The sequence below is a fragment of the Acidovorax sp. CF316 genome (assembly GCF_000276605.1).
Taxonomy (GTDB): domain Bacteria; phylum Pseudomonadota; class Gammaproteobacteria; order Burkholderiales; family Burkholderiaceae_C; genus Acidovorax.
Genome location: NZ_AKJX01000286.1, coordinates 1 through 40,658, shown reverse-complemented (window position 1 = coordinate 40,658; position 40,658 = coordinate 1). Strand labels below are relative to the sequence as shown.

General features: G+C 65.9%; 44 protein-coding genes and 1 tRNA gene. 13 read left to right on the top strand and 32 right to left on the bottom strand.

Going from position 1 to position 40,658, the window contains the following annotated elements; genetic code table 11:
* The 5 genes from PMI14_RS32165 to PMI14_RS32145 form a co-directional block, all read left to right on the top strand.
* A partial coding sequence (locus tag PMI14_RS32165) for an ABC transporter ATP-binding protein (protein ID WP_007861749.1) occupies positions 1–444 on the top strand: 444 nt, incomplete at its 5' end.
* Between the two features lie 42 nt (positions 445–486).
* Entirely contained in the window at positions 487–1,776 is a 1,290-nt protein-coding gene (locus PMI14_RS32160) for an amino acid deaminase (RefSeq protein ID WP_007861743.1), read from the top strand.
* A 15-nt stretch (positions 1,777–1,791) separates the two neighbouring features.
* Entirely contained in the window at positions 1,792–2,757 is a 966-nt protein-coding gene (locus PMI14_RS32155; protein ID WP_007861742.1) for a MurR/RpiR family transcriptional regulator, read from the top strand.
* Positions 2,757–4,229, top strand: a complete 1,473-nt coding sequence (locus PMI14_RS32150; protein WP_007861740.1) for an amidohydrolase family protein — start codon at positions 2,757–2,759, stop codon at positions 4,227–4,229. Before PMI14_RS32155 ends, PMI14_RS32150 begins: the two co-directional genes overlap by 1 nt.
* A gap of 125 nt (positions 4,230–4,354) precedes the next feature.
* Positions 4,355–4,750 carry a 4-oxalocrotonate tautomerase family protein gene (locus PMI14_RS32145; RefSeq protein WP_007861738.1) on the top strand — a complete coding sequence of 132 codons (396 nt, stop codon included), beginning with the start codon at positions 4,355–4,357 and terminating at the stop codon, positions 4,748–4,750.
* A gap of 135 nt (positions 4,751–4,885) precedes the next feature.
* Here the strand turns inward: PMI14_RS32145 and PMI14_RS32140 are convergent.
* The 25 genes from PMI14_RS32140 to PMI14_RS32025 all read right to left on the bottom strand — a co-directional run bounded on the left by PMI14_RS32140 (position 4,886) and on the right by PMI14_RS32025 (position 21,891).
* Positions 4,886–4,962: transfer RNA gene (locus tag PMI14_RS32140), tRNA-Met, on the bottom strand.
* Positions 4,963–4,982: 20 nt separating this feature from the next.
* The gene (gene rplQ / locus PMI14_RS32135; RefSeq protein ID WP_007861737.1) at positions 4,983–5,381 is read right to left on the bottom strand and encodes a 50S ribosomal protein L17; all 399 of its coding nucleotides are present in this window, start codon (positions 5,379–5,381) and stop codon (positions 4,983–4,985) included.
* 177 nt (positions 5,382–5,558) lie between these two features.
* A complete protein-coding gene (gene rpoA / locus PMI14_RS32130) occupies positions 5,559–6,551 on the bottom strand; it encodes a DNA-directed RNA polymerase subunit alpha (RefSeq protein ID WP_007861735.1) in 993 nt (330 codons plus the stop codon).
* Positions 6,552–6,667: 116 nt separating this feature from the next.
* Complete coding sequence (gene rpsD / locus PMI14_RS32125) at positions 6,668–7,291, bottom strand: 30S ribosomal protein S4 (RefSeq protein ID WP_007861733.1); 624 nt, start codon at positions 7,289–7,291, stop codon at positions 6,668–6,670.
* A gap of 90 nt (positions 7,292–7,381) precedes the next feature.
* Positions 7,382–7,786: a 30S ribosomal protein S11 gene (gene rpsK, locus PMI14_RS32120; protein ID WP_005793662.1), complete on the bottom strand. Its 405-nt coding sequence runs from the start codon at positions 7,784–7,786 to the stop codon at positions 7,382–7,384.
* Between the two features lie 18 nt (positions 7,787–7,804).
* The gene (gene rpsM / locus PMI14_RS32115; protein WP_035206424.1) at positions 7,805–8,170 is read right to left on the bottom strand and encodes a 30S ribosomal protein S13; all 366 of its coding nucleotides are present in this window, start codon (positions 8,168–8,170) and stop codon (positions 7,805–7,807) included.
* Positions 8,171–8,193: 23 nt separating this feature from the next.
* Positions 8,194–8,307, bottom strand: a complete 114-nt coding sequence (gene rpmJ / locus PMI14_RS34555; RefSeq protein ID WP_005793651.1) for a 50S ribosomal protein L36 — start codon at positions 8,305–8,307, stop codon at positions 8,194–8,196.
* A gap of 147 nt (positions 8,308–8,454) precedes the next feature.
* Positions 8,455–9,774, bottom strand: a complete 1,320-nt coding sequence (gene secY, locus PMI14_RS32110; RefSeq protein ID WP_007861729.1) for a preprotein translocase subunit SecY — start codon at positions 9,772–9,774, stop codon at positions 8,455–8,457.
* Between the two features lie 24 nt (positions 9,775–9,798).
* Positions 9,799–10,230, bottom strand: coding sequence for a 50S ribosomal protein L15 (gene rplO, locus PMI14_RS32105; RefSeq protein WP_007861727.1), 432 nt, complete (start codon positions 10,228–10,230; stop codon positions 9,799–9,801).
* Between the two features lie 10 nt (positions 10,231–10,240).
* The gene (gene rpmD / locus PMI14_RS32100; RefSeq protein WP_007861725.1) at positions 10,241–10,423 is read right to left on the bottom strand and encodes a 50S ribosomal protein L30; all 183 of its coding nucleotides are present in this window, start codon (positions 10,421–10,423) and stop codon (positions 10,241–10,243) included.
* A 13-nt stretch (positions 10,424–10,436) separates the two neighbouring features.
* Positions 10,437–10,955 carry a 30S ribosomal protein S5 gene (gene rpsE, locus PMI14_RS32095; protein WP_007861723.1) on the bottom strand — a complete coding sequence of 173 codons (519 nt, stop codon included), beginning with the start codon at positions 10,953–10,955 and terminating at the stop codon, positions 10,437–10,439.
* Between the two features lie 17 nt (positions 10,956–10,972).
* Positions 10,973–11,338, bottom strand: a complete 366-nt coding sequence (gene rplR / locus PMI14_RS32090; protein WP_007861721.1) for a 50S ribosomal protein L18 — start codon at positions 11,336–11,338, stop codon at positions 10,973–10,975.
* An 11-nt stretch (positions 11,339–11,349) separates the two neighbouring features.
* On the bottom strand, positions 11,350–11,883 hold the full coding sequence (gene rplF, locus PMI14_RS32085) for a 50S ribosomal protein L6 (RefSeq protein ID WP_007861719.1): 534 nt from the start codon (positions 11,881–11,883) through the stop codon (positions 11,350–11,352).
* A 25-nt stretch (positions 11,884–11,908) separates the two neighbouring features.
* The gene (rpsH, locus tag PMI14_RS32080) at positions 11,909–12,304 is read right to left on the bottom strand and encodes a 30S ribosomal protein S8 (protein ID WP_007861717.1); all 396 of its coding nucleotides are present in this window, start codon (positions 12,302–12,304) and stop codon (positions 11,909–11,911) included.
* Positions 12,305–12,324: 20 nt separating this feature from the next.
* The gene (gene rpsN, locus PMI14_RS32075) at positions 12,325–12,630 is read right to left on the bottom strand and encodes a 30S ribosomal protein S14 (RefSeq protein ID WP_007861712.1); all 306 of its coding nucleotides are present in this window, start codon (positions 12,628–12,630) and stop codon (positions 12,325–12,327) included.
* An 8-nt stretch (positions 12,631–12,638) separates the two neighbouring features.
* Positions 12,639–13,178, bottom strand: coding sequence for a 50S ribosomal protein L5 (gene rplE, locus PMI14_RS32070; RefSeq protein WP_007861706.1), 540 nt, complete (start codon positions 13,176–13,178; stop codon positions 12,639–12,641).
* A 9-nt stretch (positions 13,179–13,187) separates the two neighbouring features.
* Positions 13,188–13,508 carry a 50S ribosomal protein L24 gene (gene rplX, locus PMI14_RS32065; protein ID WP_007861704.1) on the bottom strand — a complete coding sequence of 107 codons (321 nt, stop codon included), beginning with the start codon at positions 13,506–13,508 and terminating at the stop codon, positions 13,188–13,190.
* 9 nt (positions 13,509–13,517) lie between these two features.
* Positions 13,518–13,886 (bottom strand): 50S ribosomal protein L14, encoded by a 369-nt coding sequence (gene rplN, locus PMI14_RS32060; RefSeq protein ID WP_007861702.1) that lies wholly within the window; start codon positions 13,884–13,886, stop codon positions 13,518–13,520.
* Between the two features lie 194 nt (positions 13,887–14,080).
* Complete coding sequence (locus tag PMI14_RS32055; RefSeq protein WP_007861700.1) at positions 14,081–15,673, bottom strand: glycerol-3-phosphate dehydrogenase/oxidase; 1,593 nt, start codon at positions 15,671–15,673, stop codon at positions 14,081–14,083.
* Between the two features lie 198 nt (positions 15,674–15,871).
* A complete protein-coding gene (locus PMI14_RS32050) occupies positions 15,872–17,602 on the bottom strand; it encodes an ABC transporter substrate-binding protein (RefSeq protein WP_007861699.1) in 1,731 nt (576 codons plus the stop codon).
* Between the two features lie 100 nt (positions 17,603–17,702).
* Positions 17,703–18,011 carry a DUF2160 domain-containing protein gene (locus tag PMI14_RS32045; protein ID WP_007861698.1) on the bottom strand — a complete coding sequence of 103 codons (309 nt, stop codon included), beginning with the start codon at positions 18,009–18,011 and terminating at the stop codon, positions 17,703–17,705.
* A 12-nt stretch (positions 18,012–18,023) separates the two neighbouring features.
* Positions 18,024–18,836, bottom strand: coding sequence for a carbohydrate ABC transporter permease (locus PMI14_RS32040; RefSeq protein ID WP_007861697.1), 813 nt, complete (start codon positions 18,834–18,836; stop codon positions 18,024–18,026).
* Positions 18,829–19,725, bottom strand: coding sequence for a carbohydrate ABC transporter permease (locus PMI14_RS32035; protein WP_007861691.1), 897 nt, complete (start codon positions 19,723–19,725; stop codon positions 18,829–18,831). The genes PMI14_RS32040 and PMI14_RS32035 overlap by 8 nt, the downstream gene beginning before the upstream one ends.
* Positions 19,722–20,813: an ABC transporter ATP-binding protein gene (locus PMI14_RS32030; protein WP_007861690.1), complete on the bottom strand. Its 1,092-nt coding sequence runs from the start codon at positions 20,811–20,813 to the stop codon at positions 19,722–19,724. The genes PMI14_RS32035 and PMI14_RS32030 overlap by 4 nt, the downstream gene beginning before the upstream one ends.
* Before the next feature lies 1 nt (position 20,814).
* A complete protein-coding gene (locus tag PMI14_RS32025) occupies positions 20,815–21,891 on the bottom strand; it encodes an ABC transporter ATP-binding protein (protein WP_007861689.1) in 1,077 nt (358 codons plus the stop codon).
* 203 nt (positions 21,892–22,094) lie between these two features.
* Between PMI14_RS32025 and PMI14_RS32020 the strand changes: the two genes are divergently transcribed.
* The 3 genes from PMI14_RS32020 to proC all read left to right on the top strand — a co-directional run bounded on the left by PMI14_RS32020 (position 22,095) and on the right by proC (position 25,320).
* Positions 22,095–22,859, top strand: a complete 765-nt coding sequence (locus PMI14_RS32020; protein WP_007861688.1) for a DeoR/GlpR family DNA-binding transcription regulator — start codon at positions 22,095–22,097, stop codon at positions 22,857–22,859.
* Positions 22,860–22,907: 48 nt separating this feature from the next.
* Complete coding sequence (glpK, locus tag PMI14_RS32015; RefSeq protein WP_007861687.1) at positions 22,908–24,401, top strand: glycerol kinase GlpK; 1,494 nt, start codon at positions 22,908–22,910, stop codon at positions 24,399–24,401.
* A gap of 82 nt (positions 24,402–24,483) precedes the next feature.
* Positions 24,484–25,320, top strand: coding sequence for a pyrroline-5-carboxylate reductase (gene proC, locus PMI14_RS32010; protein ID WP_007861679.1), 837 nt, complete (start codon positions 24,484–24,486; stop codon positions 25,318–25,320).
* Between the two features lie 15 nt (positions 25,321–25,335).
* Here the strand turns inward: proC and ubiA are convergent, their stop codons facing one another.
* Positions 25,336–26,220 carry a 4-hydroxybenzoate octaprenyltransferase gene (ubiA, locus tag PMI14_RS32005; RefSeq protein WP_007861678.1) on the bottom strand — a complete coding sequence of 295 codons (885 nt, stop codon included), beginning with the start codon at positions 26,218–26,220 and terminating at the stop codon, positions 25,336–25,338.
* 192 nt (positions 26,221–26,412) lie between these two features.
* Between ubiA and PMI14_RS32000 the strand changes: the two genes are divergently transcribed.
* The 4 genes from PMI14_RS32000 to PMI14_RS31985 are packed head-to-tail and all read left to right on the top strand — an operon-like array spanning position 26,413 to position 32,457.
* Entirely contained in the window at positions 26,413–29,850 is a 3,438-nt protein-coding gene (locus PMI14_RS32000; RefSeq protein WP_007861677.1) for a response regulator, read from the top strand.
* Positions 29,851–29,867: 17 nt separating this feature from the next.
* Positions 29,868–30,707 (top strand): protein-glutamate O-methyltransferase CheR, encoded by an 840-nt coding sequence (locus PMI14_RS31995; protein ID WP_007861676.1) that lies wholly within the window; start codon positions 29,868–29,870, stop codon positions 30,705–30,707.
* Entirely contained in the window at positions 30,707–31,315 is a 609-nt protein-coding gene (locus tag PMI14_RS31990; protein ID WP_007861675.1) for a chemotaxis protein CheB, read from the top strand. The genes PMI14_RS31995 and PMI14_RS31990 overlap by 1 nt, the downstream gene beginning before the upstream one ends.
* Complete coding sequence (locus PMI14_RS31985) at positions 31,312–32,457, top strand: hybrid sensor histidine kinase/response regulator (protein ID WP_007861674.1); 1,146 nt, start codon at positions 31,312–31,314, stop codon at positions 32,455–32,457. Before PMI14_RS31990 ends, PMI14_RS31985 begins: the two co-directional genes overlap by 4 nt.
* A gap of 22 nt (positions 32,458–32,479) precedes the next feature.
* Here PMI14_RS31985 and PMI14_RS31980 read toward each other — a convergent pair whose 3' ends face one another.
* The 6 genes from PMI14_RS31980 to recG form a co-directional block, all read right to left on the bottom strand.
* The gene (locus tag PMI14_RS31980; protein WP_007861673.1) at positions 32,480–32,854 is read right to left on the bottom strand and encodes a response regulator; all 375 of its coding nucleotides are present in this window, start codon (positions 32,852–32,854) and stop codon (positions 32,480–32,482) included.
* A 177-nt stretch (positions 32,855–33,031) separates the two neighbouring features.
* On the bottom strand, positions 33,032–33,532 hold the full coding sequence (locus PMI14_RS31975) for a Dps family protein (RefSeq protein ID WP_007861672.1): 501 nt from the start codon (positions 33,530–33,532) through the stop codon (positions 33,032–33,034).
* A gap of 119 nt (positions 33,533–33,651) precedes the next feature.
* Positions 33,652–35,388, bottom strand: coding sequence for a dipeptidase (locus PMI14_RS31970; RefSeq protein ID WP_007861671.1), 1,737 nt, complete (start codon positions 35,386–35,388; stop codon positions 33,652–33,654).
* Between the two features lie 164 nt (positions 35,389–35,552).
* Complete coding sequence (locus tag PMI14_RS31965) at positions 35,553–36,518, bottom strand: LysR substrate-binding domain-containing protein (RefSeq protein ID WP_007861670.1); 966 nt, start codon at positions 36,516–36,518, stop codon at positions 35,553–35,555.
* Positions 36,515–37,624 carry a hypothetical protein gene (locus PMI14_RS31960; RefSeq protein WP_007861669.1) on the bottom strand — a complete coding sequence of 370 codons (1,110 nt, stop codon included), beginning with the start codon at positions 37,622–37,624 and terminating at the stop codon, positions 36,515–36,517. Before PMI14_RS31960 ends, PMI14_RS31965 begins: the two co-directional genes overlap by 4 nt.
* A 7-nt stretch (positions 37,625–37,631) precedes the next feature.
* Entirely contained in the window at positions 37,632–39,755 is a 2,124-nt protein-coding gene (recG, locus tag PMI14_RS31955) for an ATP-dependent DNA helicase RecG (protein WP_007861668.1), read from the bottom strand.
* Between the two features lie 100 nt (positions 39,756–39,855).
* On the opposite strand from recG, the gene PMI14_RS31950 reads away from it, so the two are divergent.
* A partial coding sequence (locus tag PMI14_RS31950; RefSeq protein WP_007861667.1) for an HD-GYP domain-containing protein occupies positions 39,856–40,658 on the top strand: 803 nt, incomplete at its 3' end.

Genomic DNA, 40,658 nt, shown 5'->3' with positions numbered 1-40,658 from the left:
GGGGGGGGGGGGGAGCCGCTGTCGGCGCTGGACGTGTCGATCCAGGCGCAGGTGGTGAACCTGCTGGGCGACCTCAAGCAGCAGCTGGGCCTGACCTTGCTGTTCATCTCGCACGACCTGGACGTGGTGGAGTACCTGTGCGACCGCGTGGTGGTGCTGTACCTGGGCCGCGTGATGGAGATCGCGCCCACCAGCGCGCTGTATGCGCGGCCAGCCCATCCCTACACGCGCGCCCTGCTGGCCGCGGCCCCCATCCCCGACCCGGCGCAGCGGCGTACCATCCCCCTGCTGCAGGGCGACCTGCCCAGCCCCGCCAATCCGCCCTCGGGCTGCGTGTTCCGCACGCGCTGCCCGCATGCGGTGGCCGAATGCGCCAGCGCCGACATGGCCCTGCGCCCCGTGGGCACCGAGCACTGGAAGGCCTGCTGGCGCGACGACATCTGACCGGCGCAGCCCCGCTGCGTCCCTCCAACATGACGAAACGACATGACGAACACCACCACTGACTTCACCCTGGACGCCACCAGCAAGAGCTTTCCCATCGCGGCGGCGCCCTGCCGCGCCAGCGAGATCGCCGCACGCGGCTGGAATGTGCTGGCCGACGACCTGGCTTTCCCGCTGGCAGTGCTCAGCCGCACGGCGCTGGCGCACAACCTGGCCTGGATGCAGGATTTTGCCAAGCGCAAGGGCATCGCCCTGGCGCCGCACGGCAAGACCACCATGTCGCCCCAGCTCTTTGCACAGCAGCTGGCGGGCGGTGCCTGGGGCCTGACCTTCGCCACGGCCTTCCAGGTCGCGGTGGGGGTGCAAGCCGGTGCGCGCCGCATCATCATCGCCAACCAGGTGGTCTGCGATGCCGACCTGGATGCGCTCGATGCACTGCTGGCCCGTCACGCCGATCTCACGGTGTGGTTCCTTGTCGACTCGCTGGCGCAGCTCGCACTGGTGGAGGACTGGAAGCAGCGCCGCGGCAGTGCCCGTGTGTTCAACGTGCTGCTGGAGATGGGCATCCCCGGCCAGCGCACCGGCTGCCGCACGCTGGACGAGGCACTGGCCCTGGCGCGTGCGCTGGCGGCGTCGCAGGCCGTGCAGTTCGATGGCATCGAATGCTATGAGGGCGGCGTGGCGCGCTGCGACAACGAGCACGACGCCCGCGAGGTGACGGCCCTGGTGCGCCGCGTGATGGAGGTGGCACGCGCCTGCGATGCAGGGCACCTGTTCGCACAGGACCGCATCCTGCTCACCGCGGGCGGCTCGGCCGTGTTCGACCTGGTGGTGCCGCTGCTGCAGGCCCAGGGCCTGTCGCGCCCCGTGGAGGGCGTGCTGCGCTCGGGCTGCTATGTGACGCACGACCATGGCAACTACGCGCGCTTCCTCAAGAACGTGGAGCAGCGCGAAGGGCTCGATACCTCGCTGCGCCCGGCCCTCACGGTCTGGGCCATGGTGCAGTCGGTGCCGGAGCCGGGCCTGGCCCTGCTGACCTGCGGGCGCCGCGACATCTCCTACGACCTGGAGATGCCCATCCCGGTGCAGCTGGCGCGGCGCGGCGAGCGCACGGCGGCGGCCGCCCCGGCCGGCTGGAGCGTGAGCGCCTTGAATGACCAGCATGCCTACCTGCGCTTCGATGCCGCAGCCGGCGACGCCGCTGCGCCCCGTGTGGGCGACCGCGTGGCGCTGGGCATCTCGCACCCCTGCACCACCTTCGACAAGTGGCGCTGGATGCCGCTGGTGGAAGACGATGGCGCCATCACGGGCGCCATCAGCACCCGGTTCTGAGACGCGGAGAAGCGCATGAACAGCAGCCGGCCTCCTTCGCCGTCGTCCTCCACCCAGCCGCCCAGCCCCACGCCGGGCCTGCTGCAGCAATTGCGCGAGCGCCAGGACAGCCTGCCCGAGGCGCAGCGCAGCGTGGTGCGTGCCGTGCTCGAAGACCCGCGCGCTGCCGTGGCGGCCACGGTGGAGCAGCTGGCGCAGCAGGCGGGCGTGTCCATGCCGACCATCGTACGCACCTGCCGCAGCTTCGGCTACGACTCGGTGCGCGAGTTCATGCTGGCGCTGGCGCAGGACCTGGCGGTCTCGGGCTCCTACCTGCACCGCAGTGTGCTGGCCGAGGACACGGCGCAGGACGTCTCCAGCAAGATCATCCATGCGGCTGTCTCCTCGCTGACCGAGCTGGGCCGGCGCATCGACGTGGACGTGATCGACCAGGTGGCCGCCAAGCTCGCCAAGGCGCGGCGCATCGACTGCTATTCGGTCGGCGCAGCGTCGACCTTCACGGCCAGCGAGCTGCAGAGCCGGCTGTTCCGCCTGGGCCTCACGGCCAACGCGATCTTCGACGCGCACCAGCAACTGGTCTCGGCCAGCACCCTGGGCCCCGAGGGCGTGGCCTTCGTCGTGTCGCATGTGGGGCGCATGCCCTACACGGTGGAGGCGGCGCGTTTCGCCCGCTCGCAGGGCGCCACGGTGATCGCGCTGACCCAGCCCGGTACGCCGCTGGCCGAGACGGCCGACCTGGTGCTGGCGGTCTCGGTGCCGCAGGATGCGGTGATGCGCGTGGGCACCGAGGCCTACCTGGCCCACCTGGTGGTGATCGAGATCCTGATGGTGCGCCTGGCGCAGCAGCTGGGGCCGGTGGCCACGCGGGGCCTGCAGCAGTTCAAGCAGCTTTTGCACAAACACGGATTCGACAGCGCCGAGTATTCGGGCGCCATGGACCACGGCCCGGGCATGCACAAGCCGGGCCAGAAAGACAATTGATGGTAGCAACGCAAGCAACCCTGCTGAAGAACGGAACCATCATCGACGGCACCGACCGCCCCGGATGGGTGGGCGACCTGCTGCTGGCAGGCGAGCGCATCGTGGCGCTGGCCGCGCCCGGCGCCATCGACCCGGCCTTGTTCGCCGGCCTGGAGCTACAGACCATCGACTGCACGGACCGCGTGATCGCACCCGGCTTCATCGATGTGCACACGCACGACGATGCGGCCGCCATCGACGCGCCCGACATGCTGCCCAAGCTGTCGCAGGGCGTGACCACGGTGATCGTGGGCAACTGCGGCATCTCGCTGGCCCCCATGGTGACGGATGCACCGGCGGCGCCGCTGTCGCTGCTGGGCCAGCGCCAGTTCCGCCACGCGCGCATGGCCGACTACGCGCGCGCCGTGGATGCCGCGCAGCCCGGCGTGAACGTGGCTGCGCTGCTGGGCCATACGGCCCTGCGCATGCGCCACCTGCCCGAACTGGGACGCCCGGCCACGGCCAGCGAGCGCGCTGCCATGGCCGCCGACATGCAGGAGGCCATGGATGCGGGCGCGCTGGGCCTGTCGTCCGGCGTGTTCTACAAGGAAGCCTATGCGGCCGATCTCACCGAGCTGACCGAGCTGGCCAGCGTGGCCGCGCGCAATGGCGGCGTGTATGCGACCCACATCCGCGACGAGCTGGCCGGCATTTTGCCGGCGCTGCAGGAGGCGGCGCTCACGGCGCGCCAGGCCGGCCTGCCGCTGGTGCTGTCGCACCACAAGTGCGCCGGCGCCTCGAACTGGGGCCGCACGCGCCAGACGCTGCCGCTGATCGAGTCACTCGCCCAGGGCCAGCCCATCAGCCTGGATGTGTACCCCTACACCGCGGGCTCGACGGTGCTGCGCACCGACCTGGTCGACGGTGTGATCGACATCCTGATCACCGGCAGCCAGCCCCATCCCGAGATGGTGGGCCGCTACCTCAAGGACATCGCCCGGGAATGGGACACGACCGAACAGGCAGCGTGCGACCGGCTGCAACCCGGTGGCGCCTGCTACTTCCAGATGCGCGAGGACGATGTGGAGCGCGTGATTGCGCACCCCCTGTCCATGATCGGCTCGGACGGGCTGCCGCACGACGAGCGCCCCCACCCCCGGCTGTGGGGCGCCTTCCCGCGCGTGCTGGCCTGCTACTGGCGCGAGAAGGGCCTGCTGCGGCTCGAAGAGGCCATCCACAAGATGACCGGCCTGTCGGCGCAGCGCTTTCGCATCGGCGAGCGGGGCCGCCTGGCTGCAGGCCACATGGCCGACGTGGTGGTGTTCGACCCGGCGCGCGTGCGCGATACCGCGAGCTACGAAAAGCCCGTGCAGTTCAGCGAAGGCATCGAGCAGGTCTGGGTGAACGGCGTGCTGAGCTACACCGCAGAAGGCCGCGCCACCGGGGCACGTGCCGGGCGCTTCATCCGCCGGCAGGCTACCCCGCCCGCCTGAGGCATGCCCCAAGCGGGCTTTGCAGCCATTGCAAAGCCGCTTCCCGCCGGGCGCCGTGTCCGGAAACCGGGTCGAAAACTACAGTGGAGGCACCTACCAACCCATCCACTGACCAGGAGTTTTCCATGCCCATCATCAACGTCAAAGTCTCTGCCGAACGCTCGGCCGCCCTGTCGCAGCGCATCTCGGACACGCTGCTCGATCTGACCACCCGCATCCTGGGCAAGAACCCCCAGATCACGGCGGTGACCGTTTCCTATGTGCACCCCGAGGACTGGATCGTGGGCGGCAGCAGCTTGGCCGCCCAGGGCAAGAAGAGCGTCTACCTCGACATCAAGGTCGTCGACGAGACCAACACCAAGGCCGAGAAGGCACGCTACATCGCCGAGGTGTTCGCGGCCTTCCAGGGCCTGCTGGGAGAGCTGCACGAGGAAAGCTACATCTATGTGCAGGACGTGCGCGCGACGGCCTATGGCTATGGCGGCAAGACGCAGGAGTTCCGGCACCAGCATCCCCAGTGAGTGTCGCCTGCGGGCCCCGTCCCCGCAGGGGCAGGCCTTCAGATGCCGGGTCCAGACCCAGGGCCCTGAGCAGCCTGGACAAGAAAACACCCCAAAAACAAAAAAGCCCACTCGAAAGTGGGCTTTTTGCAATATTGGTTGCGCGAGGAGGATTTGAACCTCCGACCTTTGGGTTATGAGCCCAACGAGCTACCAGACTGCTCCATCGCGCGGCAAGATTGAATTATATACCTTATTCAGCGGCTGCGGCCGAAGAATTTTCAGTTTTTTCTTCAGCACGGTCGACCAATTCAACCAGGGCCATGGGCGCATTGTCGCCAACGCGGAAACCCATCTTCAGGATGCGGGTGTAGCCACCGGGACGCGCATTGAAGCGGGGGCCCAGGTCGTTGAACAGCTTGGTGACGCTGTCGCGGTCGCGCAGGCGATTGAATGCCAGGCGGCGGTTGGCGACGGTGTCGACCTTGGCCAGGGTGATCATGGGTTCGACCACGCGGCGCAGTTCCTTGGCCTTGGGAACGGTGGTCTTGATGACTTCGTGCTCGATGAGCGAGTTCATCATGTTCTGCAGCATCGCAAGGCGGTGCGAGCTGGTGCGATTGAGTTTGCGGAGGCCGTGACCGTGGCGCATGGTGCTTTCCTTCTACTGTCTATGTAATTAAATCGGGCCAGCCGTATCAGGTACTGTCCGAGGCACTGTTTCCTGCCGCAGAAATGAATCCCTGCTACAGGAACGAAAAGTCCCCCTTGCGGAGGACCCTAATTCGGGTTCCCCATTTTCTGGGGAACTCGGGATTATAGCGTTTGTTTAACGCTTGTCCAGACCGGCTGGTGGCCAGTTCTCAAGCTTCATGCCCAGCGTGAGACCACGCGATGCGAGCACTTCCTTGATTTCGTTGAGCGACTTGCGACCCAGGTTAGGCGTCTTGAGCAGCTCGTTCTCGGTGCGCTGGATCAGGTCACCGATGTAGTAGATGTTCTCGGCCTTCAGGCAGTTGGCGGAACGCACGGTCAGTTCCAGCTCGTCCACAGGGCGCAGCAGGATCGGATCGAACGTGGCATTGCCGCGCGGGCCTGCAGGTGCGTCGAACGCAGCCAGCTCGCCGCCTTCCAGCTGTGCGAACACCGCCAGCTGTTCCACGAGGATCTTGGCCGAGGCGCGCACGGCGTCTTCGGCCGTGATGGCACCGTTGGTCTCGATCTCGACGACCAGCTTGTCCAGGTCGGTGCGCTGTTCCACGCGGGCGCTTTCCACGGTGTAGCTTACGCGCTTCACGGGGGAGAACGATGCATCCAGCACAATGCGGCCAATCGACTTGGTCGATTCGTCGGCATAGCGGCGCAGGTTGCCCGGCACGTAGCCGCGGCCCTTCTCCACCTTGATCTGCATGTCCAGCTTGCCGCCAGCCGACAGCGTGGCGATCACGTGGTCGGGGTTGACGATCTCGACGTCGTGGGGCGTCTGGATGTCGCGGGCGGTTACCACGCCTTCACCATCCTTGCGCAGGCTCAACGTGACTTCGTCACGGTTGTGCAGCTTGAACACCACGCCCTTGAGGTTCAGGAGGATGTTGACCACATCTTCTTGAACGCCATCGATGGACGAGTACTCGTGCAGAACGCCTGCAATGGTGACTTCCGTCGCTGCGTAACCCACCATGGACGAGAGCAGGACGCGCCGAATGGCGTTGCCCAGCGTGTGGCCATAGCCACGCTCGAACGGCTCCAGCGCGACCTTGGCACGGTTGTGGCCAAGCTGCTCGACATTGATCGCCTTGGGTTTCAGCAAATTGGTTTGCATTCAGACTTCCTCTCAATACCCCCAGCTCGTTACACCGGTAAGGCTGGTGAAGCGCCTAAACCGCGATGCCTCGCGGTTCAGGTACGGTTTTTTCGAAATGTGATTCGAACTAGCGATTAGCGCGAGTACAACTCAACGATCAGCGATTCGTTGATGTCGGCACCGAACTCGTCGCGGTCAGGCACCTTCTTGAACACGCCTTCTGCCTTGTCGGCATTGACGTCCACCCAGGCGGGGATACCGACCTGTGCAGCCAGTTGCAGTGCTTCGACGATGCGGTTCTGCTTCTTGGACTTTTCGCGCACGGCCACGACATCACCGACCTTGACCAGGTACGAAGGGATGTTGACGGGCTTGCCGTTCACCGTGATGGCGCAGTGCGACACCAGCTGGCGGGCTTCTGCACGCGTGGAGCCGAAGCCCATGCGGTACACGACGTTGTCCAGACGCGATTCCAGCAGGAACAGCAGGTTGGCACCGGTGTTGCCCTTGCGGCTGTCAGCGGTCTCGAAGTAGCGGCGGAACTGCTTTTCCAGGATGCCGTACATGCGCTTGACCTTCTGCTTTTCGCGCAGCTGCAGGCCGTAGTCGGACGTGCGGGCACCGGAGGTGCGGCCGTGCTGACCAGGCTTGGAGTCGAACTTGCACTTGTCCGCAATGGAGCGACGGGCGCTCTTGAGGAACAGGTCGGTGCCTTCACGGCGGGAGAGTTTGGCCTTGGGGCCGAGGTAACGTGCCACTTGAACTTCCTTTATGTCATCTACCGCAAACCATTGCGGGAGCCGCCTGTGTCGCTCTCGCGTACGCAGGCGGCGGTGGGCTTGTGAAAATTAGATACGACGGCGCTTTTGAGGGCGGCAGCCGTTGTGCGGGACCGGCGTCACGTCGGAGATCGACGTGATGCGGATGCCCAGGGCACCCAGTGCACGCACCGAGGATTCGCGACCAGGACCTGGGCCCTTGATCTCGACGTCCAGGTTCTTGATGCCTTGGTCGATGGCGGCGCGGCCAGCCACTTCCGAAGCCACCTGGGCTGCGAAAGGCGTGGACTTGCGCGAGCCCTTGAAGCCCTGGCCACCCGACGAGGCCCACGACAGGGCGTTGCCCTGGCGGTCCGTGATCGTGATGATCGTGTTGTTGAACGAAGCATGCACGTGGGCAATGCCGTCCGACACGTTCTTGCGAACCTTCTTGCGAACGCGCTGTGCTGCGTTATTGGCTGGAGACTTGGCCATATTGATCTTTCAATCTCTTTATTTCTTCAGTGCAGCAGCACCCTTGCGCGGGCCCTTGCGGGTGCGTGCATTGGTACGGGTACGCTGACCACGCATCGGCAGACCACGACGATGGCGGAAACCACGGTAGCAGCCAATGTCCATCAAACGCTTGATGTTCATGGTGGTTTCGCGGCGCAGATCACCTTCGATGGTGAATTGCTCGATCTGCTCGCGAATTTTTTCCAGGTCGCTGTCCGTCAGATCCTTGATCTTCTTGGAGTAAGCGATGCCGGTGGCTTCGCAAATCTTGCGAGCGCGTGTGCGACCAATTCCAAAAATGGAGGTCAAACCGATTTCCGCGTGCTTGTGGGGCGGAATGTTGATGCCAGCGATACGTGCCATATGCGTCCTCTAATACTTTCCAATCAACCCTGGCGCTGCTTGTGACGCAGATCCGTGCAGATCACGCGCACCACACCCTTGCGGCGGATGATCTTGCAGTTGCGGCAGATTTTTTTGACCGAAGCCGAAACTCTCATTGCATTCTCCTAAAACTTTTCCATCCGTCCCGGCTATCTTGCACGGAACACAATTTTTGTGCCCGCTACAGAATCGTGGGGCGCCAACTAACCTAAACCTTGCTTTCGGGGACCAGGCGCGCTGTGCGCCCAGGCCCTTCCAACCCGTCAACCGCCTTGATTGCCTTTGAAATTGGCTTTCTTGAGCAGCGACTCATACTGTTGCGACATCATGTAGTTCTGCACCTGGGCCATGAAGTCCATGGTCACCACCACGATGATCAACAGCGAAGTTCCACCAAAGTAAAACGGTACGTTGTACTTCAGGATCAAGAACTCGGGCAGCAGGCAGACGAAGGTGATGTAAACCGCCCCCGCCAGTGTCAGTCGCACAAGAATCTTGTCGATATAACGGGCAGTCTGTTCACCGGGACGGATCCCGGGAATGAACGCACCGCTCTTCTTCAGGTTGTCTGCCGTTTCACGGCTGTTGAAGACCAGCGCCGTGTAGAAGAAGCAGAAGAAGATGATCGCAGCGGCATAGAACATCACGTACACCGGCTGACCAGGCGTCAGGGCGGAAGAGATGTCGCGCAACCAGCGCATCGACTCTCCGGCACTGAACCAGTTCACCACGGTGGCTGGCAGCAGGATGATGGACGAAGCGAAGATGGGAGGAATCACACCTGCCATGTTCAGCTTCAAGGGCAGGTGGGACGATTGACCACCATAGACCTTGTTCCCCACCTGCCGACGCGCATAGTTCACGAGGATCTTGCGCTGGCCACGTTCCACATACACCACGAAGTAGGTCACCGCAGCAACCACCAGCACGATGAAGATGGCGGCCAGGATGCTCATCGCACCCGTGCGCACCAGCTCCAGCAGGCCACCGATGGAGCTTGGCAGACCGGCCGCGATACCTGCAAAGATCAGGATCGAGATGCCGTTGCCAAGACCACGTTCCGTGATCTGCTCACCGAGCCACATCAGGAACATGGTGCCAGCCGTCAGGCTGACCATGGCCGTGATGCGAAAACCCATGCCGGGGCTCAGCACCAGGCCGGCCGAGCTCTCCAGTGCCACGGCAATGCCGAGCGACTGGAAAATGGCCAGGCCCAGCGTGCCGTAGCGCGTGTACTGGGTGATCTTCCTGCGGCCGGACTCGCCTTCCTTCTTCAGCTGCTCGAATGTCGGGACCACGTAGGTCATCAGTTGCATGATGATCGATGCCGAGATGTACGGCATGATCCCCAGTGCAAAGACGGTAAAGCGCGAGAGCGCTCCACCCGAGAACATGTTGAACAGGTTCAGGATGCCGCCTTGCTGGCCGCTGAAAAGCTGCTGAAGTTGGGCTGGGTCGATACCGGGCACGGGGATATGCGCCCCGATGCGGTACACGACCAGCGCAAGCAACAGAAAAACCAGGCGACGACGCAGGTCGCCGAACTTGCCGGTTTTTGCAATTTGAGCCGCGCTAGTAGCCACAGGTACCTTCTTTCAGATCCAAAATCAGGCCAGGCTGCCGCCAGCAGCTTCGATAGCTGCCTTGGCACCTGCAGTAGCGCCCACGCCCGTCAGCTTGACAGCCTTGGACAGAGCACCGCTCTTGATGACCTTGACCACCTTGGCCAGCTCGCCGATCAGGCCGGCTTGCTTCAAGGCAAGCACGTCCACTTCGGCCAGGCCCAGCTTGTCCAGATCGGTCAGCGTGACTTCGGCATTGAACTTGAGCGATTGTGACTTGAAGCCACGCTTGGGCAGGCGACGTTGCAGAGGCATTTGACCGCCTTCGAAACCTACCTTGTGGTAGCCACCCGAACGCGACTTCTGACCCTTGTGACCACGGCCAGCGGTCTTGCCCAGACCGGAGCCGATACCGCGGCCTACACGGCGCTTGGCATGCTTGGCGCCGTCTGCGGGCTTGATGCTATTGAGTTCCATGATCTATCTCTCAGAGGACTTTGACCAGATAGCTGATCTTGTTAATCATGCCGCGCACTTCGGGCGAGTCCTGCAGTTCGCTGACACTGTTCAGCTTGCGCAGACCCAGGCCACGGACGGTGGCGCGGTGCGATTCCTTGGTGCCGATAGGGCTGCGCACCAGTTGAATCTTGACGGTTTGTTGCGTAGTCATTTACAGCTTCCAATCAGGCGAAGATGTCTTCGACCGCTTTGCCGCGCTTGGCTGCCACTTGCGAAGGCGTCGTGGAGTTCACCAGGGCGTCAAAAGTGGCGCGGACCATGTTGTAGGGATTGGACGAACCATGGCTCTTGGCCACGATGTCGGTCACGCCCAGCACTTCGAAGACAGCGCGCATTGGGCCGCCGGCGATGATACCGGTACCCTTGGGAGCGGGAGCCATCATCACAACGGCAGCGCCGTGGTGGCCGGTCACATTGTGGAAGATCGTGCCGTTCTTCAGCGAGACCTTCACCATGTTGCGGCGAGCTTCTTCCATTGCCTTTTGCACTGCAGCAGGCACTTCCTTGGACTTGCCCTTGCCCATGCCTACGCGGCCATCACCGTCGCCGACCACAGTCAGTGCAGCGAAACCGAGGATACGGCCGCCCTTCACGACTTTGGTCACGCGGTTGACCGCGATCATTTTTTCGCGCAGACCGTCGTCACGACCTTCGTCTTGCACTTTGGGTTGAAATTTAGCCATTTTGTATTCCGCTCCGCTTAGAACTGCAGGCCAGCTTCACGGGCTGCGTCGGCCAAAGCCTTGACGCGACCGTGGTACGCAAAGCCTGAGCGATCAAATGCAACCTTCTCGACGCCAGCTGCCTTTGCCTTTTCAGCAATGCGCTTGCCGATGGCCGTGGCAGCGGCGGCATTGCCACCCTTGCCCGAACCACCGAGTTCCTTGCGCACATCGGCTTCTGCGGTGGAGGCACTGGCCAACACCTTGCTGCCGTCGCCGGAGATGACGCTGGCGTAGATATGGAGATTCGTGCGGTTCACGGTCAGACGGGCCACGCCTTGCTGTGCAATGCGGATGCGGGTCTGGCGCGAACGACGAAGACGCTGCTCTTTCTTGGTCAACATGCTGCAGCTCCTTACTTCTTCTTGGTCTCTTTGATCGTGATCTTCTCGTCCGCATAGCGGATGCCCTTGCCCTTGTAGGGCTCGGGTGGACGAACAGCACGGATCTCAGCGGCAATTTGGCCAACACGTTGGCGGTCGGCGCCCTTCACGACCACTTCCGTGGGCGTGGGGGTGGCCACCGTGATGCCAGCAGGCATCTCGATGTTGACAGGGTGCGAATAACCGACAGCCAGGTTGAGCTTGGCACCGGATGCGGCGGCCTTGTAGCCCACACCGATCAGGGTCAGCTTCTTTTCGAAGCCCTTGCTCACGCCAACAACCATGTTGTTGACCAGCTGGCGGATCGTTCCGCTCATGGCATTGGCTTCGCGGGAGTCGTTGACGGGCTCAAAGCTGAGCTTGCCGTCGTTGCTCGACACCTTCACCAGCACGTTCTGCGCCAGCGACAGCGAACCACCAGTCCCCTTGACGGAGATCTGGTCATCTTTAACGGACACATCCACGCCTGCGGGGATGGTCACGGGCATTTTTCCTACTCGGGACATTTCAGTTTCTCCTCAATGCCGCGGGTTAGGCCACGTAGCAGAGCACTTCGCCACCGACACCGGTAGCACGCGCCTTGCGATCGGTCATCACGCCCTTGGGCGTCGTGACAATTGCCACACCCAGACCGTTCATGACTTGTGGAATGGAATCATGGCCCTTGTACACACGCAGGCCAGGGCGGCTGACGCGCTCGATGCGCTCAATCACCGGACGACCAGCGTAGTACTTCAGGGAGATTTCGAGTTCGGACTTGCCGGATTCGGTCTTGACCTGGAATCCGTCGATATAACCCTCGTCCTTCAGCACCTGGGCGATGGCAATCTTCACTTTGGAAGAAGGCACCAGAACCGTGGCCTTGGCGACCATCTGTGCATTACGGATGCGGGTCAGCAAGTCAGCGATAGGATCACTCATGCTCATGTTGTAATTCTCCTGCCTGCTTACCAGCTGGCCTTGGTGACACCGGGGATGTCGCCTGCAAAAGCCAGTTCACGGATCTTGGCGCGGGCCAGACCGAATTGACGGAAGGTACCGCGTGGGCGACCGGTGATTTCGCAACGGTTGCGCTGGCGCGTGGGGTTCGCGTTGCGGGGGAGCTTCTGCAGACCCAGGCGGGCTGCATCACGCTCTTCATCGCTGCGCTTGGCGTCACCGGCGATCGCCTTCAGTTCCGCATACTTCGTTGCGTACTTGGCGGCCAGTTTTTCGCGCTTCAGTTCGCGCTGGATCAAAGCTACTTTAGCCATACCCTGCCTCAGTTCTTGAACGGGAAACGGAAACCAGCCAGAAGAGCCTTGGCTTCTTCGTCGGACCTGGCCGTCGTGGTGATGCTGATATTGAGACCGCGCAGGGCGTCGACCTTGTCGTACTCAATTTCAGGGAAAATGATCTGTTCCTTGACGCCGATGTTGTAGTTGCCACGGCCGTCGAAAGCGCGACCGGAGATACCACGGAAGTCACGAACGCGGGGCAGAGCCACGGTCACGAAACGGTCCAGGAACTCATACATCTGCACGCCACGCAGCGTGACCATGCAACCGATGGCCTGGCCTTCGCGGATCTTGAAACCGGCGATAGCCTTCTTGGCCTTGGTCACCACAGGCTTCTGACCAGCGATCTTGGTCAGGTCAGCCACGGCGTTGTCCATCACCTTCTTGTCCGAGACTGCCTCGCTCACGCCCATGTTGAGCGTGATCTTGGTCAGACGGGGGACCTGCATGGGCGAGGTGTAGCCGAACTGCTTGGTCAGTTCGGGAGCGATCTTGTCGCGGTAGATTTCTTGGAGTCGTGCCATGTTTGCCCCTTAGACCGCCTTGATTTCGGCGCCGCTGGACTTGAACACGCGAACACGCGCGCCGTCAGCCTGCACCTTGATGCCCACGCGGTCAGCCTTGCCGGTGGCCGCATTGAAGATGGCAACGTTGGACTGGTGGATGGGCATTGCCTTTTCCACGATGCCGCCCGTCGTACCCTTCATGGGGTTCGGCTTGGCGTGCTTCTTGACCAGATTGATGCCGTCGATGACGAGGTAGGAGTCATCCTTGCGCAGCGACACCGTGCCGCGCTTGCCCTTGTCGCGCCCGGTCAGCACGATGATTTCGTCGCCCTTGCGAATCTTGTTCATGGCGCGTCCTTAGAGAACTTCAGGAGCCAGGGACACGATCTTCATGAACTTCTCGGTACGCAGTTCACGCGTCACGGGTCCAAAGATGCGGGTGCCGATAGGCTCCAACTTTGCATTCAGCAACACTGCAGCGTTGCCATCGAATTTGACGAGCGAGCCGTCACCGCGGCGGATGCCCTTTGCGGTGCGAACGACCACTGCGCTGTAAACCTCGCCTTTTTTGACGCGGCCACGCGGAGCGGCTTCTTTGATGCTCACTTTGATGATGTCGCCAACGCTTGCATAGCGACGCTTCGAGCCACCCAGCACCTTGATGCAAAGGACGGACTTGGCGCCGGTATTGTCGGCAACCTCTAACCGAGATTCTGTCTGGATCATTTCAATATTCCCAACTTGCACCAGAAGACCACGGCCCCAGAGAACTTCTCAAGGGCTGCAGATCAGCCAGTCAGTCTTGGGCCCGTCGTCCGCACCGCAAACCATTTGCAGCACTTCCCGCTGGGCAGAAACTTCACGTAGGAAACGCGAAGCCCTCGATTATTGCAAAGGGGAAACCCGAAGTCAAGCGCCTATCACACTGGGGCGTGCAAATACTGGTCGGCCAGTGACAAAAACGCATCCAGTTGTGGATCGGTGCCCAGTTCTTCCTGCAGGAGGGCTGCCACCAGGGGGGCAGTGGCGATGGCCTGGCGGGCGTCCAGGAACAGCATGCGTGAGCGGCGCGCCAGCACGTCTTCCACCGTGCAGGCGTATTCATGGCGGGCGGCAAAGCGCACCATGGCCTCGGTCAATCCGCCACCCAGGTCCACCCCGGCGCCCTGCAGCTCGCGCACGACGGCGGCTTCGCTGCCGTAGGAATGCAGGCCCTGGGCGTCGCTGATACGGTGGCGCACCGGTTCGGCGGGCGTGCCCACCAGGGGCAGGCGGTTGGTGACGCCAGCGGCCTTGTCCGGCAGCAGGCCGACAGTGAAGCATTTTTGCAACACATCCTCGGCCATGGCACGGTAGGTGGTCCATTTGCCGCCGGTCACCGTCACCAGGCCGCTGCGGCTGGCCAGCACGGTGTGCTCGCGGCTGATCTTCTTGGTGTTGTCGCCGTCATCGTCCTGCGGCTTGACCAGGGGGCGCAGGCCCACCCAGATGCTGCGGATGTCGGCCGCCTGGGGGGCGCGGGTCAGGTAGCGGGCGGCCTCGTCGAGGATGAAGGCCACCTCTTCCTTGAAGGCCAGGGGTTCGCGCACCACATCCTGGCGCGGGCTGTCGGTGGTGCCCAGGATGAGCTTGCCCAGCCACGGCACGGCAAACAGCACCCGGCCATCGGCCGTCTTGGGCACCATCAGGGCGTGGTCGGAGGGCAGGAATTCGCGGTCCACCACGATGTGCACGCCCTGGCTGGGCGCCACGATGGGCTTGACCGGGCGGCCGATGGCCTCGCCGTCCATCTGGCGCAGGGCATCCACCCAGACACCGGTGGCGTTGACCACAGCCTTGGCGCGCACGGTGAACTGGCGGCCGCTGGCGCTGTCTTCGCAGACGAAACCCGCCACCTTGCCGTTTTCATGGACCAGGGAAGTCGCCGGGCAGTAGTTCACCAGCAGCGCACCCTTGGTGGCGGCCGTGCGGGCCAGTGCCAGGGCCAGGCGGGCATCGTCGAACTGGCCATCCCAGTATTTCACGCCGCCCTTGAGCCCGTCCTGGCGCGCATTGGGCAGGCATTGCAGGGTCTTGGCACGGCCCAGGAACTGGGTGGACCCGAGGCCTGCCTTGCCCGCGAGGGCGTCGTACACCATCAGGCCGATGCCGTAGAACGGCGTCTCCCAGGCCTTGTAGGACGGCATCACGAAGGCCAGCGGCTGGGCCAGATGGGGGGCATTGTTCAGCAGCGTGGTGCGCTCGTGCAGGGCCTCGCGCACCAGCGCGATGTTGCCCTGGGCCAGGTAGCGCACGCCTCCGTGCACCAGTTTGGTGGCACGCGAGGAGGTTCCCTTGGCGAAATCGTGCGAATCGACCAGCACCACGCTGAAGCCCCGGGCCGCCGCGTCCAGCGCCACGCCCAGGCCCGTCGCACCGCCTCCGATCACGGCCAGGTCGTACTGGCGGGGTTCGGCAAGGCGGTCGAGGAGGTCGGAGCGCCGCGTGGGCAAGGGGGAAGAAACGTGGGTCATAGGTAGCGATTGTCCACAGGCACGGGGTTGAGCCTAGGGTTAACCCTGAAATTCTTGACACCTGCGGAGCGGGATTGGCCTTGTGGACCGTCCGCCGCCGCAGGTTCGGGGGAAGAAACGGGGGCCTGCGCCCTCCTCTCCTGGCTAGCTATGTATGCACATGGAGAGAAAGGCCGGCCTCCCAGGACTGGCAGCCGCTCAGCGCGCCTTGCCATCCTTCCAGGCCTGCAGCAGCTTGTCGTAGGCAATGGTTTCGCCCTTCGGCTTCTCGTTGGCCAGCTTGGCCCATGGGGCCTGCTTGTCGCTCAGCCATTTGGTGGGCGCGCTCTTGGGATTGAGCTTGGGCGCGCACTTGGCCATGCCGGCGCGTTCGAGGCGGGCCATCACCTGGTCCATCTCGTCGGCCAGCGTGTCCATCGCGCCCTGGGGCGTCTTCTCACCGGTGACCGCCTGGGCCACGTTCTTCCACCACAGCTGGGCCAGCTTGGGGTAGTCGGGCACGTTGGTGCCGGTGGGCGACCAGGCCACGCGCGCCGGGCTGCGGTAGAACTCCACCAGGCCGCCGAGCTTGGGCGCGGCGTCCGTCATGGCCTTGGACTGGATGTCGCTTTCGCGGATCGGGGTCAGGCCCACCAGGGTCTTCTTGAGCGAGGTGGTCTTGGCCGTCACGAACTGGGCGTACAGCCAGGCGGCAGCGGTCTTGTTGGCATCGTGGTCCTTGAAGAAGGTCCAGGAACCCACGTCCTGGTAGCCGTTCTGCATGCCCTGCTTCCAGTACGGGCCGTTCGGGCCAGGGGCCATGCGCCACTTGGGCGTGCCGTCGGCGTTCACCACGGGCAGGCCGGGCTTGGTCATGTCGGCCGTGAAGGCGGTGTACCAGAAGATCTGCTGCGCGATCTGGCCCTGGGCGGGCACGGGGCCGGCTTCGCCGAAGGTCATGCCCGTGGCTTCCTTGGGCGCGTACTTCTTCATCCAGTCCACGTACTTGGTCAGCGCATAGACGGCGGCAGGCGAGTTGGTCGCGCCGCCACGGGCCACCGAGGCGCCCACGGGCGTGCACTTGTCGTCGGCCACACGGATGCCCCATTCGTCGATCGGCAGGCCGTTGGGCGCACCGATGTCGGCCGTACCGGCCATGGACAGCCAGGCATCGGTGAAGCGCCAGCCCAGCGAGGGGTCCTTCTTGCCGTAGTCCATGTGGCCGTAGATCGGCTTGCCGTCGATGTTCTTCACGTCGTTGGTGAAGAACTCGGCGATGTCCTCGTAGGCGCTCCAGTTGAGCGGCACGCCCAGGTCGTAGCCGTACTTGGCCTTGAACTTGTCCTTGATGTCCTTGCGGTCGAACAGGTCGGCGCGGAACCAATAGAGGTTAGCGAACTGCTGGTCGGGCAACTGGTAGAGCTTGCCATCGGGCGCCGTGGTGAACTTGGTGCCGATGAAGTCCTTGAGGTCCAGGCCCGGGTTGGTGTATTCCTTGCCCGTACCGCCCATGTAGTCGGTCAGGCTCATGACCTTGCCATAGCGGTAGTGGGTACCGATCAGGTCCGAGTCCGAGATCCAGCCGTCGTAGATCGACTTGCCCGACTGCATCGAGGTCTGCAGCTTCTCGACCACGTCGCCTTCCTGGATCAGGTCATGCTTGACCTTGATGCCGGTGATTTCCTCGAAAGCCTTGGCCAGGGTCTTGGATTCGTATTCGTGGGTGGTGATGGTCTCGGAGACCACGGAGATCTCCTTGACCCCCTTGCCCTGGAGCTTCTTGGCCGCCTCGATGAACCACTTCATCTCGGCCATCTGCTGGTCCTTGCTCAGCGTGGAGGGCTGGAACTCGCTGTCAATCCACTTCTTGGCTTCGGCCTCGCCCGCCATGGCCGACTGCCCGGCCAGGACCGCTACCGCCAGTGCCAGCGCTGTATACCGCGTCTTCATAGTGCCTGTCTCCTCATTAATCACTCCCCTTTGGATGCACATGGGTCGCCCGGCTCCGGGGAAGGGTTGAGCCGTGCAACGGGAACATTTCCAGGCGCTGTCAGCCCTTGCGCATGACCAGCGCCAGCAGCAGCATGGACAGCACGAAGCTGAACCAGATCGAGGGGTCCTCGCCCAGCCCGAACCATTGCGCGAGCTTGCCGCTCACGCCCACAAAGATCAGGTTCACGTAGGCTGCCGAGAGCAGCCCGATGAACAGGCGGTCGCCGCGCGTCGTCTCCAGGGGCAGGAAGCCCTTGCGCAGGACGGTGGGGGATTTCACTTCCCACACCGCCATGCCGATCAGCATCAGCACGATGCACGTGAAGAACACCGCCACGGGCAGGGTCCAGGCCATCCACTCGAACATGTCGATACCTCCTTACACCCGGCCCATCGCGAAACCCTTCGCGATGTAGTGCCGCACAAACCAGATCACGATGGCGCCCGGCACGATGGTGAGCACGCCGGCCGCGGCCAGCGTCGCCCAGTCCATGCCCGAGGCGCTCACGGTGCGCGTCATGGTGGCCACGATGGGCTTGGCGTTGACGCTGGTCAGCGTGCGCGCCAGCAGCAGTTCCACCCAGCTGAACATGAAGCAGAAGAACGCCGCCACACCCACGCCGGCCTTGATCAGCGGCAGGAAGATGGTGACGAAGAAGCGCGGGAAGCTGTAGCCGTCGATGTAGGCCGTCTCGTCGATCTCGCGCGGGATGCCGCTCATGAAGCCCTCCAGGATCCACACCGCCAGCGGCACGTTGAACAAGAGGTGCGCCAGCGCCACGGCGATGTGCGTGTCCATCAGGCCCACGGTGGTGTACAGCTGGAAGAAGGGCAGCAGGAACACGGCCGGCGGCGTCATGCGGTTGGTCAGGAGCCAGAAGAACACATGCTTGTCGCCCATGAACTGGTAGCGCGAGAAGGCATAGGCCGCCGGCAGCGCCACGGTGAGCGAGATCACCGTGTTGATGCCCACGTAGATCAGGCTGTTGATGTAGCCCGAGTACCAGGACTCGTCGGTGAAGATGGTCTTGTAGTTGTCCCAGGTGAAGTGCTGGGGGAAGAACGAGAACGTGGAGAGGATCTCCGCGTTCGTCTTGAAGCTCATGTTGACCATCCAGTAGATGGGCAGCACGGCGAACACCAGGTAGGCCGCCAGGAACAGCGACCGCTTGTGAAAGCGCTTTTCATTCATGGCCGGCCCCTTCGTTGCTGGCGGTGCCCACGCGCTGCATCCAGTTGTAGAGGATGAAGCACAGCAGCAGGATGATGAAGAAATAGATCAGCGAGAACGCTGCGGCAGGGCCCAGGTCGAACTGGCCCACGGCCTTGGTCGTCAGGTACTGGCTCAGGAAGGTGGTGGCATTGCCCGGCCCGCCCCCCGTGAGCACGAAGGGCTCGGTGTAGATCATGAAGCTGTCCATGAAGCGCAGCAGCACCGCGATCATGAGCACGCCGCGCATCTTGGGCAGCTGGATGTAGCGGAACACGGCGAACTTGCTGGCACCGTCGATGCGGGCGGCCTGGTAGTAGGCGTCGGGGATGGAGCGCAGGCCGGCAAAGGCCAGCAGCGCCACCAGCGGCGTCCAGTGCCAGACGTCCATCAACAGCACCGTCAGCCAGGCCTGCGTGGCATTGCCGGTGTAGCTGTACTCGATGCCCATCACCTGCAGCATGCGGCCCATGAGCCCGATGTCGGCCCGGCCGTAGATCTGCCAGATGGTGCCCACCACGTTCCAGGGGATCAGCAGCGACAGGGCCACCACCACCAGCACGGCCGAGGACTTCCAGCCCTGCGCGGGCATGGACAGCGCCAGCATGATGCCCAGCGGGATCTCCACGGCCAGCACCGCCAGCGAGAAGGTGATCTGGCGCCACAGCGCGGCGTGCAGTTCCTCGTCGCGCATCACGGCGGCAAACCATTCGGTGCCGACGAACACGCGCCGCTCGGGCGAGATGATGTCCTGCACCGAGTAGTTCACCACCGTCATCAGCGGCAGGATGGCCGAGAAGGCCACGCACAGGATCACCGGCAGGATCAGGAACCAGGCCTTCTGGTTCACGGGCTTGGTCGTGGTGCTCATGGGGTGACCTCCGCGGCCAGCAATTGTTCGTTCTGGTAGAAGCAGGTGTGCGTGCCCAGCACCTGCAGCCATGCCGTGTCGCCGGCCGATGGCAGGCGGGTTTCGGGCACAAAGCGCGCCTTGAGCGTGTGCTCGCCCACCTTGGCGGTGAGCATCAGGTAGGTACCGATGTCCTGCACCTGCACCACCGTGCAGGGCAGCGCACCAGCCTCCTCGGGCTGCGCCAGGGCCAGGTACTCCGGCCGTATGCCGACCTGCAGGGGGCCTTCGGGCAGCGTGCGGCCTACGGGTACCGACAGGCGGTGCCCGGCCACCGACAGGTTCGTGCCGTCGCGCTGCGCGGGCAGGAAATTCATGCCCGGCGAACCGATGAAATGGCCCACGAAGACGTGCGCCGGGCGCTCGAACAGCGCATCGGCCGAGCCCACCTGCACGGCGCGGCCGCGCGTCATCACCACCACCTGGTCGGCAAAGGTCAGTGCCTCGACCTGGTCGTGCGTCACATAGATCAGCGTGAGCTTGAGCTCGTGGTGGATCTGCTTGAGCTTGCGGCGCAGTTGCCACTTGAGGTGCGGGTCGATCACCGTGAGCGGCTCGTCGAACAGCACGGCCGCCACGTCGGAGCGCACCAGGCCGCGGCCCAGCGAGATCTTCTGCTTGGCGTCGGCCGCCAGGCCCGCCGCGCGCTGGTTGAGCTGGCCGCTCATCTCCAGCATCTCGGCGATGGCGCCCACGCGCTGCTTGATCTGGTCTTCGGGCACCTTGCGGTTGCGCAGCGGAAAGGCCAGGTTCTCGGCCACCGTCATGGTGTCGTAGATCACGGGGAACTGGAACACCTGGGCGATGTTGCGCTCCTGCGGGCTGGCGCGCGTCACGTCGCGGCCATCGAACAGCACCTTGCCATGCGAGGGCACGAGCAGGCCCGACATGATGTTGAGCATGGTCGTCTTGCCGCAGCCCGAGGGGCCGAGCAGCGCATAGGCGCCGCCGTCCTCGAACTCCATCTTCAGGGGCAGCAGCGCGTAGTCGCCGTCCTGCTGCGGATTGGGCTTGTAGGAATGCGCCAGGTCCAGGCTGATACGTGCCATCTCAACGCCCTCCCAGGCGCGCGGGCGCCCACACCAGCCGGCCATCGGCACCGAAGACATAGGCCTGTGCCGGGTCCAGGTGCAGCGCCAGGGGCGTGCCCAGTTCAAAGTAATGCACCCCGGTGAGCTGCGCCACCAGGTCCCCCCAGGGGGTGGAGGCGTGCACGAAGGTGTCGGAGCCCGAGATCTCGGCCAGCTCCACCGTGCCGCTCACGCTCACGTCGCCAGGACGGGCCTGCACGCGCAGCGCACTGGCACGCACGCCAACGGTGACGGCGCCGGCCGGCGTGCCCTGGGGCAGCGGGATGGCGAGCATCGCCCCGCCCTGCAGCTGCACACCCTGCGCAGCCACGGTGGCGGCGACCAGGTTCATCGGCGGGTCGCTGAAGGCACGCGCCACGCGCAGCGAGTTGGGCGCATGGAAGACCTCGGCCGTGGGGCCGTACTGCAGCAGCCGGCCCTCGTCGAGCACCGCGGTGTAGCCCCCGAGCAGCAGGGCCTCGCCCGGCTCGGTGGTGGCATACACCACGGTGGACTGGCCGGCCGCGAACAGCTGGGTCAGCTCCTCGCGCAGTTCCTCGCGCAGCTTGTAGTCCAGGTTCACCAGCGGCTCGTCGAGCAGCATCAGCGGTGCGCCCTTGGCCAGGGCCCGCGCCAGCGCCACGCGCTGCTGCTGGCCGCCCGAGAGCTCGGCCGGGTAGCGGTCCAGGAACATCTCGATGTGCAGGCGGGCAGCGATCTCGCGCACCCGGGCATCGATGTTCTTTTCGCCGCGCAGCTTGAGCGGCGAGGCGATGTTGTCGGCCACCTTCATCGAGGGGTAGTTGATGAACTGCTGGTAGACCATGGCCACGTTGCGCTCGCGCACCGGCATGCCGGTCACGTCGACACCGTCCACCCGCACGCTGCCGGCGGTGGGTGTATCGAGCCCGGCCATGATGCGCATCAGGCTGGTCTTGCCGGCCTGCGTGGCGCCCAGCAGCACCGTCACGGCGCCGCTGTGCAGCGCCATGCTCATGTCATGGAGCCAGGTCTGCGCCCCCACCCTCTTGCTGATGCTGTCCAGTGCCAGCTGCATCCCGCACGCCTTTCCGTAGTGCCCCCACAGGGCCTGTTATGCCAAACCGCCGGCGCAAGCGCACAGCGGTCGTTTGTTTTCGATTGCGTTCATTCTTGTTCTTTTATGATCGTTTCAAATCAAGGTTTACCCTTAATGGGTTCCTTTTTGTTCCATTTAAAGTAGGCGCTTCCTTCTGGCTTCTTTCTTGCTGCCTTGACCGCGTGAATACGAACCCCCGACAACTCCTGCTCCTTGAAGAAGTGCGCGCGCGCAAGTCCGCCAGCGTCGAACAGCTGGCCGAGACCCTGGGCGTGACCCTGCAGACGGTGCGCCGCGACGTGCAGCGCCTGGCCGAATCGGGCCTGCTCACGCGCTTCCATGGCGGCGTGCGCGTGCCCAGCTCCACCGTGGAGAACCTGGCCCACACCCAGCGCGAAACCCTGCATGCCGAGGGCAAGGCGCGCATCGCACGCGCCGTGGCCGAGCAGGTGCCCAACGACTGCTCGCTGATCCTGAACATCGGCACCACCACCGAGGCCATTGCCAAGGCGCTGCTGCACCACCGCGGGCTGCGCGTGATCACCAACAACCTGAACGTGGCCGCCATCCTGAGCGGCAACCCGGAGTGCGAGGTGATCGTGGCCGGCGGCGTGGTGCGCGCGCGCGACCGCGGCATCGTGGGCGAGGCGGCGGTGGACTTCATCCGCCAGTTCCGCGTGGACATCGCACTCATCGGCATCTCGGGCATCGAGCCCGACGGCTCGCTGCGCGACTTCGACTACCGCGAGGTGAAGGTGGCGCAGACCATCATTGCCCAGTCGCGCGAGGTCTGGCTGGCGGCCGACCAGAGCAAGTTCAACCGCCCGGCCATGGTGCAACTGGCCACGCTGCAGCAGATCGACCGGCTGTTCACCGATGCACCGCCGCCCGAGCCCTTTCCCGTATTGCTCCAGGACGCCGAGGTCATCTGCACCGTCGCCGCCTGATCCCGCGCAGCGCCTGGCTGCATCCCGCCTGACTTATCCTTGCCCGCCATGACCTACCTGCTCGCACTCGACCAAGGCACTTCCAGCTCCCGCAGCATCGTCTTCGACGAGCAGGGCCACATCGTGGCCCAGGCCCAGCGCGAGCTGCCGCAGATCTACCCCCAGCCCGGCTGGGTGGAGCACGACCCGATGGAGATCTGGCGCACCCAGCTGGCCACGGCCCGCGAGGCACTGGAGAAGGCGAACCTAAAGGCCAGCGCCATCCGCGCCGTGGGCATCACCAACCAGCGCGAAACCACGGTGCTGTGGAACCGCCAGACCGGCCAGCCCGTGCACCATGCCATCGTCTGGCAGGACCGCCGGGCCGAGCCCGCCTGCGCCCAGTTGCGCGAGCAGGGCAAGGCCGCGACCATCCAGGCCAAGACCGGCCTGCTGATCGATGCCTATTTTTCGGGCACCAAGCTGCAGTGGCTGCTGGACCATGTGCCCGGCGCGCGCGCGCAGGCCGAGCGTGGCGAGCTGGCCTTCGGCACGGTGGACAGCTGGCTCATGTGGCAGCTCACGCACGGCCAGGTGCATGTGACCGACGTGAGCAATGCCTCGCGCACCATGCTGTTCAATGTGCACACCAACCAGTGGGACGACGAGCTGCTGGCGCTGCTGCGCATTCCCAAGTCGCTGATGCCGCAGGTGCAACCATCGAGCTCGCACTTCTGCGACGTGGCGCCCGATCTGCTGGGCCACGCCATCCGCGTGGGCGGCGTGGCCGGCGACCAGCAGAGCGCGCTGTTCGGCCAGGCGTGTTTCAGCGCGGGCATGGCCAAGAACACCTATGGCACGGGCTGCTTCATGCTGATGCACACGGGCACCACCTTCCAGACCTCGAAGAACGGCCTGCTCACCACCAGCGCCGCCCAGGCCGGCGTGCAGACCGAGTTCGCGATGGAAGGCAGCGTCTTCGTCGGCGGCGCCGTGGTGCAGTGGCTGCGCGACGGCCTGCGTGCCATCTCCACCAGCGGCGAGGTCGAGTCGCTCGCCCAGAGCGTGCCCGACTCGGGTGGCGTGATGATGGTGCCGGCCTTCACCGGCCTGGGCGCCCCGTACTGGAAACCCGACTCGCGCGGCACCATCACGGGGCTGACGCGCGGCTCCACCCTGGGCCACATCGCACGCGCCGCGCTCGAAAGCATCGCCTACCAGAGTGCCGCCCTGCTGCTGGCCATGAGCCGCGATGCCGTGGCCGCCGGCGGCGCGCCGGTGAGCGAGCTGCGCGTGGACGGCGGCGCCTGTGTCAACGACCTGCTGATGCAGTTCCAGGCCGACCTGCTGGGCATCCCGGTGGTGCGCCCCGCCGTGATCGAGACCACCGCGCTGGGTGCCGCCTACCTGGCGGGCCTGTCCAGCGGGGTGTACGGCAGCACGGCCGAGCTGTCGCAGCTGTGGCGGGCCGAACGGCGCTTTCTGCCGACCTTGGGCAAGGCACGTGCACACGAACTGATGGAGCGCTGGGAACGGGCCGTGCGCCAGACCACGGCAGAGTGACCCCGGGGCAGACAGGAACAGGGGCCGCAGGCGGTGCGGCTACCATCATGGCCCTGCTGTTTGATTCCCTGTTGTGCACACCATGAGCCAGACCACCGCCTCCCCTTCCCTCCCCGTGATCGCCTTCATCGGCGGCGGCAACATGGCCAGCGCCATCATCGGCGGCCTGGTCCGCCAGGGCCACCCGGCCAGCCAGATCGAGGTCGTCGAACCCTGGGAACAGGCGCGTGAAGCCCTGCGCACGAATTACGGCATCGACGCCCAGACCAAGGCCGGCCCGGCCCTGCAGCGCGCCCGCATCGTGGTCTGGGCCGTCAAGCCCCAGACCTTCAAGGACGCCGCCGCCCAGGCGCGTGCCCACACGCAGGACGCCCTGCACCTGAGCGTGGCCGCCGGCATCCGCTCGGACAGCATCGCCCAATGGCTCGCAAGCGAGCGCATCGTGCGCACCATGCCCAACACCCCGGCCCTGGTGGGCAAGGGCATGAGCGCGCTGTACGCCCGCCCGGGGGTATCCGAGGGTGAGCGCCAGAGCGTGGAAGCCATCGTGGCCACCACGGGCGAATACCTGTGGGTGGAGAGCGAAAAGCAGCTCGATGCGGTCACGGCCCTGTCGGGCTCGGGCCCGGCCTATGTCTTCTACTTCCTCGAAGCCATGGCGCGTGCGGGCACGGCCATGGGCCTGTCGGCCGAGCAGGCCCACCGGCTGGCCGTGGGCACTTTCGTGGGCGCCTCGGAACTGGCGCGCCGCTCGGACGAGCCGCCCGCCGTGCTGCGCGAGCGCGTCACCTCCAAGGGCGGCACGACCTATGCGGCGCTGCAGTCCATGCAAAAGGAGGGCGTGGGCGAAGCTTTCGAGCGTGCGATGCAAGCCGCCGAGCACCGCGCCCACGAACTGGGCGATGAGTTCGGCAAGTAACTCCTCGCCGGCTACTCAATTGATGGCAAGCTGGCGCAACAGGTAGCTGCCGGCAATGCCGGCAAAGACCGTGGCGCCCAGCCAGTGGTTGACGCGGAAGGCGGTGAAGCAGCCTTCGCGGCTGCGGTCGCGGATCAGCGTCCAGTGCCAGACTGCCTGGGCCAGGGCGGCGGCCGTGGCGAGCCAGTACACCGGGCCCAGGGCATAGGGTGCCAGCGCCATGCCCCAGATGCCCAGGAACAGCAGGTAAAACAGCACGATGGCCGCCACGTCGAAGCGGCCCAGGGTGATGGCCGAGGTCTTGATGCCGATCTTGAGGTCGTCGTCGCGGTCGACCATGGCGTACTCGGTGTCGTAGGCCAGCACCCAGAACAGGTTGCCCAGCCACATCCACCAGGCCACCGCGGGCACCTGGCCCTGCACGGCGGCGAAGGCGATCACGATGCCGAAGTTGAAGGCGATGCCCAGCACGGCCTGGGGCATGGCGATGATGCGCTTGGTGAACGGGTAGGCAATGGCCACCAGCACGGCGGGCACGGACCAGGCGATGGCCGCCGCATTGGTGGTCAGCACCAGGCCGAAGGACACCAGGGCCAGCACCGCGCCCAGGGCCAGCGCCTGCTTGACGGAAACGGCCCCGGTGGTCACGGGGCGGGCCGCCGTGCGCTTGACGTGGCGGTCGAAGTCGCGGTCGGCCACATCGTTCACGCAGCAGCCCGCGCTGCGCATGAGAAAGGTACCGAGCACGAACACCGCCAGCAGGTGCCAGCCCGGAAAGCCGTCCGCCGCGATCCACAGCGCGCTCAGCGTGGGCCACAGGCAGACCAGCCAGCCGGCGGGCCGGTTCCAGCGGATCAGGTCGAGGTACAGGGACAGGCGGCTGCGCGGCGGTGCGGACATGGCAAGGAAAGCGGCGAATGCGGGGGAGGTTGGCCCATCGGACGGGCGGCACCGGGAATGTAGCAGCCGCGCGCCCCTGCGCCGCCCCCGCCCCCCGGGCAGGACAGCCGCCGTGCAGGAAATGTCCTACACCGGCCATTTGTACAAACCCGTTACATTGTCCGGTTGCCCCCCACCCGGACCTTGCCACGCATGCCCCGATCACCGAGCACCCAGGCTGCCCAGCGCTTTGCCATCCCCAAGAGCCTGATGGCGGGCTTCATCGTCGCGGCCCTGGCCACCCTGGTCATTGCCTTCGTCAACTACCGGGCCTCCGAGGTGCGGGCCGACGCAGTTGCCGCGATGGACCGGACCTCGCAGGCCATGCGCCAGCTGTCGCTGGTGCACTCGGCGCTCAAGGACCTGGAGACCGGCCAGCGCGGCTACCTGCTCACGGGGGATGCCTCCTACCTGCAGCCCTACCTGCTCGCGCAGAACGTGCTGGACCGGCAACTGACGGCCCTCAAGGCCAGCACCGAGGGCAACGCTGGCCAGCGCCGCCTGGTGGTCCAGATCGAGGATCTGACCAAGCAGAAACGCAGCGAACTGGCCGAGACCGTGGACCTGCGCAAGGCCGGCAACGTGGAAGGCGCCATGGCCCTGGTGCGCAGCGATGCGGGCAAGAACATCATGGACCGGGTGCGCGACCTGGCCTCGGACCTGGCGGGCCTGCAGACCCAGGAGCTGGAAGACCGCCGCCGCGGCTGGGAGGAGGCCACCTCGCTGTCGGCCTACTACTCCTGGGGCGGCTCGCTGCTGCTGCTGGCGCTGATCTGCATCTCGGCCGCACTGACGGCACGCGAGCACCGCCTCAAGGCACGCCAGAACTGGGTGGTGACGGGGCTGAGCGGCCTGGCCCAGCGCCTGCAGGGCGACCGCCGCGTGGAAGAGATCGGCGAGCTGGCGCTCGAATACCTGGCCACCTACCTCAATGCCAAGGTGGGCGCGGCCTACGCGGTCAACGAACATGGCGGCGGCTTCACGCTGTTCGGCGGCTACGCGCTGCCGCGCGAGCGCCTGGCGCAGAAACTCATCGACGGCGAAGGCCTCGTGGGCCAGTGTGCGCGCTCGCGCGAATTGCTGCACGTGCGCGATGTGCCGGCCGACCACCTGACCGTGTCCTCCAGCACGGGCGCATCGGCACCTGCCGAGCTGCTGGTGGCACCGGCCATCGAAAACGGCGAGGTGTTTGCCGTGATCGAGCTGGGCTTCTACCGCGCGGTGGACGAGTTCGAGCACCGCCTGTTCAAGCAGGCCTCCGAGATGCTGGCCGTGGCCATCCGCTCGGGCCAGGACCGCAGCCGGCTCGAAGCCCTGCTCGAGGAAACCCAGCGCCAGTCCGAGGAGCTGCAGGCCCAGCAGGAGGAACTGCGCGTCAACAACGAGGAGCTGGAGCAGCAAAGCCGCATCCTGCAGGAGTCGCAGGCGCAGATGGAGCTGCAGCAGACCGAACTGGAGCAGACCAATGCCCAGCTCGAGGAGCAGACCCAGCAGCTCGAGAACCAGCGCGAGGAGCTGCTGGCGGCCCAGAGCGACCTGACCGAGAAGGCCCGCGAGATCGAGCAGACCAGCCAGTACAAGAGCGAGTTCCTGGCCAACATGAGCCACGAGCTGCGCACCCCGCTCAACTCCACGCTGATCCTGGCCAAGCTGCTGGCCGACAACAAGGCCGGCAACCTCACGGCCGAGCAGGTGAAGTACGCCCAGACCATCTCGTCGGCCGGCAACGACCTGCTGGCGCTGATCAACGACATCCTGGACCTGTCCAAGATCGAGGCCGGCCAGGCCACCATCGACATCGAGAGCGTGGACATCGCCCGCGCCATGCAGTCGCTGGTGGACCCACTGCGCCCCATCGCCGAGGAAAAGGGGCTGACCCTGGCACTCACCATGGACCCGGGCGTGCCGGCCACCATGGACACCGACGCGCTGCGCCTGGGCCAGGTGATCAAGAACCTGCTCTCCAACGCGGTGAAGTTCACCGAACAGGGCAGCGTGGCGCTGCATGTCTCGCCCCTGCCCGGCGACATGCTGGCCTTTGCCGTGCGCGACACTGGCATCGGCATCCCCGAGCACCAGCAGGAGCTGGTCTTCGAGGCCTTCCGCCAGGCCGATGGCAGCACCCACCGCAAGTACGGCGGCACGGGCCTGGGCCTGTCGATCTCGCGCGACCTGGCCCAGTTGCTGGGTGGCAGCATCGCCATCCGCAGCACGCCGGGCCAGGGCAGCGAGTTCACGCTGACCGTACCGCGCCACGCGGTGCAGTCCGCCGAGCCCTCGACCGGCCGGGCATTGCAGGCGCCCCAGAGCGCGGCCAGCGCACCGCTTCCCGCTCCCTCCGCCGCGCCCAGCCGGCCGGCCCCTGTGGCCCCGGCCATCCTGCCCGTGGCCGCGCGCCCGAAGGGCGAGCGCAACATCCTGGTGATCGAAGACGATGTGCGCTTTGCCAACATCCTGAACGACCTGGCGCGCGAGATGGACTTCCACTGCATCCTGGCCCACACGGCCAGCGAGGGCCTGGCGGCCGCCACGCTGCACCAGCCCAGCGCCATCGTGCTGGACGTGAACCTGCCCGACTTCTCGGGCCTCGGGGTGCTCGACCAGCTCAAGCGCAACCCCGCCACGCGGCACATCCCGGTGCACGTGGTCTCGGTGGCCGACTACTCGCAGGAGGCCATGGGCCGCGGTGCCATCGGTTATGCACTCAAGCCCGTCAAGCGCGAAGAGCTGGTGCAGGCGCTGCAGCGCCTGGAGGCCAAGTTCACCCAGGGCATGCGCCGCGTGCTGGTGGTGGAAGACGATGAACGCCAGCGCGAGAGCGTGCGCGCCCTGCTGGCCACGGACGGCGTGGACATCGTGTGCGTGGAAAACGCCACCGCGGCCCTGGACTACCTGCGCAGCAGCACTTTCGACTGCATGGTGATGGACGTGAACCTGCCCGACCTGAGCGGCTACGAGCTGCTCCAGGCCATGTCGGAGCAGGAGGAGGTCTCCTTCCCGCCGGTCATCGTCTACACCGGGCGCGCCCTCACGCGCGACGAGGAGCAGCAGCTGCGCCGCTTCTCCAAGTCCATCATCATCAAGGACGCACGCTCGCCCGAACGCCTGCTCGACGAGGTCACTCTGTTCCTGCACCAGGTGGAATCGGAATTGTCGGTGGAGCGCCGGCAGATGCTGCAGGTGGCGCGCAGCCGCGACGCGGCCTTCGAGGGCCGCACGGTGCTGGTGGTGGAAGACGACGTGCGCAACGTGTTCGCACTCTCCAGCATCCTGGAGCCCACGGGCATCTCGGTGCAGATCGCACGCAACGGCCGCGAGGCGCTCGACTTCCTGGAGCGCTCGGGCGGCGCCGGCCCCGCCGTGGACCTGGTGCTGATGGACATCATGATGCCGGAGATGGACGGCTACACCGCCATGCGCGAGATCCGCAAGCAGCCCGCCTGGCGCAGGCTGCCCATCATCGCCCTCACGGCCAAGGCCATGAAGGACGACCAGGACAAGTGCCTGGCCGCCGGTGCCAACGACTACATCGCCAAACCGCTGGACGTGGAAAAACTGCTCTCGCTGGTGCGGGTGTGGATGCCCAAGTGAGCACGCCGGAGCCCCGCTTGCACCACCTGAAGACGGCCCGCATCGGCGATATCGAGCAGCGCCTGCTGCTCGACGCGATCTACTACCGCTACCACTACGACTTTCGCGGCTACGCGCAGGCTTCGCTCAAGCGGCGGCTGCAGACGGCACTCTCGCGCTTCTCCTGCCAGACGCTGTCGCAGCTGCAGGACAAGGTGCTGCACGACGCCGCCGTGTTCCCGGCACTGCTCGAGTACCTCACCGTGCAGGTCAGCGAGATGTTCCGCGACCCGCGCTATTTCAAGGCGCTGCGCGAGCAGGTGCTGCCCATTCTGCGCACCTACCCTTCGCTCAAGGTCTGGGTGGCGGGCTGCAGCACGGGCGAAGAGGTGTATTCGCTGGCCATCCTGCTGCACGAGGAAGGGCTGCTCGAGCGCACCATCCTCTACGCCACCGACATCAACCAGCAGGCCCTGCAGGCCGCCGAGGCGGGCGTGTTCGACCTCTCCCGCGTGGCCTCCTTCACCGAGAACCATGCGCGCTCGGGCGGCAAGACCTCGCTGTCGGACTACTACTCGGCCGGGTACGGTCGCGTGGTGTTCGACCGCGCGCTGCGCAAGCAGGTGGTGTTCTCCGACCACAGCCTGGCCACGGACACCGTGTTCGCCGAGGTGCACCTGGTGTCCTGCCGCAACGTGCTGATCTATTTCGAGCGCGAGCTGCAGAACCGCGCCCTGGGTCTGTTCAAGGAGGCGCTGTGCCACCGCGGCTTCCTCGGCCTGGGTTCCAAGGAGTCGATGCGCTTCACCGAACAGGCCCCGGCCTTCGACGACTTCGTGCTCGAAGACCGCATCTACCGCAAGAAGGTGGGCACGTGATGGCCGCTGTCCCGGTGCACCAGCACGGCCTGCGCGGCTTCGATGCCATCGTGATCGGGGGTTCGGCAGGCGCCATCGATGCCATCTCCACCATCTTGCCGGCCCTGCAGGCACACACCCGCGTGGCGGTGCTGGTCACGCTGCACCTGCCGCGCGAGGCCCCGAGCCTGCTGCCCGAGATCTTTCGCCCGCGCTGCGCGCTGCGCACGGCAGAAGCGCAGGACAAGGAGCCTATCGAGGCGGGCACCGTGTATTTCGCGCCGCCCGACTACCACCTGCTGGTGGACGCCGGCCCCCGGCTGGCGCTTTCGGTCGATGAGCCCGTGCACTTCTCGCGCCCGTCCATCGACGTGCTGTTCGAATCGGCCGCCGACACCTATGGCGAACGTTTGATCGGTATGCTCCTGTCCGGTGCCAACCAGGACGGCGCGCGGGGCATGGCCGCCATCGGCGCTGCGGGAGGGCTCTCCATCGTGCAATCCCCCGGCAGCGCCGCCATGTCCGCCATGCCCCAGTCCGCCCTGGACCTGATGGCACCGCACCACGTCCTTCCCCCTTCGGAGATCGCATCCCTGCTGACCGAACTGCAAATGCGGAGAATCCTGTGAGCCCCACCACCTTCCCTGCACAGCCAGCTCCGACCGAACGCATCAAATGCCTGGTGGTGGACGACGTGCCAGAAAACCTCGTGGCCGTGGAGGCCCTGCTGCACAGCGACAGCATCGAGGTGCTCAAGGCCCAGTCAGGCCCCGAGGCGCTGGAGCTGCTGCTCTCCCACGGCGACGTGGCCCTGGCCCTGCTGGACGTGCAGATGCCCGAGATGAACGGCTTCGAGCTGGCCGAGCTGATCCGCGGCAGCGAACGCACCCGCCACATCCCGCTGATCTTCATGACCGCCGGCTCACGCGACCAGAACTGGCAGTTCCGCGGCTACGAGACCGGGGCCGTGGATTTTCTGTACAAGCCCATTGATCCGCAGATGCTGACCTCCAAGGCCGGCGTGTTCTTCGAGCTGTTCCGCCAGAAGCGCACCCTGGCCCGCGAACTGCGCGAGCGCACCGAGGCGTTGCGCATCAACGAGATGTTCATGGCGGTGCTCAGCCACGACCTGCGCACGCCGCTGATGTCCATCGGTGCGGCGGCCACGGCCCTGCAACGCCAGCCCCTGGCGCCCGACAAGGCGCAGGCTTTGGCCGGCCGCGTGCTCAGCAGCAGCCAGCGCATGGGGCGCATGATCGAGGACCTGCTGGACGTGACGCGCATCCGCCAGGGCGGCGGGCTGGCGATGCGCATGGCCCCCGTGGACCTGCGTGCCGTGCTGCAGCGCTCGCTGCAGGAGATACGCACGGGCTTTCCCAACCATGTGATCAGCACCAGCGACCAAGGCAATCTTGCCGGCATGGGAGACGAAGAACGGCTGTGCCAGCTGGCAATCAACCTCATCGGCAACGCGGTGCACCATGGCGACCCTGCGGTGGCGATCCATGTGGCGCTCGATGGCAGCGATGCGCACACCCTCGCCCTGACCGTGACCAACGGTGGCACCATTCCACCGGCGCTTGTGCCGCAGTTGTTCAGCCCCTTCCGGGGGCGTGACCAGGCACCGGGGCGCCACCAGGGCCTGGGGCTGGGGCTGTTCATCGTGCAGCAGATCGTGCGCTCGCACGGGGGCCGGATCGATGTGCAGTCCGAAGACGGCACCACCCGCTTCCACGTGGTTCTGCCGCGCCACCCCACGGCGGCGGGTTGAGCGACGGCCCGGCGCTGCCGGATCAGCGCCCGGAGGGTGAATCGTCGAGGGTGGAGTGCACCTGGACCAGCAAGGCCTCCAGGTCTTCGAGCTCGAAGGGCTTCATCAGCGTGCGCACATGGGGGCCCCAGCCCGAGGGGTGCGCACCCAGGTCATAGCCGGTGCACAGCACCACCCAGCGCCCGGGGTCCACGGCCAGCACCTGGCGGGCCAGGTCCGTGCCCGACAGCCCGGGCAGGCTCACGTCGGTGACCAGCAGGTCGAAAACGCCATCGCGCTCCAGCTCCAGTGCCTCCTCGGCGGTGGCACAGGTCACAATCGTGCGCCCCTCTCCCTCCATCAGCATGCCGATGGTTTCGCGCAGTTCGGGGTTGTCCTCCACATAAAGGATTCGCATAGGGATGGTCGTGTTCTGGAAGGCGGAGCGTGGCGAAAAGAGGAGACGGGAATGCCAGCCCGGATCATTCAGGAAAGCAGGGGCATCGCCTGTAGGACGGGATGCCAAGTGCGGCACGCCTCCCCAAAAAGGAGGCTCCCTCACAAAAAGAAACGGGGCCTTGCGGCCCCGTCCAGTTCACTCCTCGAGCAGCGAGCGCAGCATCCAGGCGGTCTGCTCGTGCACCGTGAGGCGCTGGGTCAGCAGGTCGGCCGTGGGCTCGTCACTGGCCTTGTCGGCCAGGGGGAACAGGCTGCGCGCCGTGCGGGCCACGGCCTCGTGGCCTTCGACCAGCACGCGCACCATGTCCAGCGCCTTGGGCGGCTTGCTCGGTGCATCGGCCACGGTGGCCAGCTTGCCGAAATCGGCATACGAGCCGGGAGCGATGTGGCCCAGCGAGCGGATGCGCTCGGCGATCGGGTCCACGGCGTTCCACAGTTCGGTGTACTGCGCCATGAACATGGTGTGCAGCGTGTTGAACATCGGCCCCGTCACGTTCCAGTGGAAGTTGTGCGTGGTCAGGTACAGCGTGTAGGTGTCGGCCAGCAGGCGCGACAGGCCCTGGGCGATGGCAGCGCGGTCTTTTTCGCTGATGCCGATGTTGATGCTGGGGGCGGTGGACTTGGCGGCTTTGGCCATGGCGGCTCCTTCGTTGGAATGGCAGTCAATCGATGGAATGCGCCGCGCCGGTGCGCGCCGGATGGCTCCGGGCACTGGCGCGGCGGCTCACGTTCACTTTAGCGCAAGCCCCAATCCCTTTACTGCATCTGGTCCAAGTTTCCGATGCGCACCAGCATCTCGGTGAACATCTGCATGTCGGCGTCGAGGTCCACGACTTCCTTGAATTCCTTGGCGTTGTGGGCCGTGTACTTCTTGCCCGGCATGGCGGGGCCGAAGTTGATGGCGTTGGGCATGAGCTTGGCCGTGGTGCTGCCGGCGGTGGGCACGGGCTTGGCTTCGAGGCCCGTGGTGTCACCGAAGGTATTGAGCAGCGTGGACAGCCAGGCGCCCTTGGGGTCGCGCGCCATCCAGTTGCCCTGCTGGTGGTCGATGATCACGGGGACGGAGGCCTGGGCGGCCCAATCGTTGATCTTGACCTTGCCGGAATGGACCAGTGCGTCGGGCGTCATGCCGCGCGGCATGCGCACGTTGACCAGCACATCGACCATGCCGTCCTTTTCGCGCACGAGGTTGGGCGACATGGTCAGCGGGCCCATGAAATCATCGCTGTAGGCCATGCCGATGGTGCGCCCCAGGTAGTCCGTGCCATACAGTTCAGCGATGTAGCGCACGGCATTGGCGTAGCCGGTGGGCGCCACCGCCACGCCGGACTCGCGCAGGAACAACGCCAGGCGGGGTAGCGGGTTCACACCCTCTTCGGGGCGCGAGCCGTGGGCCGAGGTGCCGGTGACCTTGATCTGCACCGCGCCAGCTTCCTGCACCACGTCAACCTTGAAGGCCCCGCCCTGCGGCGTGTACTTGGCGATGAAGGCGGCCTTGGCAGCGTTCAGCTTGGCCGCCACGGCGGCCAGGTCACCGCCCTCCAGGCGCATCGTCGCGGTCTGCGGCACGGCATTGGTGGAAGCGGCACCGGTCATCGCGGTGATGGCCGTATAGCCGGCCGGAGCGTCCTGCAGCGGGAACGAGGTGCGCAGGGCGCCAGAGCCCTTCTCGGCGACCACAGCGGGGTACTTGCTGTCGAGCACGATGTTGTACTCGGGCAGCTCGGTCTTGGTGCGGTAGTACTTCATGGCGTCACCCCCGGTTTCCTCGGTGGTCTCGATCATGAGGCGGATGGTGCGCGACAGCGGCAGGCCGCTTTCCTTCACGGCCTTCATCGCATACAGCACGGTGGCGATGGAGCCCTTGTCGTCGATGGAGCCGCGGCCGTACAGGTTGCCCCCGACGCGCGTGAGCTTGAAGGGGTCCAGGCGCGTGCCGTCGTCCAGCACCCATTCGTCGGCCACCACGGGCACCACGTCGGCATGCGTGAGGATGCCGAATTCTTCCTTGCCCGTGCCCGGCAGCTTCACTTCGAAGATGCGGTTGTCCACGTTGCGGTACTCCAGGCCGAAATCCTTGGCCATGCCTTCGACCAGTGCGCCGAAGGCGATGATGGCCTTGTCCTCGTGCGGTGGCACCTTGTCGCTGCGGAAGGTGGGAATGGCCACCATGCGCGCCGTGGCATCGATCACCGCAGCCTGGTTGCGCAGCCGGTTGTACAGGCCCAGCAGGCGGCTGATGTTGACCAGGTCGTCACCGGCCAACGGGGCCTTGGCCTTGTAGCCGGCCACGCTGGCCTGCAGCAGGGGGTTCTCACGCGCGGCCTGCGCCAGGAATTCGTCAAAGCTGCCCTGGGCAGCGGCCGGCAAGGCAGCCACCAGGCGGTCCATCTGGGCCTTCTTGATCGTAGTCGCCTGCGGCGCGTTGGTCGCCACGCTGGAGCAGGCGGCCAGGCCCACGGCAAGGCCTGCGGCCATCAAAATCTTCTTCATCTCTGTAGCTTTCCTTGGGAATTGGGGAGCGCGGGGCAGGCGCGGGCTGCATGTGGCGCAGCTCCGCAGCACCGGGCCCCGTGTACGGGAATGCCGGCGGGCCTCGCGCGGCGAAAGTGTATCGCTGCCGGGGCCCCTTGCGCCAGGGCGTCCGGCAAGGGCTGTCAGGACAGGCGCGTGACCCCCGGCAGCTCGCAGGCGTAGATCGCGTTGCGCAGCGCCGCGATGGCCTCGTAGCGCGTGAAGCTGCGCCGCCAGGCCAGCACCACGCGGCGCATGGGCGGCGGGCTGCCATCGTCTTCGCGGATGGGGACGTAGCGGATGTAGCTCTCGTCGCTCTTGCGCCGGCGCGACACCGTGAGCAGCGCATCGCGCGGCACCGACAGGCGCGGCACCAGGGTCACGCCCATGCCGGCGGCCACCATGTGCTTGATGGTCTCCAGCGACGAGCCCTCGAAGGACTTGCGGATGCCTTCGGCATTGCTGGCAAAGCGCGCGAACTCGGGGCACACCTCCAGCACATGGTCGCGAAAGCAGTGGCCCGCACCCAGCAGCAGCATGGTCTCGCTCTTGAGTTCGGCCGCGGAGATGGACTTCTGCGCGCCCAAGGGGTGGTTGGCGGGCAGCGCCGCCATGAAGGGTTCGTCGTACAGCGGTGCCATGGCCAGGCCGGTGTCGGGAAAAGGCTCGGCCAGGATGGCGCAGTCGATTTCGCCGGTGCGCAGCATCTCCAGCAGCTTGACGGTGAAATTCTCCTGCAGCATCAGCGGCATCTGCGGGGTGCGCGCAATCGAATGGCGCACCAGGTCGGGCAGCAGGTAGGGGCCGATGGTGTAGATCACGCCCAGGGTCAGCGGGCCGGCCAGCGGGTCCTTGCCGCGCTTGGCGATCTCCTTGATGGCAGCGGCCTGCTCCAGCACGCTTTGCGCCTGGCGCACGATTTCCTCGCCCAGCGGCGTGACGGTGACCTCGCCGGCGCTGCGCTCGAAAAGCTTCACATCGAGCTCTTCCTCCAGCTTCTTGATGGCCACCGACAGCGTGGGCTGCGACACATAGCAGGCATCGGCCGCATGGCCGAAGTGCTTTTCGCGCGCCACGGCGACGATGTATTTGAGTTCGGTGAGGGTCATGGAGATTCCAGACGGATGGTACGCGCATTGTGCAGCGCCATGCGCCGAACCGCCCAGGGCGTGGTGCCGCAGCGGTGCACGACAAAGGCCGACAGCAGCACGAACACCGCTGCGCACACCGCCACCTGGGGGATGGCGAAGCGGCTTTGCAGCAATGCATCGTCGAAGATCAGCGGGCGCAAAGCCTCCATGCCGGCGAGCAACAGAGCGCCCCACAGCAGCGCCAGCACCAGGTGCGGGGCGTGCGCGGGCAGGCCGCGTGCGGGCGTGCGCCGGCCCAGGACCCAGGCCAGGCCCAGGTGCAGCGCCAGGACCAGTGGGGCCAGCAAGGCCCCTGCCCACCAGAAGGTGTCCACCGCCGATGCGAACAGGGTGAGCCAGTAGCCATGGCGCACCTGCGGCCAGGCCGCCACCACGGCCGTGACGGTCATGGTCGTCACCAGCAGCAGCACCAGTGCCAGCCCGGTGCCGGCCAGGCCCGCCCAATCGCCGGTGGGCGGGCGCCGCAGGGGCAGGCCGGCGGACTGCGCGTGCGCCGCCACGGCCTGTTGCACCTGTGCTGCATCGCCCTGCCACGCGCTCGCCGGGATGAAATAGCCTTCGACGCTGCCCTTGCGGTGCAGGCGCAGGCCGGTGGGATCGGCCGTGACCGCGCTGAACCAGCTCCACCGGGAGCGGGCTTCGTGGCGCAGCGTGCCTTCGGGCGCGGTGACAAGGTAGCAGACCTCTTGGGCAGTGAATTCCCAGCGGGCGGTATCACCCACGAACGCGTACCGGCGCGCATTCACCTTCAGCATGGCATGGTAGGTGTTGGCCCCCGCCAGCACCAGCAGCAGCGCGCACAGCAACAAGGTGGGCACATTCGCGGCAGGCAGGCTGCGCCCCAGGACAACGCCCAGCAGCCCGAAGGGCGAAAAGATGAGCGCAATCGCCACGGCCATCCACAGCGGCGCAACCAGGCGCAGCCAGGCGGGGCGATCGATGAAGGCCAGCTGCACCGCAGCGGCCAGGTAGGCATCGTCGCGCACCCATTGAGCGGCGAGCGCAGGGGGCGCGGTCACGGCCGGCAGCGGCTCGGCGGCGGCAGGGGCAGGGGCTTGCGTCATGGCGGGGTCAGGCTTTCAGATAGTCGGATTTTCCACCCAGCCAGCGCATCACGTGGCGCTCGGCAAGCCCGGCGTGGCGGTCCAGCATCACCGGGGCCAGTTCGCGCGCCCACTCGAGCAAATGGGTGTCGGTGGCCAGATCGGCAAAGCGCAGCAGTGCGTCACCCGATTGCCGGGCGCCGAGGAATTCGCCCGGCCCGCGGATCTCCAGGTCGCGCCGGGCGATCTCGAAGCCATCGTTGGTCTCGGCCATGGCGCGCAGGCGCTCCTTGGCGGTCTCGCCCACCCGGCCGCTGTCGTTGGTGGCGTACAGCAGCACGCAGGCCGATGCGGCCGCACCGCGCCCCACACGCCCGCGCAGCTGGTGCAGCTGCGACAGGCCGAAGCGCTCGGCATGCTCGATGACCATCAGCGAGGCATTGGGCACGTCCACCCCCACCTCGATCACCGTGGTGCTCACCAGCACGCCCATCTGGCCGCTGGAGAAGAGCGCCATCACGGCCTTCTTCTCGGCGGCCGGCATGCGCGAATGCAGCAGGCCGACCATGACGCCGGGCAGGGCCTCGCTGAGGTCGGCATGGGTGGCAGTGGCATTGCTCAGGTCCAGCGCCTCGCTCTCCTCGATCAGCGGGCACACCCAGTAGACCTGCCGGCCGCTGGCGACCTGCGAGCCGATGCGGGCGATCACTTCGTCCTTGCGGCTGTCGGCAATGAGCTTGGTGACGATGGGCGTGCGCCCGGGTGGCAGTTCGTCGATCACCGAGACATCGAGGTCGGCGTAGTAGCTCATGGCCAGGGTGCGTGGAATCGGGGTGGCGCTCATCATCAGCATGTGCGGCTCCATGCCCTGGGCCGCCAATTTCTGGCGCAGGGACAGACGCTGCGCCACCCCGAAGCGATGCTGCTCGTCGATGATGGCCAGCGCCAGGTTCTTGAAGCGCACTTGGTCCTGGATCACGGCATGCGTGCCCACCACCAGCGCGGCTTCGCCGCTTTCGACCAGGGCCAGCATGGCCGTGCGGTCCTTTTTTTTCTGCCCGCCCACCAGCCAGGCCACCCGGCGGCCGTGTGCCGCCAGCAGCGGCTCCAGCCAGCCAATCATCTTGGCGAAGTGCTGCTCGGCCAGGATTTCAGTCGGAGCCATCAGCGCGCACTGCCAGCCGGCGTCCATGGCGATGGTGGCGGCCAGCGCGGCCACCACCGTCTTGCCCGAACCCACGTCGCCCTGCAGCAGGCGGTGCATGGGCACGCGGTGGGCCAGGTCTTTGGCAATCTCCACCCCGACCCGCCGCTGGGCGGCGGTCAGCGAAAAGGGCAGCACGGCCATGAGTTGCTCGTGCAGGGGCAGTGCGCCGTCCACCACCTTGCGCGGGCGCAGCACCGGTGCACGCAACTGGTCGCGCTCGCGGCGCGACTGCTGCTGCGAGAGCTGCTGGGCCAGCAGTTCCTCGGCCTTCAGGCGCTGCCAGGCCGGGTGGCTGTGGTCCTCCAGGGTGGACAGCGACACGTCGGGCGTGGGGTGGTGCAAAAAGACGAGCGCCTCGCGCAGGTTGAAGGCGCGGTAGCTGCCGCCGTCATGCCGGAAGACGGCGTAGGGCGGCTCGGTGCCGGCAGGCAGGGTTTCCGACAGGTCCACCCGGCCGAGCGCGCCGACCACGGCCCGGCGCAGGTAGGCCTGCGGCAGGCCAGCCGTGGTCGGGTAGACCGGGGTCAGCGCGGCGGGCAGCTCGCCGCCGGCCTGGCGAAAGGCCGGGTGCAGCATCTGTCGTCCCCAGAAGCCGCCCTTGACCTCGCCGCGGATGCGCAAGCGAGCACCCACTGACATCGTCTTCTGGTGCGAAGGGTAGAAGCTGAAGAAACGCAGTTCGCAAGAGCCGGACGCGTCCTCCACCTGCACCAGCAGCTGGCGGCGCGGGCGCAACTGCACCTCGCAGGCGGTCACGGTGGCTTCGATCTGCACCATCTGGCCATCGCGCGCGCTGGACAGCGGCGTGATGCGGGTTTCATCCTCGTAGCGCAGGGGCAGATGCAGGGCCAGATCGATGTCGCGCTTCAGGCCGAGCTTGTGCAGTGCCTTTTGCGCAACACTGGCGGTGGAGGCTGCCCTAGGAGCGGCGGGCGTGGTATTCAAGGGTTATCCAGCAAGACGAGGGATTCATGGGCCGAAAAGGCTAACATGGTTACTGTTTATTACCTGGTTTTGGCAGGCCCTGGCGATCTGGACAGTTTCCATGCTCAAGCGCATCAGTATTCAGCATCTCACGTTGGGCATGTACCTGCACGACTTCTGCGGCTCGTGGATGGACCATCCATTCTGGCGCGCCAAGTTCGTCCTCAAGGACCCCAAGGACCTGGCTCGCATCAAGGGCACCAGCATCGAGGAGGTGTGGATCGACATCTCCAAGGGCCTGGACGTGGCGGCCGGCGTGCGCTCCGTCTCGCGCGAGGAGGCGGACATCCAGGTGGAAACCGACTTCAGCCTGCTGGAGAACCTGCCGCCCCTGGTGGTGGACCCTCCCCCGCCGCCAGCCCCCGTCCGGCGCCAGGCACGCGGCAAGGCCCCCGCCAGCATGCACAACGAGCTGCTGGCCGCCGCCTCGATCTGCGGCGAAGCCAAGCAGGCCATGGTCTCCATGTTCCGGGAGGCACGCATGGGCAAGGCCGTGAATCCGGACAACGCCCGCAGCCTGGTGGAGGAGATTTCCGACTCCGTCACGCGCAACCCGGGTGCGCTGATCAGCCTGGCGCGCCTGAAGACGGCCGACGACTACACCTACATGCACTCGGTGGCGGTGTGTGCCCTCATGGTGGCACTGGCCAAGCAGATCAACCTCAACGAGGAGCACACGCGCAGCGCCGGCATGGCCGGGCTGCTGCACGACCTGGGCAAGGCGGCCATCCCGCTGGCCGTGCTCAACAAGCCGGGCAAGCTCACGGACGCCGAGTTCGCCGTGGTCCAGAGCCATCCCGCCGAAGGGTACGAGATGCTCAAGGAGGGCGGTGCCGTGGAGGACGCGGTGCTCGACGCCTGCCG

Bases quoted from the DNA above. Each gene is read 5' to 3' on its own strand.
- PMI14_RS32160 (WP_007861743.1), top strand. From the start codon at position 487: ATGACGAACACCACCACTGACTTCACCCTGGACGCCACCAGCAAGAGC.
- PMI14_RS32155 (WP_007861742.1), top strand. From the start codon at position 1,792: ATGAACAGCAGCCGGCCTCCTTCGCCGTCGTCCTCCACCCAGCCGCCC.
- PMI14_RS32150 (WP_007861740.1), top strand. From the start codon at position 2,757: ATGGTAGCAACGCAAGCAACCCTGCTGAAGAACGGAACCATCATCGAC.
- PMI14_RS32145 (WP_007861738.1), top strand. From the start codon at position 4,355: ATGCCCATCATCAACGTCAAAGTCTCTGCCGAACGCTCGGCCGCCCTG.
- rplQ (WP_007861737.1), bottom strand. From the start codon at position 5,381: ATGCGCCACGGTCACGGCCTCCGCAAACTCAATCGCACCAGCTCGCAC.
- rpoA (WP_007861735.1), bottom strand. From the start codon at position 6,551: ATGCAAACCAATTTGCTGAAACCCAAGGCGATCAATGTCGAGCAGCTT.
- rpsK (WP_005793662.1), bottom strand. From the start codon at position 7,786: ATGGCCAAGTCTCCAGCCAATAACGCAGCACAGCGCGTTCGCAAGAAG.
- rpsM (WP_035206424.1), bottom strand. From the start codon at position 8,170: ATGGCACGTATCGCTGGCATCAACATTCCGCCCCACAAGCACGCGGAA.
- rpmJ (WP_005793651.1), bottom strand. From the start codon at position 8,307: ATGAGAGTTTCGGCTTCGGTCAAAAAAATCTGCCGCAACTGCAAGATC.
- rplO (WP_007861727.1), bottom strand. From the start codon at position 10,230: ATGGAACTCAATAGCATCAAGCCCGCAGACGGCGCCAAGCATGCCAAG.
- rpmD (WP_007861725.1), bottom strand. From the start codon at position 10,423: ATGACTACGCAACAAACCGTCAAGATTCAACTGGTGCGCAGCCCTATC.
- rpsE (WP_007861723.1), bottom strand. From the start codon at position 10,955: ATGGCTAAATTTCAACCCAAAGTGCAAGACGAAGGTCGTGACGACGGT.
- rplR (WP_007861721.1), bottom strand. From the start codon at position 11,338: ATGTTGACCAAGAAAGAGCAGCGTCTTCGTCGTTCGCGCCAGACCCGC.
- rplF (WP_007861719.1), bottom strand. From the start codon at position 11,883: ATGTCCCGAGTAGGAAAAATGCCCGTGACCATCCCCGCAGGCGTGGAT.
- rpsH (WP_007861717.1), bottom strand. From the start codon at position 12,304: ATGAGCATGAGTGATCCTATCGCTGACTTGCTGACCCGCATCCGTAAT.
- rpsN (WP_007861712.1), bottom strand. From the start codon at position 12,630: ATGGCTAAAGTAGCTTTGATCCAGCGCGAACTGAAGCGCGAAAAACTG.
- rplE (WP_007861706.1), bottom strand. From the start codon at position 13,178: ATGGCACGACTCCAAGAAATCTACCGCGACAAGATCGCTCCCGAACTG.
- rplX (WP_007861704.1), bottom strand. From the start codon at position 13,508: ATGAACAAGATTCGCAAGGGCGACGAAATCATCGTGCTGACCGGGCGC.
- rplN (WP_007861702.1), bottom strand. From the start codon at position 13,886: ATGATCCAGACAGAATCTCGGTTAGAGGTTGCCGACAATACCGGCGCC.
- PMI14_RS32055 (WP_007861700.1), bottom strand. From the start codon at position 15,673: ATGACCCACGTTTCTTCCCCCTTGCCCACGCGGCGCTCCGACCTCCTC.
- PMI14_RS32050 (WP_007861699.1), bottom strand. From the start codon at position 17,602: ATGAAGACGCGGTATACAGCGCTGGCACTGGCGGTAGCGGTCCTGGCC.
- PMI14_RS32045 (WP_007861698.1), bottom strand. From the start codon at position 18,011: ATGTTCGAGTGGATGGCCTGGACCCTGCCCGTGGCGGTGTTCTTCACG.
- PMI14_RS32040 (WP_007861697.1), bottom strand. From the start codon at position 18,836: ATGAATGAAAAGCGCTTTCACAAGCGGTCGCTGTTCCTGGCGGCCTAC.
- PMI14_RS32035 (WP_007861691.1), bottom strand. From the start codon at position 19,725: ATGAGCACCACGACCAAGCCCGTGAACCAGAAGGCCTGGTTCCTGATC.
- PMI14_RS32030 (WP_007861690.1), bottom strand. From the start codon at position 20,813: ATGGCACGTATCAGCCTGGACCTGGCGCATTCCTACAAGCCCAATCCG.
- PMI14_RS32025 (WP_007861689.1), bottom strand. From the start codon at position 21,891: ATGCAGCTGGCACTGGACAGCATCAGCAAGAGGGTGGGGGCGCAGACC.
- glpK (WP_007861687.1), top strand. From the start codon at position 22,908: ATGACCTACCTGCTCGCACTCGACCAAGGCACTTCCAGCTCCCGCAGC.
- proC (WP_007861679.1), top strand. From the start codon at position 24,484: ATGAGCCAGACCACCGCCTCCCCTTCCCTCCCCGTGATCGCCTTCATC.
- ubiA (WP_007861678.1), bottom strand. From the start codon at position 26,220: ATGTCCGCACCGCCGCGCAGCCGCCTGTCCCTGTACCTCGACCTGATC.
- PMI14_RS32000 (WP_007861677.1), top strand. From the start codon at position 26,413: ATGCCCCGATCACCGAGCACCCAGGCTGCCCAGCGCTTTGCCATCCCC.
- PMI14_RS31990 (WP_007861675.1), top strand. From the start codon at position 30,707: ATGGCCGCTGTCCCGGTGCACCAGCACGGCCTGCGCGGCTTCGATGCC.
- PMI14_RS31980 (WP_007861673.1), bottom strand. From the start codon at position 32,854: ATGCGAATCCTTTATGTGGAGGACAACCCCGAACTGCGCGAAACCATC.
- PMI14_RS31975 (WP_007861672.1), bottom strand. From the start codon at position 33,532: ATGGCCAAAGCCGCCAAGTCCACCGCCCCCAGCATCAACATCGGCATC.
- PMI14_RS31970 (WP_007861671.1), bottom strand. From the start codon at position 35,388: ATGAAGAAGATTTTGATGGCCGCAGGCCTTGCCGTGGGCCTGGCCGCC.
- PMI14_RS31965 (WP_007861670.1), bottom strand. From the start codon at position 36,518: ATGACCCTCACCGAACTCAAATACATCGTCGCCGTGGCGCGCGAAAAG.
- PMI14_RS31960 (WP_007861669.1), bottom strand. From the start codon at position 37,624: ATGACGCAAGCCCCTGCCCCTGCCGCCGCCGAGCCGCTGCCGGCCGTG.